Raw genomic sequence first — 57,671 nt, 5'->3', positions numbered from 1 at the left:
CTCCGGAAGAACAAGTACAGCAAGATGAAGATGAGAATACGGAAGAACAACCGCTAAACTAAATAAAAGGGCTGACTTATGTATGTGACTCACTCACCAGTACCTGGATCGATTTCTTTTGAACCGATTTAGGTATGAGTGCCATTCACATCGAAGTCGCCCTTTTTCTTATGGGAGCAATCGATTAATTTTGACGTGAATGAGTACGCCTTCCTCATCCATTCATGGATTTCGAACATACCCAAATAAGTCCAAGCATATAATGGAACGAGCCATAGAAGGGGAGGTTCCATAAGTGAAAAGAGTATCCAATGTAACGGTAAGGAAAAGGTTAGCAGTAGCGCTTGTAGTAGGAGTCCTGATTTTCTCCATTATTGATATAAGGCTGGGATATGTTCAGTTTTTTAAAGGGGACTGGCTTACAAGTTTAGCAAAGGACTCTTGGAGTCGAAATATCCCATTTCAACCGGAGAGAGGAAAAATAGTAGACCGAAATGGGGTAGAACTAGCTGGAAACCAAAGTGCCCCGACGATATTTGTCGTTCCAAGACAAATCACTGATCCTCAGGGAACAGCGGATAAACTGGCAGCTGTTCTTAATATTTCAGTAGAATCTGCATATAAATATGTTACACAGAGTGCCAATATGGTGTTGATTAAAGAAGCGAGAAAGATCTCATATGAAAAAGCAAAAGAGGTCAGGGACCTAAATTTAAAAGGGGTTTACTTAGGCGAAGATTCTAAACGTTATTATCCATACGGCAGTTATCTATCCCATGTGCTTGGCTTCGCGGGAATTGATAATCAGGGGCTGATGGGACTTGAATTGTCATATGATGAAGAGCTTAGTGGAGATAAAGGGTATGTCAAATTTTTCTCCGACGCAAAAGGAAAAAGAATGCCTGATATGGCAGATGACTTTGAAAAACCAGAAAACGGCCATGATTTAAAGCTTACGATTGATACGAAAGTCCAAACCATCGTGGAGCGTGAATTGGATATTGCTCAAGCGACTTACAACCCCGATGGAATTATTGCCATTGCTATGAACCCTAATAATGGCGAGATATTGGCGATGTCAAGCAGGCCGACTTTTGACCCGGCGAATTTCCGGAATGTACCCCAGGAAATATATAACCGGAATTTACCGATTTGGAGCACCTATGAACCTGGTTCAACGTTTAAGATCATTACTCTTGCCGCAGCGCTGGAGGAAAATAAGGTGGATCTTTATAAAGAAAAATTCCATGATCCCGGTCATGTTGAAGTTTCCGGATCCACCCTTCATTGTTGGAAACGTGGAGGACATGGAACCCAAACATTTTTGGAAGTGGTCCAAAATTCATGTAACCCGGGATTTGTCGAATTAGGTGAGAGATTAGGGAAAGAAAAGCTATTCAGCTATATTCATGACTTTGGTTTTGGACAAAAGACCGGCATTGATCTTCAAGGAGAGGGGAAAGGGATTCTCTTTAATCTTGACCGTGTGGGTCCTGTAGAACAAGCTACGACCGCCTTCGGTCAGGGGGTTGCCGTCACGCCGATTCAACAGGTAGCGGCTGTATCAGCAGCCGTCAATGGAGGAATCCTGTATCAACCGTATATAGCTAAGGAGTTGATTGATCCTTCAACTGGAGAAGTGGTGATGAGAAAGACACCTCAAATGAAGAAGAGGGTCATTTCAGAAGAAACATCAAAACAGATTCGTGAAGCATTGGAAAGTGTTGTAGCAAAAGGGAGCGGTAAGAAAGCTTTTGTAGATGGTTATCGGGTAGGTGGGAAAACGGGAACCGCTCAAAAAGCAAAGGATGGTAAATACTTAGAAAACAATCACATCGTTTCCTTTATGGGAGTAGCGCCTGCGGATGACCCTGAAATTGTCGTGTACGTGGCTGTCGATAATCCGAAAGGCACCATTCAATTCGGTGGAGTCGTAGCAGCCCCTATTGGAGGTAGTATCATAGGCGATAGTTTAGAAGCAATGGGAGTACCGAAACGTAAAGGTCAAATTGAGAAAGAGATGACGTGGACTGATATTCCATTGATTGAAACCCCTGACTTAGTTGGATTAACGAAAAAAGAGTTACAGGAGCAGTTAGTAAATCTTGATCTGGATGTAAGTGGAAGTGGAGATAAAGTGGTTAGTCAATCTCCTGATCCTGGAGTGAAGATCAAGCAAGGCTCAAAAGTGAGGGTGTATCTTTCGGAATGATTTAAGGGGAGAAAGTCAACATGATTGTGAATTTGTGATATACTTTTTATTTATGCTGGGGGCTTTATATCCTTAAGGGATAGCCCCGTTTTTCTTTAATTAGTGTGGCAGACTGCCATTTTTTCATAATCATAACGAACTAAGTTAAAAGGTTGATAGCTTTCATACGCATTTTTTTGTAAAATATAAAAAGGTTGCTTTCTACCTGTGAGGAGTTGAAAAGATGAGATTGCACACTTTGCTGGAAGTACTGCCGTTTTTCTCAGTAGAGGGTGAAGGGAATCCAGCTATTTCAAACATCGCTAACCACCATAAGAAAGTGAAATATGGTGATTTATTTATCTGTATTAACGGATTAGAGGTTGATAGCCATTCACTCGCCCCGGTGGCAGAGAAGAACGGTGCAGCTGCGATTCTCGCTGAGAGGAGCATAGAAGCAAACGTGCCGGTTATTATCGTTCCGGATACTAAGAAAGCAATGGCCATTCTTTCAGACTACTTTTATAAGCAGCCCTCCCATCAGCTTTTGTTGGTCGGGGTCACAGGCACAAATGGGAAAACCACGACCACCCATCTGATTGACCAGGTGCTTACACACTGTGGAATGAAGACCGGTTTAATCGGTACATTGCATATAAAAGTGGGGGATGAGTTACAAGTAAGTCATAATACGACTCCTGACAGCTTAACGCTCCAACAAACGTTTAAGCAGTTTTGTGATAAAGGGGTACGCTCTGCAATTATGGAAGTCTCTTCACATGCGTTAGATCAGGGCAGGGTGCACGGCTGTGACTATGATATTGCCGTGTTTACAAACCTGACTCAGGATCATCTGGATTATCACAAGTCCATGGAGGATTATCGAAATGCAAAAGGCTTATTGTTTTCACAATTAGGGAATACTTATTTTAAGAAATCCCCCAAATACGCCATCATTAATAAGGACGATGAAGCAGCTGATTATTTTATCAGAGCTACGGCCGCACATGTTTTTACATATGGTCTGTCTCCTTCTGCTGACTTCTATGCCAGAGATATTGTCCTAAAAGCAACAGAGTCCACTTTTACACTCGTTTCACCATTTGGAGAAAGTGAGATGGTATTAAAATTAGCGGGGCAATTTAATGTGTATAATGCTTTGGCTGCGATTGCAACAGCTAGTGCAGCAGGTATACCCATCGAAGACAGCGTAAGGAGCCTGGAGAGCGCACGTGGAGTCAGGGGACGGTTTGAAACGATTTCTGAAGGCCAGCCCTTCTCGGTTATCGTTGATTACGCACACACTCCAGATGGTTTGAAAAATGTATTAGAAACCATCCAAACGATAACAAAGGGAAAGGTTATTGTGGTGGTCGGGTGTGGAGGAGACCGTGATAAGGTAAAGCGGCCTATAATGGCAGAGATTGCCTGTGAATATGGGGACTTTGCTATCTTCACCTCTGATAATCCAAGAACGGAGGATCCTAATCGTATACTCAAGGATATGGAATCTGGAGTGGTCGGCAAACAGTATCATTTAATAGTTGATCGGAAAGAAGCAATTAAAGTGGCTTTAAGTCTTGCAAAAGCTGACGATATTGTCCTGATCGCTGGGAAAGGTCATGAATCCTATCAAATTATAGGAAACAACGTATACGATTTCGATGACCGCGAAGTGGTCAGACAAATCATAAAGGGGATGTAAGAATGCTCTTTTATGATGATGTAAAGAAATTATTTCCTGAAACATCAGGTATACATCTGCCAGGCTTTACGTTTCTAGTAGTTTCAAATTCAACTAGTATGGGAATGGAGAAGGGACTATACGTCCCTTTTAGTGATGAAATAAACCTATTCGAAGGTATTGAAAAAGGAGCAATTGCTTCACTTTGGCCTAAGAATAAAGAAGTACCTTCATTTGTTCCGAACCACTTTCCATTATTTATGGTTGAAGATGTATATAAAGCTTACATTGACTTACTAGAGAATTACAAACAAAATTACAATCAAGAAAAGTGGGAAATTATGACGAAGTTTATTTTTAACAGCAAATCTGAACCAAATCAAACAATAGACGTATCATCGAACGAATCCGATAATGGAAAGGGAGGGGAATAATTATGATGGAACAAGTGATCTTTTTTACAATCATTATGGCATTTCTCATAACCGTATTGCTTGCCCCCGTTTTTATCCCTTTCCTGAGAAGATTGAAGTTCGGGCAGAGTATCCGTGATGAAGGCCCTCAGTCTCACCAAAAAAAGACAGGCACACCTACAATGGGTGGAATTGTGTTCCTGGTATCCATTGTGATTACTACATTTGTAATGACTGGTAAATATTCAGAGCCTGGTCCTGAAACCTATCTAATGATTCTTGTGACGGTCGGTTTTGGGCTATTAGGCTTCCTTGATGACTTTATTAAAGTTGTAATGAAGAGGAACTTAGGACTCACATCCAAGCAAAAGCTATTAGGTCAGATCGTCATTTCTGTCATTTTTTATCTCATCTTTAAGCAAAATGACTTTCCGACTACAGTTTCGATTCCCTTAACGGATTTTTCATTTGAATTAGGTTGGTTTTATTGTTTATTCATTATCTTTTGGCTTGTAGGATTTTCAAATGCTGTCAATTTAACGGATGGATTAGATGGATTAGTATCAGGAACGAGCGCCATTGCTTTTGGTGCACTAGCCGTATTAGCCTGGAATCAATCCCAGTATGATGTCGCGATTTTCGGGGTGGCAGTAGTCGGGGCGGTACTCGGATTCTTAGTATTCAATGCACATCCTGCCAAAGTATTTATGGGAGATACAGGATCTTTAGCATTAGGTGGAGCGATTGCGACAATTGCCATTTTAACCAAATTGGAAATCATCTTAATTCTTATTGGTGGAGTATTTGTCATTGAGACACTATCTGTCATCTTACAGGTCGCATCATTTAAAACAACAGGAAAGCGAATATTCAAAATGAGCCCATTGCACCACCATTATGAGTTAGTCGGTTGGTCTGAGTGGCGTGTTGTTGTAACGTTTTGGACCGTCGGTTTGCTATTTGCCGTTTTAGGAATCTATATTGAGGTGTGGATATAATTGAAGAAAATTAAGAAATTCAAACATAAGAAAGTTCTTGTATTAGGTTTAGCAAAAAGTGGGGTAAGTGCTGCCTCTCTTCTACATAAATTAGAAGCATTTGTAACGGTAAACGATCAAAAGCCCTTAGCTGAAAACCCGGAAGCTCAGGGGCTTCTCCAGGAAGGTATTAAAGTGATTTGCGGAAGTCATCCCATCGAACTTCTTGATGAAGGTTTTCAGTATGTGATTAAGAACCCTGGAATACCCTATCACAACCCATTAATTAAGAAAGCAATTGAAAAGAACATACCCGTTCTGACAGAAGTTGAGCTTGCCTATTTAATTTCTGAGGCAGAATTGATTGGGATCACAGGAACAAATGGAAAAACCACGACGACGACACTTCTGTTTGAAATGCTTAAAGAGGCCGATCAAAACCCTCTTATTGCAGGAAATATCGGAACGGTCGCTTCTGAAGTAGCCCAGGAAGCGAAAGAAAATGAAAAAATGGTAGTTGAGCTTTCATCTTTCCAACTGATGGGGATTGAAGAGTTCGCTCCTCATATTGCCATTATTACGAATTTATATGATGCACATTTGGATTACCACGGTGGTTTGGATGAATATTGGAAGGCGAAATCCAATATTACGAAAAATCAAACAGAACATGACTATTTGATCATTAATGCGGATCAAGACCATGTTATAGATTCAGTTGCCTTTACAAAAGCGCAATTGATTCCATTTTCAACGAAGAAAGAAGTAGCGGAAGGGGCCTATATTAAAAACGGGGCAGTCTATTTCAAAGATGAGCTGGTCGTCGAAGTTGATTCAATTGTATTACCGGGTGCACATAACTTGGAAAATATCCTTTGTGCGGTTGCGGCGTGTAAAATCTATGAAGTGTCAAATGAAAGTATTAAGAAGGTCCTTGGCACCTTTACAGGGGTGAAGCATCGAACGCAATTTGTCCGGGAAGTGCAGGGTGTAAAGTTTTATAATGATTCGAAAGCAACGAATAGCCTGGCAACGAAAAGTGCTCTTCATGCGTTTGAGGGTCCTACTATACTGCTTGCTGGAGGCTTGGACCGTGGAAATGAATTCGATGACCTCATTCCATATTTGAAGAATGTCAAAACGTTGATCACCTTCGGGGAAACGTCTGAGAAGTTCGTGAAAACCGGTGAAAAGGCAGGGATACAATCCATTATTCCTGTCGATAATGTTGAAAAAGCAGTTCCTGTTGCTTTTGGACATGCCGAAGAGGGAGATGTTGTTTTACTATCCCCAGCATGTGCAAGTTGGGATCAATATCGAACTTTTGAAGAACGTGGTGACATTTTTATTGAAGCGGTGCATAAGCTTTAATAAGGGCTTGTCCATGAAGAGCATCCATACTTTAACAACCAGTATACCAATCCAAGATAAGTAGTTTTCTTTGCTCGAACGGCTCAAAATTTGTCTATTCGAGGTGTTTAAGATTGCCTTTAAAAAAATCGACTCCCGATTTTATCCTCATTATGGTTACACTCACTTTACTTGCGATTGGACTGATTATGGTATACAGCGCAAGCGCTGTATGGGCTGATTACAAATTCGATGACTCCTTTTTCTTTGCCAAAAGGCAAGTGCTCTTCGCGGGCGTAGGGTTATTCGCTATGTTTTTCATCATGAATGTAGAGTACTGGACTTGGAGAAATTGGTCGAAAATCATCATCATCATTTGCTTTGTCCTTCTTGTACTAGTGTTAATCCCGGGTATCGGGGTTTTAAGAAATGGTTCCAGGAGCTGGATAGGAGTTGGGGCGTTTTCCATTCAGCCTTCAGAGTTTATGAAACTTGCCATGATTGCCTTTCTCTCAAAGTATTTATCAGAAAACCAGAAGTATATTACTTCTTTTAGAAAGGGAGTCCTGCCAGCGCTTCTGCTGGTGTTCGCTGCTTTTGGAATGATTATGCTTCAACCGGACTTGGGTACGGGTACTGTAATGGTTGGCACTTCAGTTGTCATGATCTTTATTGCAGGAGCGAGGGTCAGGCATTTTGTTGGTCTTGGGATGATTGGATTAGTCGGATTCATTGGTCTTGTTATATCCGCACCTTATCGTATTAAACGGATAACATCCTTTTTAGACCCATGGCAGGATCCATTAAATAGCGGCTTCCAAATTATTCAGTCTTTATATGCAATCGGCCCGGGAGGCTTGTTTGGATTGGGATTGGGACAAAGCAGGCAGAAGTTCTTCTACTTGCCCGAACCTCAAAACGATTTTATTTTTGCTATTTTAGCAGAAGAGCTCGGTTTTATTGGGGGTACACTAGTCCTGCTTCTGTTTTCATTGATTTTATGGAGAGGGATCAGAATTGCTCTAGGGGCTCCTGACTTATTTGGAAGCTTTCTGGCGTTAGGGATCGTTTCAATGATTGCGATCCAAGTGATGATCAACGTTGGGGTTGTAACTGGCCTCATGCCTGTCACGGGCATCACACTCCCCTTTCTAAGCTACGGGGGATCCTCATTGACCCTCATGCTAATGGCTGTCGGAGTGCTGCTGAATATTAGCCGCTATACGAGACGGTAATGATTTAACAAAGAGATTGACTGTGAAAAACAGCTCGGAAGTAGTGAATGGTAAAGGCCTGATAGTCAGGAAAGCATCATTCATGTCCTCCCCTGTTATTTATGGTCAGTCTCTTTTTGAATTAAAGAAAAAATCGCTGAAATTCCTTGTTTTTATTGAAATAACAATAGGATATTCATTGGTGAGATGTTACAATTAATTACATATACGTAATGCATTATGATCAGACCTTTTCAAAATAAAGGAGAGTTTATTACTTTTGTTAGCCAAATCTTTTACAATTCAATGACATGCTTTCATTATGTAGAAATTGGTGTTTAAAATAGAGTACAAGAGTGTAATAAATAGGATGGCTTCTTTCTGAAAAGGCATGGACGTACATATACGAAGATTTGTATGGACAATTTAACTTGGGAAATGCTGGATTCTTTTGACCAGTGACCTGAGAACAAACTCAAGAACATCCATCCTTCAACTCTACCATAAAGGTTTCTTGTTCAACATTATGTCATATGGCAGAAAATAACGTTCTGTTCCTCTTTTAACATTTGCTGCCTTCATATAGAATGTAAGGTATCCCAATGTAAAGAGTACTTTCATTATAAGACGTGGTGAGAATTTTCTTATTCATGACTTTATGAATACAAAGTGAAATTGAGGAGAACGAAATGAAAAAAGAAAATGTTGTTTCCCTTGAAGATCGTATTCCTAAATTAAAACAACACCGAAAAAAGAAAGCGAATCGCAGACTGCTTTTTTTACTTTCTATGTTCTTACTCATGATTCTATCGGTGGTTTACTTTCAATCACCTTTAAGTCATGTGAAAGAAGTGGTGGTTCACGGGAATGAGCTTGTTTCAAATGAGGCGGTTCTTCAGAATAGTGGAATTGACAGCGGCATGAATTTGTGGAGTGTTAACAAAGATAAAACCGTGGAACAATTAAAGAAGCTTCCTGAAGTAAAGAATGCTACGGTAAAAATGTCCTTTCCGAATTCCTATGAAATACGCATCCAAGAATATGATAAAAAGGCATATCTTTCGAAAGATAATAAATTCTTTGTCATATTAGAGAATGGGAACGTTCTGAATAAAGGGACTGAATCAATACCCGTTGATGCTCCTTTACTCAGAGGTTTCGAGGAAGACAAGGTTCTAGTGAAAATGGTAGAAGAATTAGGGGAGCTTCCGAAAGAAGTACAGCACCTCATATCTGAGATTAACCTGGTTCCTAAGAAAACAGATCAGTATCACTTGACCCTATTCATGAATGATGGATTTGAAGTCAGTGCCACCATCCGGACCTTTTCAGAGAAAATGGTGCATTATCCCTCCATTGTCAGTCAATTGGATCCTTCAGTAAAAGGTGTCATTGATTTAGAGGTAGGTTCTTATTTCAGAGCATATGAAACGGAAGGTGAACAAAGCGATGAAGAGGATGAGGGTGAGAGGTAAGCATGTAATCCTCTCTCTTGTATGTCTCGTGTTAGGTTTCATCCTTGCTTTTTCATTTAGTCTAGCTAATACAGAACAAGCGGAACTTGGGAATCGAACGAATGGTCAGTGGAAACAGGAAGAAGCATTGAGAGATCAAATCCTTGAGTATCAGCAGAATAATAATAATCTGCAAGAAGAACTCTATGAGAAACAGGAAAAGGTCGTCAACATGGAGAAGGAATTCTCTAAAGAGAAACAAATATATTTTAACCTGGCAGAAGATGCGGAGAAGTATCGTATGTACCTAGGCAAAACAAAAGTGAAAGGGCCTGGGATAAACGTGACGTTATCAGACGCTGACTACGATTCCAATGAAGAAAACGCCAATAATTACATTGTTCATGAACACCATGTCTTTAAGGTGATCAATGAATTATACATTGCGGGGGCTTCTGTCGTAGCGATAAATGGACAAAGGCTAAAGCATGATTCATACATACTGTGTAACGGTCCCGTTATTCAAATTGATGGAATCGAATATCCCGCTCCGTTTGAAATTACCGCTATTGGAGATCCGGAAGTACTCTCATCAGCCATGAATATCACGGGCGGCGTTAAAGACCAGCTTGTCAATGATAATATCATTTTTAAACTGGAAAAAAAGAATACGGTAATTTTAGAACCAAGCATTAGTGAATCATAAGCAATGAATTGTCCCAAGGAATATTCGGACTGTTACCAAGTAAGGGTTAGCTTTGAAAGTAAGGTGCAATGAATGGACAACAAATTAAAAATTAGTTTTACCATTATTACGATTATTATTGGGTTTATGATTGCTATACAGTTCCAAACAGTCAAAGAACCTGTTGTCCGGGATACACGAGATATATGGGAACTACGAAATGCATTATTAAAAGAAAAAGAAGTCAATTCCAATCTCTATGCAGAAATGCGTGCAGTTGAAGCAAAGTTGGAACAATATAAGACAGAACAGCAGTCGAGTCCAGAACGTGCGTTAAAACAAACGTTAGAGGAATTGAAAACAGAAGCAGGTTTGACTGAGAAGACAGGACCTGGTGTCATTTTAACGATTGAACCTGCTATGGAAGAAATCCTTCTTGGTGAAAAAGTTAAGAATATATCACCGGAACTGTTGGAAAGACTGGTAAATGAGCTGAATCGATATGATGCAATGGATATTTCCATTGATGGGCATCGCTTAATCAATACCTCGGTCATTCGGGATATTAATGGAGAAACCAAGGTGGATGGATATTCAATAAAGAAAATACCATTTGAAGTGAGAGTATTAACCAAAGACTTAGACTCTGCAAAAGGGTTGTATAACCGAATGCAGGTATCACAGTCTGTTGAGGACTTCTTTATCGATAATCTTCGAGTCTCAATTTCAAAGCCTTTAGAAAAAGTGGTGGTTCCACCATATGAAGATACCATCCGGGTCCGTTTAATGGAACCGGTGAAGGAAAGAGGAGGGAACGGGTAATATGTGGCTTCCCCTTTTAGGGTTGCTGGTAGGGGTCGTATTGGGGCTTCTTACAGATATTAGAATTCCAGATGAGTACTCGAATTATTTATCGATCGCCGTCCTGGCAGCATTGGATACATTATTTGGCGGCATACGTGCCCACCTCCAAAATATTTATGATGATAAGGTCTTTGTTTCTGGATTCTTTTTTAATATTTTACTAGCAGCAAGTTTAGCTTTTCTAGGCGTACATCTTGGTGTAGACTTATATCTGGCGGCTGTATTTGCTTTTGGAGTAAGATTATTCCAGAACATTGCAGTGATTAGACGAATACTTATTAGCAATTGGTCAAATAATCAAGAAAAAAGAGAAAAAAATTAGAATTTTAAAAGGGAATCGTTTTTGTTACGACGAATATCATAAATAAGATATACTTAGAATAGTGTTTTTCTAGGGTTGTTGTTCCAAATAAACATTCTTTAAGGAGGTGCCATAGAGTGAACAGCAATGAAATTTACGTTAGCCTAGACATCGGTACATCCACAGTAAAAGTAATCATTGGTGAAATGACAAATGATTCCTTAAACATTATCGGTGTAGGAAATGTGAACTCAGAAGGAATCAGAAAAGGTTCCATCGTAGATATAGACGAAACTGTTCATACAATTAAGAAAGCAGTTGAACAAGCGGAAAGGATGGTTGGTTTATCTATAAGCCAGGTCATCGTAGGTATTACCGGCAACCATGTGTCGCTCCAATCGTGTCATGGTGTAGTGGCAGTATCAAGTGATAATCGGGAAATCGGCGATGAAGATGTCCTAAGAGTGATGGATGCAGCCCAGGTTGTTTCTATTCCTCCAGAAAGAGAAATCATCAATGTAATACCAAGACAATTCATCGTTGATGGATTGGATGAGATTACAGATCCCCGCGGTATGATTGGTGTTCGACTGGAAATGGAAGGCACCATCATTACGGGATCTAAGACGATTTTACATAATACCCTCCGTTGTGTAGAAAAGGCCGGCCTTGAAATTGTCGATATCGTTCTTCAACCACTTGCAGCTGGTTCAGTTGCTTTGTCAAAGGATGAGAAGAATCTGGGTGCTGCGTTAATCGATATTGGCGGCGGCTCTACAACGATAGCGGTTTTTGAGCAAGGTCATCTTAAAGCTACAACTGTACTGCCTGTAGGGGGAGAACATATTACTAAAGATTTATCGATTGGATTAAGAACCTCAACGGACGATGCAGAGAAAATCAAAACAAAATATGGACATGCTTATTATGACCATGCATCAGAAGATGAAGTGTTTAGCGTGCCAATAATTGGTAGTGATCAACACCAGCAATTTAATCAATTAGAAATTTCTGATATCATAGAAGCAAGGCTGGAAGAGATCTTAGACCTCATTAGCCATGAGCTGAAACGAATGGGAATTAGAGACCTGGCAGGTGGATATGTGTTAACTGGTGGTGTAGCAAATCTTCCAGGTGTGTTAGAATTAGCACAAATCGTTTTCCAAAATCGTGTACGGGTGGCAATTCCTGATTATATTGGAGTTAGGGAACCTCAGTACACGACTGCAGTTGGTTTGATTAAATACGCTCAAAAGAATGCTAGATTACAAGGAAGATCTGTTAGTGCAGAACCAGTGCCTGTAGAGGCTGCTGAGAAGCGTCAATCGAAACCAGCTAATAAAAAGCCAAAGCCTGCGAAGGTAAAAGAAGAAGAACATGAAGATGAAAAGGCCATGTCAAAAGTGAAAAAGTTCTTTGGATACTTCTTTGAATAAATAAAGGAATCCATAGATTCGACGAGTTAGGAGGATTTGTCATGTTGGAGTTTGATACAAATTTAGATTCTTTAGCGACAATAAAAGTTATCGGTGTCGGTGGTGGAGGTAACAACGCTGTAAACCGCATGATTGAGCATGGTGTACAGGGTGTTGAATTTATCGCTGTAAATACAGATGCACAAGCTTTGAATCTATCAAAAGCTGAAATCAAAATGCAAATCGGTGGTAAATTAACCAGAGGATTAGGAGCAGGTGCCAATCCGGAAGTGGGTAAAAAAGCTGCTGAAGAAAGTAAAGAACAGATCGAAGAGGCTCTAAGAGGAGCGGATATGGTCTTCGTTACGGCTGGAATGGGTGGAGGAACCGGAACTGGTGCAGCTCCGGTGATTGCTCAAATAGCCCGAGAAATCGGAGCATTAACGGTCGGTGTTGTGACACGACCTTTCACCTTTGAAGGTAGAAAGCGCTCAAATCAAGCAAGCGGTGGTATCGCTGCTATGAAAGAAGGGGTAGATACCCTTATTGTTATTCCAAACGATCGTCTTCTTGAGATCGTAGATAAGAGCACACCAATGCTTGAAGCTTTCCGAGAAGCAGATAACGTATTAAGACAAGGTGTTCAAGGTATCTCAGATTTAATCGCAACTCCTGGTCTTATTAACCTTGACTTTGCCGACGTTAAGACGATCATGTCTAACAAAGGTTCAGCACTCATGGGCATCGGTGCAGCTTCTGGTGAGAATCGTGCGACAGAAGCAGCTAAAAAAGCCGTTTCAAGTCCATTACTTGAGACATCCATTGATGGCGCTCAAGGTGTACTGATGAACATCACAGGTGGTACATCTCTAAGTCTATATGAAGTTCAAGAAGCTGCGGATATTGTAGCATCTGCTTCAGATCAAGAAGTTAACATGATTTTCGGTTCCGTAATTAATGAAGATTTAAAAGATGATATCGTAGTAACCGTTATTGCAACCGGGTTTAATGAAGAGGTCATTCAACCTCCAAAGCAAACTCGACCAACATTTGGGGGAATGAAACCAAATCAAAGTCCAAACCCAAGCCCAAGCCAATCTGTAAAACGCGAACAACCTAAACGTGAAGAGCCTCAACACCAAGAGCCGGTGAGAACCTCTTCCAATCAAAATCAGGGAGCGGAAGAAACACTGGACATCCCAACCTTCCTCCGCAACCGTAACCGCCGTCGATAATAGCTTGACCGTAAGAAAAGTAAAACAGCCCCAAAGGCATCGATGCCTTTGGGGCTGTTTTTTTTCTCTAATCCATTCAATCAAAATCCCCTCCACAAAGCATCTATTTATACCTCGAAACAAGAATATATTTAGTGACATATTTCGTTCTTATCTCTGAAAAGTTTTCCTCTGAAGCATACAAAAAATGACAACCTTTTAAAGGGTATGTACGATATACTTCTGATAAGTCATTCCTATCTTGAAATTCAAATAACTGTAACTGGGTAAAGTTTCAAAAGGAGGGTAGAGATTGACCTTATATCTGGATGTCATCTGGTTGTTAAATCTGTTGGTAGACTTTTTCTTATTATGGTTAACTGGAATCATCTTAAAAAGACAATATGCCCTTTGGAGAATTGGACTTGGCAGTTTGATAGGATCGATCATTATTCTCCTTGCCTTTTCACCTTTTGCAACTTTAATAGGAAACCCACTTATGAAATTATTATTTTCAATTATCATGGTGTACTCAGCTTTTGGGTATAGAAGATTGCGCTATTACTTATCAAACCTTCTTATGTTCTATTTTGTTACCTTTTTTACAGGTGGGATATTAATTGGGACTCATTATTTTATAAGTTTCGACCCTGGTGCAGAATCCTCCATACTGCTGTCAAGCATCCGTGGATTTGGTGATCCGATAAGCTGGGTATTTGTTATGCTCGCTCTGCCTTTTGCCTGGTATTTTTCCAAGGGGAGAGTAGATAGCATTGAGCATGTGAAGATACAGTATGATCAGCTTCTGAAAGTAACCATAAAAATTGAAGATTTTCATTGTACCGTAAACGGCCTTGTTGACAGTGGGAATCAACTTCAAGACCCCATATCCAAAAGCCCAGTCATGATTCTGTCAATCGCCGAGATAGAGGGAGAAATTCCAAGTGAAGTGAGGGCACTTTGTCACGATGTTGATGACATTTTTTCTGGTGAAAAATCTATTGATCCAAGCTGGTCTGACCGGATGAGAATTGTCCCCGCCCAATCGGTAGGAAGAAAAAGTCAACTTCTTGCCGCTATAAAGCCTGATTCTCTCATTCTAAAGGATCATGAATCAGAATGGGCGATCCCGAATGGACTGATTGCCTTCAGAGAGGATCCGCTTTCAGCAGATGGGAATTTTCAAGCGATCGTTCATCCGAAAATGGCTTCGCGAAAGCCTGTACGTAACGTTTCTTAAATCAATTATTACTACTATACTCACAATTTAAAGAAATAGAAGGGGGAGCAACAATGAAAAAATTCAAATTTAAATTTTTATACTATTGGTACAAACTGTTAATCAAACTTGGGCTGAAGACAGATGAAATTTACTACATAGGTGGTAGTGAAGCACTTCCCCCTCCATTGACGAAAGAGGAGGAAGAAGTATTACTCAATAAATTGCCTAAAGGTGATAAAGCTGCCCGCTCTCTGTTGATTGAACGAAACTTAAGGTTAGTCGTATATATCGCCAGGAAGTTTGAAAATACAGGAATTAATATTGAAGACCTGATCAGCATCGGTACGATTGGCTTGATTAAGGCAGTTAACACATTCAATCCAGAGAAAAAAATCAAATTAGCTACGTATGCTTCCAGGTGTATAGAAAATGAAATTCTTATGTATTTAAGAAGAAATAATAAAATCCGTTCTGAAGTTTCGTTTGATGAGCCACTCAATATTGATTGGGACGGAAATGAATTACTATTATCGGACGTGCTCGGAACAGATGAAGATATAATAACAAAAGATCTTGAAGCGACCGTAGACAAAAAACTGCTCTTTAACGCTCTTCACCAGCTTTCTGATCGTGAAAAACAAATCATGGAGCTCCGGTTTGGTCTAATGGGAGAAGAAGAAAAAACCCAAAAGGATGTAGCGGATATGCTTGGAATCTCCCAGTCCTATATCTCGCGTTTAGAAAAGAGGATTATTAAGCGTCTAAAGAAGGAATTCAATAAAATGGTATAACCTGTTAAAAACTGACCTTTTCTATAGAAAAGGTCAGTTTTTTTTTGTTTAAACCATTTTAATTTTTTTTATATGAATTTATCCAGATATCTTAAGGGATTTGAAGGGTATGACCCATTACTTGCCAGAATGAAATGCATATTTTTCCTCTTCAAGGAAATACTGAATTTTGTACAGCAGCTCCTACAAGGAGGGGAAAGAATGACACGTAATAAAGTCGAGATTTGTGGTGTAGATACTTCCAAATTACCAGTTCTCAAAAATGATGAAATGAGAGTACTATTCAAGCAAATGCAAGCGGGCGACATTACCGCAAGAGAAAAACTTGTAAATGGGAATTTGCGCCTCGTCTTAAGTGTAATTCAACGCTTTAATAACCGTGGTGAGTATGTTGATGATTTATTTCAAGTAGGGTGTATCGGATTAATGAAATCCATCGATAATTTTGATTTAGGTCAAAACGTTCGATTCTCTACATACGCGGTTCCGATGATCATTGGGGAAATCCGTCGATATTTAAGAGACAATAATCCAATAAGAGTGTCCCGTTCACTACGAGATATTGCGTACAAGGCTCTACAAGTAAGAGAGAAATTAATGGGGGAAACATCCAAGGAACCGACTGCAGAAGAAATTGCCAAAGTTCTTGATGTATCCCACGAGGAAATCGTATTTGCATTGGATGCCATACAAGATCCCGTCTCTTTGTTTGAACCCATTTATAATGATGGGGGAGACCCAATATTTGTGATGGATCAACTAAGCGACGAAAAGAATCGCGATTTCCATTGGATTGAAGAAATTGCTCTTCAAGAAGGAATGAGACGATTAAATGATCGTGAAAAATTGATTATCAGCAAACGCTTCTTTCAAGGTAAAACTCAAATGGAAGTGGCTGACGAGATCGGCATCTCACAAGCACAAGTATCAAGACTGGAAAAAGCAGCAATCAAACAAATGAACAAAAATATTCAATAAGAAACGAAAAGCGAAGGCGGGTTGGTAAGGCCCGACAAGCATTTCTGGGAAATCCCTGAAGGCGTTCTTTGCCTTTGGGGATTTTTCAGAAATGACCTCGAGGGACTACCCGCCGTAGCTGGACAAACGAAAAGCGGAAGGGCTTTGCCCAGAAGCGACAAGCATAAGAAGAGCCACCCGGAAAGGCGTCCTTTGCCTTTTTGGGTGGCTCTTCTTATGACCTCGAGCTTCTAAGCCCTGGAGCTAGACAATAAGAAGAGCGGAGGCGGCTCGTTCAGCCGTCGCTATATGTAAGAAAAGAAATGCAGATCTCCTTTGGGAAGGTCTGCCTTTTTATTTGTTGCATACACTAGTAATAACTACTTGAATTAGGTGAATGAATAGTCTTACACAAAGAGAAACAACAAGAAGAGAGGGTGAAAACAGATGGTGCGTATATCTGAGTTTCAGGTGAAAGATGTCGTGAGTATATCTGACGGACGGAAGTTAGGGAATATAGGGGATATAGAGATTAACCTGGATACTGGAAGAATTGAAGCCATTGTCATCGGAGGTGGTGGGAAGATATTGGGTTTCTTCGGAAAAGAGGAAGATATTGTGATTCCTTGGAGCAGCATTGTAAAAATAGGGGAAGATGTTATTCTGGTCAGATATAAAGAAAGTCATTATATTCAAGGTCAACTGCAGGAACCGAAACAAGCCCCCGATACATGACGAATCTTCAGAGACTATGGTACACTTAATAAAAACGAAGGAGATTTAACGTGTCGAAGGAGCCTTTTAAAAGAGAAACAGAATCTTATTACTCTATAGATAAATGGACGAAAGATAATCCAAGGCTAGTTGCAGGGGTCACGACAAGATGGGGGGGCGTCAGTACCGAACCATTTCACTCTTTCAATATGGGATTGCACGTGGGAGACGATGAATCTTCAGTGGTTCATAATCGCCAATTACTTGCTTCCAGTTTAATGATGCCTGTTGAATCGTGGGCAGCTGCTGAACAAACCCATAGAAACAACATTCATAAAGTAGGAGAAGTAGACAAGGGAAAAGGTGCAGAGATCTATCATACCAGCATTAAAGATACCGATGGTTTTATTACAGGGGATGAGAATATACTTTTAACGATGTGCTATGCGGATTGTGTTCCTCTCTATTTTCTGGACAAAGATTCGGGTACAATCGGATTGGCACATGCCGGATGGAAAGGTACTGTTTTACAAATTGGGCCCAAAATGGTCGATGCATATATGGAGCAAGGGGCCTCCAAGTCTTCTCTAGAGGTGGTGATCGGGCCATCTATATGTAAGAATTGCTATGTAGTTGATGACTATGTGATCGATAAAGTGAAAAAAACACTAGAAGATGAAAACAACTTACCCTATAATTTAAAAGAAGAGGGACAATATTACCTCGATTTAAAGAAGTTGAATGAGCAGCTTTTAGTGCAAACTGGTTTAAATGCTGAACAAATCCACACTTCTAGTTATTGTTCATCCTGTCACAATGAGTTTTTCTCCTACAGAAGAGATGGTGGGAAAACAGGAAGAATCATGAGCTTTATTGGCTGGAAGGAGAAAAAAGATGAAGGTAGCTGAAAAATTCAAAATCATCCAGAAAAATATTGAAAATGCATGTAAGATCAGTGGAAGAAACCCTGAAGACGTACATGTTGTAGCGGTCACTAAATACGTTTCAATTGAGAGAGCCGAAGAGGCGGTTGAAACCGGCCTCATTCACTTAGGTGAGAACCGTGACGAAGAAATGCTCTTCAAGCAGGAAGTTCTACAGGACAAGCCCCAGTGGCATTTTATCGGATCTCTGCAATCTAGAAAAGTAAAAAACATCATTGATAAAGTATCATACATACATTCTCTGGACCGTCTGTCATTAGCTAAAGAAATTCATAAAAGAGCGGACAAGCCTGTGTCTTGTTTTGTTCAAGTGAATGTTTCGGGAGAAGATTCTAAACATGGGTTATCTCCTCAAGAAGTAAAAGAATTTATTGGGAGTCTAAAAGATTTTACGAAAATTAAAATCGTAGGATTAATGACGATGGCTCCACATACGGACGATGAACCATTCTTACGGAATTGTTTTAGACAGTTGAAAACAATTCAGGAAGAAATCAACGCATTAAACCTTCCATACGCCCCTTGTACAGAATTATCAATGGGGATGAGTAATGATTACATGATTGCAATCGAAGAGGGAGCTACGTTTATTCGTATTGGAACTGCATTAGTTGGAAATGACTGAGAGGGGATGAATACAAATGGGTATCAAGTCAAAGTTTAAAACGTTCTTTTTGCTGGATGAAGATGAATATGATTATGAAGAAGAAAAGTATGAAGAAGAATACGAGGAGAAAAAGCCCATGAAGTCACAGTCGCTTCCAAATTCGAAACAAAATGTTGTAAGTCTTCAAAGTGTTCAAAAGTCTTCTAAGATGATTCTGGTTGAGCCGAGAGTATACGCCGAAGCTCAAGAGATTGCTGATCACTTAAAGAATAGACGCTCTGTCCTGGTAAACTTACAGCGGATTCAACATGATCAAGCGAAACGCATTGTCGATTTTTTAAGTGGAACTGTGTACGCAATTGGCGGCGACATTCAGCGTGTTGGAGATAATATTTTTCTTTGTACACCTGATAATGTGGAAGTGAGCGGGAATATCTCTGAGTTCTTAAAAGAGGAAGATCTATCAGATTCGAGGTGGTAATGTAAATTATGGTGTTGCTATATCAAATTTTGTCAAACCTTATTCAAATATATTCTTGGGCGCTAATCATTTATATCTTGATGTCCTGGTTTCCCAATGCCAGAGAGACGTCGATTGGACAATTCCTTGCAAGAATTTGCGAACCGTATTTAGAACCGTTCAGACGTTTTGTTCCATCGATCGGGATGATTGATATTTCACCAATCGTGGCCTTCATTGTGTTGAACTTGGCAGGTTCAGGGTTATACCAATTATTTAGATGGCTGATTTAATCAGCCAGTGTGCGATCAAGTATCCTTTAAAGAACTGAAACCGGATTGAACAGTTTCAGTTCTTTTATTTTGGGTAAATCACATAGGAGGTGAACATGTGTCTTCAATTTATCAACATTTCAGGCCGGATGAAAAAGAGTTTGTGGATGCTGTATTGGAGTGGAAACTGGCAGTGGAAAATCAATATTCGGCGAAACGAACAGACTTTCTGGACCCAAGGCAGCAGCATATTGTCGAGTCCGTCATTGGAAATAACGATGAAATCATTCTTTCCTTCTTTCCGGAAAATACGGAACGGAAAAGAGCTTTATTGTATCCCCCTTATTTTCAGCCTGAAGAAGAAGATTTTGGTATTAAGTTATTTGAAATACAGTACCCGTCCAAGTTTGTTACAATAGAGCATAGACAGGTATTAGGGACTCTTATGTCATTAGGGTTGAAACGGGAAAAATTCGGGGATATTTTATCTGAGGCCGATACCATTCAACTCATGCTCGCAGATGAGATTTCTGAATACGTCCGGATGGAACTCACACAAATAGGCAAAGCAAAGATTTCCATGAGGGATATTCCAATGAAGGATCGAATCGAGAGTAAGGAAGAATGGATGGAAAAAGTGACTACTGTGAGCTCCCTGCGGTTAGATGTCGTTCTCGCAGCAATTTATAATGATTCCCGCCAAAAAGCTCAAACATTGATTAAAAGCAATCATGTGAAAGTCAATTGGAAAACGGTCGAAAATGCCTCGTTTGAAGTAGAAGCTGGGGATGTAATTTCAGCAAGAGGGTATGGAAGAAGTAAGTTATTGTCCGTTGAAGGAAGAACAAAACGGGATAAATGGCGAATTTCTGTTGGAATACTGAAATAATTTAAGAAAATTAAAGGGATTCTCCCACATACTGTCGAAATTTTAGTTATAATAAATATGTAATTCACCAAGTACTGGAGGTGGCTCCCATGCCTTTAACGCCATTAGACATACATAATAAAGAATTTAGTCGTGGCTTTCGTGGTTATGATGAGGACGAGGTTAATGAATTTTTGGATCAAATTATTAAGGATTATGAAATTCTTATCCGAGAGAAGAAGGAAACGGAAGAACGTTTGAACTCCTTGAATGAACGTTTAGGTCATTTTACAAACATCGAGGAAACGTTAAACAAGTCAATCGTCATTGCTCAAGAAGCAGGGGAAGAAGTTAAGCGTAATGCAATGAAAGAATCGAAGTTGATCATTAAAGAAGCCGAAAAGAATGCTGATCGCATCGTTAACGAATCATTATCTAAAGCCCGTAAGATTGCCATTGAGATTGAAGAGCTCAAGAAGCAGTCAAAGGTGTTCCGAACTCGTTTCAAAATGTTAATCGAAGCCCAGCTGGATTTACTTGATACAAATGACTGGGATCAATTAATGGAATTCGATCTGGACGCAACAGATTTAAAAACTTTAAAAGAAGAAGAGACATTGTCTTGACGAAAAGCGCAATACTTTCATATAATTGAACAACAATCTAAATTGCCATAATGAAGGCTAAGACAGGGACAGTACGTTTCTTATAATATTTCCTTTCTAGCGAGTCGGGGATGGTGTAAGCCCGACAAGGAACAAAGGTACGGAAGATCACCCTCGAGCCCTACTCATGAAATTCACTTCTGGAGAGTAATGAATAGCGTCTTGTTCACGTTACGAATCAATACGAGTGAAGATCGATATAGATCTTTATGAGGGTGGTACCGCGGGAAAAGCTTTCTCGTCCCTTTCCAGGGATGAGGAAGCTTTTTTTTGTTTCCAAAAGGGATAGCCTGATTAAGAATTGCAGGATTTAGAAAAGATGGCAATTAAGAGAAACGTTTAGGAGGAAGATTTCATGGAGTATAAAGATACATTATTGATGCCCAAGACGGAATTTCCAATGAGAGGGAATTTACCGAAACGCGAACCAGATACACAGAAGAAATGGGAAGATATGAATATTTACCAAAAAGTGCAGGAAAGAACGAGTGATCGTCCTTTATTTGTTCTTCACGATGGACCTCCATATGCCAATGGAAATATCCATATGGGTCATGCATTAAATAAAATTCTTAAAGACTTTATCGTCCGCTATAAATCCATGAGCGGATTTCATGCACCATATGTTCCAGGCTGGGACACTCATGGTTTACCGATTGAGCAGGCGTTAACGAATAAAGGCGTGAAGCGTAAAGAAATGACTATCGCAGAGTTCCGTAAATTGTGTGAAGAATATGCTTATGAGCAAGTTGATAACCAACGCACTCAATTCAAACAATTAGGGGTGCGCGGGGATTGGGATAATCCATATATTACCTTAAAGCCTGAGTACGAAGCTCAACAGATTAAAGTATTCGGTGATATGGCGAAGAAAGGCTATATCTATAAAGGTAAAAAGCCAGTGTACTGGTCTCCTTCAAGTGAATCGGCCTTAGCAGAAGCAGAGATCGAGTATCAGGATAAGCGTTCTCCTTCCATCTATGTTGGTTTCGCCGTTACAGAAGGTAAGGGTGTTCTTGAAGAAGGGACTCAATTAGTCATCTGGACGACAACTCCTTGGACGATTCCTGCCAACCTGGGAATTGCCGTGCATAAAGATCTAAGCTATGTCGTTGTAAATGTGAAAGAAAGCAGCTATGTAGTAGCAGAGGACTTACTGGAAGAAGTTGCGAAGAATCTGGAATGGGAAGAATATTCAGTATCCAAAAAGGTTAAAGGTGCGGAGCTTGAGCATATCGTGGCAAAACACCCACTATACGAAAGGGATTCACTTGTTGTTCTTGGGGAACACGTTACGACTGATTCTGGTACTGGATGTGTTCATACCGCACCAGGACACGGGGAAGATGACTTCCTGGTAGGAAAGAAATATGGTTTGGATGTGTTATGTCCGGTAGACGATAAAGGAGTCATGACCTCGGAAGCACCTGGATTTGAAGGCTTGTTCTACGATAAAGCCAATAAACCGATTACCGAAAAGTTACAGGAAACGGGAGCATTGTTAAAGCTTAACTTTATCACTCACTCCTATCCCCATGATTGGCGTACGAAAAAGCCTGTTATCTTTAGAGCGACGGCACAATGGTTTGCGTCAATCGATAAATTCCGTAAAGAACTGCTGGAAGCCGTTAATGAAACGAAATGGGTTCCTGCTTGGGGGGAAACACGCCTTTACAATATGGTCAGAGACCGTGGAGACTGGTGTATTTCAAGACAACGTGCATGGGGAGTGCCAATCCCGGTATTATATGCGGAAAATGGCCAAGAGATCATTTCAGATGAAACCATTGAGCATGTTTCAAAGCTTTTCCGAGAACACGGTTCAAACATCTGGTTTGAAAAAGAAGCGAAGGATCTTCTACCTGAAGGGTTCACCCATGAAGGAAGTCCTAATGGGAAGTTCACGAAAGAACAGGATATCATGGATGTCTGGTTTGACTCAGGTTCATCACATCAAGCGGTACTTGAAGAAAGAGATGACCTGCAGCGTCCTGCAGACCTTTATTTAGAGGGCTCTGACCAATATCGCGGATGGTTTAACTCTTCATTGACTACAAGTGTAGCTGTGACAGGTAAAGCTCCATATAAAGGCGTGTTAAGTCACGGATTTGCTCTTGATGGTGACGGAAGAAAAATGAGTAAATCATTAGGGAACGTAGTCGTTCCTGAAAAAGTAATGAAGCAGCTTGGAGCTGATATCCTTCGCCTTTGGGTTGCATCGGTTGATTATCAAGCGGATGTTCGTGTATCAGATCCAATCTTAAAGCAAGTGGCTGAAGTGTATCGCAAAATCCGCAACACGTACCGTTTCTTATTAGGAAACCTTTCTGACTTTGATCCAAGTACCAATGCGGTATCCTTCAATCAATTAAGAGAAGTAGATCAATTCATGCTTGTTAAGTTGAATGATCTTGTGAAAAATGTGAGAAATTCATACGACAAATATGAGTTTGCAAGTATCTATCACGCGGTAAATAATTTCTGTACGTTGGATTTAAGTTCATTCTATTTAGACTTTGCGAAGGATGTTCTATATATCGAGTCAGAAAATCATGACGAGCGTCGAGCCATTCAAACTGTGTTATATGAATCCCTGGTTGCTCTTACGAAACTGATGTCTCCAATCCTTTCTCATACAGCTGATGAAGTGTGGGCGCATATCCCTGGAGTAGAGGGAGAAAGTGTTCAACTTACTGATATGCCTGAAGTGCAAGAGTTTAGAAATGCTGATGAGTTGAAGAAGAAATGGAATGCTTTCCTGGAGTTAAGAGATGGTGTATTAAAGGGTCTTGAAGAAGCTCGTAATCAGAAGATGATTGGTAAATCATTAACGGCTAAAGTGACTCTTTACGTGAATGATGAAACGAAAGCTTTACTCGGTTCCATTAAGGAAGACTTAAAACAATTATTCATCGTGTCCGCCTTTGAAATCGGTGGAGCAGTGAACGAAGCACCAGAACATGCATTAAGTCTTGGTGAAAACAATATTGTCGTCGAAAAAGCCGAGGGTGAAACATGTGACCGCTGTTGGGTTGTCACAACCACAGTAGGCGAGGATAAAGATCATCCTACGCTTTGCACACGCTGTGCATCAGTAGTGAAAGAAAGCTATTCTCACCTGGCATAATACCAAAAGGCTGACCCGCATTTTATGTGAGTCAGCCTTTTTTATTTGTCCTTTTCTAATTCCATAATTGCTATATCTTGCAACACAATTTTTAGGTGTGTTTCCCCCATACTATAAATGGAGGGATCAAAGATGACATATGACCGATACACATACATTATTCAAGAGCTGACAACATCCTTGAAAGAGCTAGAGGCAAGTCAATCTCAACATCCTTTAATTCAACAGTATATCGATGATGAAATTACAGAAGTGAAACAAGCCCTAAATCGTGTTAGAGATAATCAATACGGATATTGTGAAATGAGCGGAGAAGAAATCCCCTTTGATTTCATAAAGATGAACCCGACCTGCACAACGCTTCACGGTGCATTGGAATGGAGACGATTTGGAAAAATCTCATCTTATTCCTGAGAACTTAAGCGCGGGTTTCATCGTTCTCATTTAGTTTAAGTGTCTTTATTTTTCCTTTTATGCTAAAATGCAAAGGTAATCATTTTATGATGTTTGGAGGTTGCCTTTGTGTTTTATTATTTATTGGCTTTGGTTGTGATTGGACTCGATCAATTAACAAAATGGTTGGTTGTGAAACGAATGACAGAAGGAGAAAATATAAAGATCATAGACAACTTTTTATATCTTACTTCTCATCGAAATCAAGGTGCAGCATGGGGAATACTTCAAGGGCAAATGTGGTTTTTTTACATTATTACAGTAGTAGTGATTGTAGGTATCGTGTATTATATGCAAGTCCATGCAAAAGGGCATTCATTATTCAGTTTAAGTCTAGCCTTTATGCTTGGTGGAGCTATTGGAAACTTTATTGACCGTGTCTTTCGAAAAGAAGTGGTTGATTTCTTAAATACATACATCTTTTCCTATGATTTTCCGATCTTTAATATTGCCGATGCAGCATTAACCATTGGAGTAACATTGTTACTAATTTACATGTATTTAGACGAACGAAAAGCAAAGAAGGAGAACAAAAATGGAAGTAATTCAGCACAACATACAGCAGGAAGATCAGGGAGAACGAATTGATAAAGTCGTAAGTCAGTTGAACAAGGATTGGTCCCGTTCACAGGTTCAACAATGGATAAAAGAAGGTCATATTAAAGTGAATAGTGAGGCAGTTAAACCCAACTTTAAATGTCCTCTAGATGCAGTCATCACGGTTTCAATACCTGAACCGGAAGAGTTGGATGTAGAGCCGGAAGATCTTAACCTGGACATTGCCTATGAAGATGGAGATGTCATCGTTGTAAACAAACCGAAGGGGATGGTCGTCCACCCTGCACCTGGCCATTATTCAGGGACTATGGTGAATGGATTGATGTATCACTGTAAGGATTTATCCGGAATTAATGGAGTTCTAAGACCAGGAATCGTACACCGGATAGATAAGGACACTTCAGGCTTACTGATGGTGGCGAAAAATGATATGGCTCACGAGCATTTGGTTAATCAGCTTGTAGAAAAATCAGTAACAAGAAAATATACAGCTATCGTACATGGCCTTATTCCCCATGAATACGGTACCATTGATGCTCCGATTGGTAGAGATCCTAAAGATCGTCAAAGTATGGCTGTGGTGGATAATGGCAAACAAGCGGTGACACACTTCAGAGTGCTGGATCGCTATAAAGATTTCACATTAGTCGAATGTGAATTGGAGACGGGTCGAACGCATCAAATTCGTGTGCACATGAAATATATCGGTTTCCCGCTTGCGGGGGATCCAAAGTATGGACCACGAAAGACATTGAGTATAGAAGGACAGGCCCTTCACGCTGGAGTGTTAGGTTTTGTCCATCCCAGAACAGAAGAATATATGGAATTTCATGCGGAATTACCTCAAGAGTTCACTAAACTTGTGAAGAATCTTGAAAATAATCGTTGACAAATTTCGACTGGACCTTTATCATTTAGTTAATTGAATAAGTAACCTTTAATACGGTCCCGTGAGGCTGAGAAGGAGCATGTACGACCAAATCATTTTGGTGTGCAATCAGATTTTAACGATAAGTGTGCCCTCTCATCCCTACGGTGAGAGGGATTTTTTATTTTAAAGAAACGAGGTGGCGTAAATGACTAAAAAAGCAACGGTTCTGGATCAACCCGCCATTCGAAGGGCGCTGACAAGAATAGCCCATGAAATCATTGAGCGTAACAAAGGAATTGAAGATTGTATTCTGGTTGGAATCAAAACAAGAGGCATTTACATCGCTAACCGGTTAGCCGAGCGAATTCATGATATTGAAGGTGAGCAAGTTCCTGTAGGGGAAATAGACATCACCCTATACCGAGATGACTTATCAAAGAAAACAGAGGATCATGAACCAGAGGTCAAAGGTTCTGACCTGCCTGTTGATATTACGAACAAGAAAGTCATCCTGGTAGACGATGTATTATTTACAGGAAGAACGGTCCGGGCAGGTTTGGACGCATTAATGGATCTTGGACGACCAAGTCAAATTCAACTTGCAGTCCTGGTTGACCGGGGACATAGGGAATTACCGGTAAGGGCAGACTTTGTCGGAAAAAATATTCCTACATCAAGCTCCGAAAAAATCATGGTTGCCTTAACAGAGGTCGATCAGGAAGATGTAGTGGCAATTTACGAAAAAGAATAACGTAAGTCCTTTTAAGAGTGGTCCAGTGAGGCTGACAAAGGATGGGAATGAAGGTGGATAGGCCTTCTTGTACCCTCTTTGTGCCCTCTTTAGGACAAAGAGGGTTTTTTTATGGGGAAATTTGGGTATTAGAGGAGGAAACATAAATGAATCAAAATCATCAAGTTGTGTTAGATATAGAAGAAGTACCGAAGTTAGGAAAATGGATCACATTGAGTATACAGCATCTATTCGCCATGTTTGGGGCTACGGTATTAGTTCCATTCCTGGTAGGGCTAAGCCCTGGGGTTGCCCTTATCTCAAGTGGATTAGGAACACTTGCTTACCTCTTGATCACAAGGGGAAGAATCCCTGCTTATTTAGGATCATCCTTTGCATTCATCGCACCGATTCTTGCTGCAAAGAGCTTTGGAGGTCCTGAGGCGGCCATGATGGGAAGTTTTCTCGCCGGAATAGTTTACGGAATCGTAGCATTGCTCATCTCAAAGCTGGGGCTGAAATGGCTTGTGCGGATTCTTCCACCGATAGTTGTAGGACCTGTGATTATGGTTATAGGATTAGGACTGGCGGGAACGGCTGTTAATATGGCCATGTATGAAAACCCTGGAGCAGAAGAATTGGTTTACAGCAACACACACTTCATGGTAGCTCTTGCCACTCTGGGCATTACCGTAATTTGCTCGATATACTTTAAAGGATTTCTCGGAATGGTGCCGATTTTAGCCGGAATCGTTGGAGGGTATATCATAGCGGTATTTGCGGGATTAGTGAACTTTCAACAAGTATTGGATGCGCCGCTCTTACAAATGCCGGACTTCTTTATCCCATTCGTTGACTACACGCCAAGCTTCTCTTGGGAAATCGTGTCCATCATGGTACCTGTTGCCCTCGTAACCTTGGCAGAGCATACAGGAGACCAAATGGTTTTAAGTAAAGTTGTAGGACGGAACTTCATTGAAAAACCAGGTCTTCACCGCTCCATTCTTGGGGATGGGGTAGCAACTGTGATTGCATCCTTCCTCGGTGGACCACCTAATACAACGTATGGCGAAAACATTGGAGTATTAGCCATAACACGAGTATTCAGCGTTTTCGTCATCGGAGGAGCCGCGGTTCTTGCCATCATGTTCGGGTTCATCGGAAAGATAACAGCCTTGATTGGATCGATTCCATCAGCTGTCATGGGTGGAGTATCCATCCTTCTGTTCGGAATCATCGCCTCTAGCGGACTGCGCATGCTGATTGATAACAAAGTTGACTTAGGAAACAAGCGAAACCTGGTGATTTCCTCAGTTATCCTGGTGATCGGGGTAGGAGGGGCATTCGTGAAGGTCAACGAGCAGGTATCCTTATCAGGAATGGCTCTTGCAGCGATTGTCGGAGTTCTCCTTAACCTTGTCTTACCAGGCAGAACAGAAAGCGAAGGGGAAAACAACTTATTCGAAGAAGAAAATACAAAGCAGCATGATGTTGCATAGAAGCACCTTTTAACATGGTCCAGAGAGTCTAAGAAGGGTGAATTTGAACAAGACGGGTATGTGGAGTTTTCCGCTCTGTCCCTGTTGGTATGTTCAAAAACACCCTGTCAGAAGACTGACAGGGTGTTTTTTTGAAAGATGAGAAATAAGGGGTTGGCTCATGATGAAGAACTTATTGACAATGAATGATTTATCTAAAGAGGAGATCATTGAAATATTAGATGCAGCTGAATGCTTTAAAGAGGGAGAAACGTGGAAGGAAGGCTCCAATAAATATGTAGCCAATCTTTTCTTCGAGGCAAGTACCCGGACGAAATGCAGTTTTGAAATGGCGGAAAGGAAGCTTGGGCTCGAGGTCATTCCATTTGAAGCACAGACCTCAAGTGTTCAAAAGGGAGAAAGCTTGTATGACACGGTGAAAACATTAGAAAGCATCGGTGTCGAAACCGTAGTCATCCGGCACTCCCTTGAACGATATTTCGATGAACTGGCACCACTTAACATAAGTGTCATCAACGGAGGCGATGGATGTGGTAATCATCCTACTCAATGCCTTTTGGACCTGCTGACCATTCGTCAGGAATTTGGAGGGTTTGAAGGACTGAGGGTATCGATTATTGGAGACATTGCCCATAGCCGGGTGGCAAGATCCAATTCAGAAGCTTTAATAAAGCTGGGAGCCGAAGTGATGTTCTCTGGGCCAAAGGAATGGTTCCCATCACAGGATCGACATCAATATATGCCGATAGATGAATGTATAGCAGATTCCGATGTGGTCATGTTACTGAGAATTCAACATGAACGACATGATAGTACATCAAGCTTAACGAAAGAGGAATATCATGAAAGCTTTGGCTTGACAGAAAGTCGAAAAGCACGAATGAAACCAACCGGTATCATTCTTCATCCGGCACCGGTTAATCGTGGAGTTGAAATTGCAGATTCATTGGTGGAATGTGATCAATCAAGAATCTTTAAGCAGATGGAAAATGGAGTATACGTCAGAATGGCTGTTTTAAAGAGAGCATTTGAAATCAACTAACTAGGGGGAATTTGAAATGAATTGGTTAATCCGAAAAGCACGTATTTTAGCAAAGAATGGTGATCTTGAGATAGTGGATGTGAAGGTGGAGAATCAGAAAATCATCGAGATGGGAACAGACCTAAAGGGTACCGATCACCAGGAATTTCATGCAGATGGGTTATTGATTTCCCCAGGATTTGTTGATCTTCATGTCCATTTAAGAGAACCAGGCGGCGAGCACAAAGAAACGATCGAAACGGGCACAAAAGCTGCTGCAAAGGGTGGTTTCACGACAATCGCTGCAATGCCTAATACAAGACCCGTACCTGACTCAGTAGAAAATCTGCAAACCCTGAACCAGAAAATCTCTCAAACAGCCAGTGTTCGCGTGTTACCGTATGCCGCCATCACTGAGAGACAAATTGGGAAAACGCTTAATGACTTACCTGCCTTAAAAAATAATGGCGCATTTGCATTCACAGATGATGGAGTAGGGGTACAATCGGCAGGCATGATGTTTGAAGCCATGAAGAAGGCAGCCGGCATCAATGCATCCATTGTGGCCCATTGTGAAGAGAATACCTTAATTTATGGAGGAGCGGTCCATGATGGAACATTCTCCGAAGATCATAACCTACCAGGTATACCTTCCATCTGTGAAGCTGTACATATATCCCGGGATGTGCTGCTTGCAGAAGCAGCAGGCGTACATTATCACGTATGTCATATTTCAACAAAAGAGTCAGTAAGAGTGGTCCGCGATGCTAAAAAGGCCGGGATCAATGTGACAGCTGAAGTAACACCACACCATCTTCTCCTATGCGAAGAAGATATTCCAGGCCTTGATCCGAATTTCAAAATGAACCCGCCTCTTAGAAGCAAAGAAGATCAGCAAGCGTTAATAGAAGGATTGCTGGATGGCACCATCGACTTTATCGCGACGGATCATGCACCTCATACAGAAGCAGAGAAGTCAGAAGGGATGCAGCTCGCTCCTTTCGGAATTGTTGGATTGGAAACAGCCTTTCCGTTACTCTACACGCGCTTTGTTGAAAAGGGAACCTTCACATTAAAGCAGCTAATTGATTGGATGACGATTAAACCAAGCATAGCCTTTAATCTTCCGTTTGGACTACTAAAAGTAGGAGGAGAAGCTGACTTTACGCTTATAGATTTAAATGAACAAAAAGGGATTGACCCAGCTGAATTTTTATCAAAAGGAAAAAACACTCCATTTAAAGGATGGGAGTGTAAAGGCTGGCCGAAAGCTACTTTTTATCAGGGATCTCTTGTATGGAATGAAGGAGGAAACAAACAATGAAAAGACAACTCATTTTAGACGATGGAACAGTATTCGTAGGAGAAGGCTTTGGAGCGAACAAAGAAACGATTGGAGAAGTGGTTTTCAACACAAGTATGACAGGATATCAGGAAATTCTATCAGATCCATCATACTGTGGGCAGCTTGTCACTTTAACCTATCCCCTCGTTGGGAACTATGGAATCAATCGCGACGATTTTGAGTCCATCACCCCAGCTATCAAAGCGTTCATTGTGAGAGAAGCTGCAGATTTTCCTTCTAACTGGAGGAATGAATCAACTTTGGATGAATTATTAAAAGTAAAAGGAATTCCAGGAATTTCAGATATCGATACAAGAAAGTTAACAAGGATCATCAGACAGCATGGGGCAATGAAAGGTATCATTTGTTCAGCTGAGCTGGATCCAAACGAAATGCTGGCGAAATTGCATGATACTGCTCTAAGATCCGATCAAGTCATGCAGGTTTCGACGAAAACAGCATATGCCAGTCCAGGAAGAGGATATCGTGTCGTGTTAATGGACTTTGGGATGAAGCACGGAATCCTGAGAGAATTAAACAAGCGTGATTGTGACGTTATTGTGGTTCCTTACCATACATCAGCGGAAGAGATTCGTCGCTTGCAGCCTGACGGGATCATGCTCTCAAATGGACCGGGGGATCCGAAAGATGTACCGGAAGCGATAGAAACGATTAAAGAGCTCCTGGGAGAAATTCCACTCTTCGGAATTTGTTTAGGGCATCAATTATTTGCTCTCGCGTGTGGAGGAGACTCCTTCAAAATGAAATTTGGACACAGAGGAGGCAACCATCCAGTAAAAGACTTGAAAACTGGAAAAGTAGCACTGACTTCCCAGAACCACGGTTATGCTGTAGATGAAAAGTCGTTGGCAGGAACAAGACTTCAAGTTACTCACATGGCCATCAATGATGGAACAGTAGAAGGCTTAAAGCATTTAGACTTCCCGGCCTTCACGGTTCAATATCACCCGGAAGCATCTCCTGGACCCGAGGATTCAAATTACTTATTCGATGATTTCTTACAACTTATGAACGAAGAGAAAAGAAAGGAGCTTCAACATGCCTAAACGTACAGACATCAAAAGCATCTTAGTTATCGGGAGCGGACCCATCATTATAGGACAGGCAGCAGAATTCGATTACGCGGGGACTCAAGCGTGTATCGCCTTAAAAGAGGAAGGCTACCGTGTCATCCTCGTAAATTCAAACCCTGCTACGATTATGACCGACGCTGAAATGGCAGATAAAGTGTATATCGAACCACTGACACTGGAATTTGTCAGTAGAATCATCCGTAAAGAACGTCCGGATGCGGTTCTTCCTACATTAGGTGGTCAAACAGGGTTAAACCTGGCTGTTGAACTTGCTAAATCAGGAGTTTTAGAAGAATGTGGAGTTGAGATTCTCGGAACGAAGCTTTCGGCAATCGAGAAGGCAGAAGATCGTGACTTATTTAGAAATTTAATGAATGAACTCGGTGAGCCGGTTCCAGAGAGCGAAATCATCCGAACGGTGGATGAAGCGTTTCATTTCGTAGAGAGCGTCGGTTTTCCGGTAATCGTAAGACCTGCCTACACACTGGGTGGGACAGGCGGAGGGATCTGTCACAATGAAGAAGAATTAATCGAGATTGTAACCTCAGGCCTAAAGTACAGCCCGGTAACTCAATGTCTACTGGAAAAAAGTATCGCAGGCTTTAAAGAGATTGAATACGAGGTTATGAGAGATGCAGCCGATAACGCCATCGTGGTGTGTAATATGGAGAACATCGACCCGGTGGGAATCCACACGGGAGATTCGATCGTCGTAGCTCCAAGTCAAACCCTAAGTGACCGGGAGTATCAAATGCTTCGTAATACAAGCTTAAGGATCATCCGGGCATTAGGGATTGAGGGAGGTTGTAACGTCCAGCTTGCCCTTGATCCGGACAGCTTTCAGTATTACATCATCGAAGTGAATCCAAGGGTGAGCCGTTCCTCTGCACTTGCCTCAAAAGCAACGGGATACCCAATTGCGAAGCTTGCAGCAAAAATTGCGGTAGGGCTGACCCTGGATGAAATGATGAATCCGGTAACAGGTAAAACATATGCATCATTCGAACCAGCACTGGACTATGTGGTGACGAAAATCCCAAGATGGCCGTTTGATAAATTTGAAGCTGCCAAACGTAACCTGGGTACACAAATGAAAGCAACCGGTGAAGTCATGGCGATTGGCCGAACATTCGAAGAGTCACTCCTTAAAGCGATTCGTTCCCTCGAAAGCAATACGTATCATATGGAGTTAAGTGATGCTGAACAATTTACAGATGAGTGGATCGAGAAGAGAATCCGCAAAGCAGGAGATGAACGCCTCTTCTATATCGGGGAAGCACTTCGAAGAGGAGTGACAATTGAAGCCATTCATGATTGGAGCAAAATCGATCTTTTCTTCCTGTATAAAATGAATAGAATCGTAGAGTTCGAAAAGGAATTAACCTTACATCCCTTCAATCTTGAGCTGGCTCAAAAAGCAAAACGAATGGGCTTTTCGGATATCACCCTTGCGATTCTATGGAATAGCACAGAAGCAGAATTGTATAGCTGGAGAAAAGAAAATGAATTAACACCTGTCTATAAAATGGTAGATACATGCGCAGCTGAGTTTGAATCAGAAACTCCTTACTTCTATGGAACCTATGAGGATGAGAATGAATCCAAGGTCACTCCGCGGGAGAGTGTCATCGTACTTGGGTCGGGACCGATCAGGATCGGTCAAGGAGTTGAATTTGATTACGCGACCGTTCATTCTGTCTGGGCCATTAAAGAAGCGGGTTATGAAGCGATAATCGTGAATAACAACCCAGAAACGGTTTCGACTGACTTCAGTATCTCGGATAAATTATACTTTGAACCTCTTACGGTTGAAGATGTGATGCACATCATTGATCTTGAAAAGCCTAAGGGAGTTGTCGTGCAGTTTGGTGGGCAAACCGCGATCAATCTGGCAGATGAGCTGGTGAAAAGAGGAGTCAAGATTCTCGGTACATCCCTTGAAGATTTAGATCGTGCAGAAAACCGGGATAAATTCGAACACACTCTGAACGAACTTGGCATACCTCAACCTGAAGGAAAGACAGCGGTATCTGTAGAAGGAGCCCTTAAGATCGCAGAAAACATCGGATACCCGGTGCTGGTCAGACCGTCTTACGTCCTTGGTGGAAGAGCAATGGAAATTGTTTATCGTGAAGAAGAGCTTCTTCAATACATGAAGAACGCAGTAAAGGTCAACCCGCAACATCCGGTTTTAATCGACCGCTACCTGATTGGGAAAGAAATTGAAGTGGATGCCATTTCAGACGGAGTAGACGTAGTCATCCCTGGAATTATGGAGCATATCGAACGGGCTGGAGTTCACTCGGGAGATTCCATCGCGGTTTATCCTCCACAGCAGCTCACACAAGAACAGAAACAAACCATTGTGGATTATACAACGAGACTCGCCAAAGGCTTAAACATTGTTGGGTTACTGAATATCCAATATGTCATCTCAAAAGGAGAAGTATTTGTTCTAGAAGTGAACCCGCGCTCCAGCCGTACAGTACCATTCATCAGCAAGATTACGAATGTACCAATGGCGAATATTGCAACCAAGTCCATTCTTGGAATTCCCCTGAAGGATCAGGGATACGAATCAGGATTAATTCCTGAAAAACATGGTGTTTATGTAAAGGTTCCTGTATTCTCCTTTGCCAAATTAAGACGGGTGGACATCACGCTAGGGCCAGAAATGAAATCGACGGGAGAAGTAATGGGGAAAGATCTCACGTTAGAAAAAGCCCTCTACAAAGGAATGGTTGCAGCAGGAATGCAAATGAAAGAATATGGATCTGTACTCATGACCGTAGCAGATAAAGACAAAGGCGAAGCGGTTCTACTGGCGCAACGCTTTATCGATATCGGGTATCAAATCCTTGCAACAAAAGGTACGGCCGAGCATCTGACAAAAGCAAATATAGCCGTACGTGAAGTGGATAAGATCGGATCCACCGGACCAACCCTGCTGGATATCATCCAAAGTGGAGAAACACAGCTTGTCATTAATACCTTGACAAAAGGAAAACAACCTGCCAGGGACGGATTTAGAATCCGTAGAGAATCAGTAGAAAACGGCATCCCATGTCTTACCTCCCTGGACACAGCAGAAGCCATCCTGAGAGTGATTGAATCCATGACATTCTCAGCAGAGGCGCTTCCATCACAGCCGAAAACGAGAGAGGCGGTTTTTCAATGATCCTAAATGAAAAGATGGTTGTGCTTTCTCATGAAAGAATCGCTGAAAACATCTTTGAATTAGTTCTACAAGGGGAATTGGTGAGCAAGATCAAGGCTCCTGGACAATTTGTCCATATTAAAGTGGGAACGGGAATAGACCCTTTATTGAGGAGGCCGATTTCCATCGCCTCCCATAATCGCGAAGAACTCACCATGACATTGATCTACCGAGCTGAAGGGATAGGGACAACACTTCTTTCACAAGCGAAAAATGGTGAAATAATAGATGTTTTAGGGCCCCTTGGAAATGGGTTCTCAGTGGAAAGTGACAGTAAGACCGCGTTGTTAGTAGGTGGAGGAATAGGAGTTCCTCCCCTCTACGGTCTTTCTAAAATGCTGGTGGAAAATGGTTGGGTTGTGAAGCACATCCTCGGATTTCAAACTGAATCCGTGAGCTTTTATGAAGACAGGTTCAGAGAATTGGGTGATACCTTTGTCGCCACAGTGGACGGAACCCTCGGAACTACCGGGTTTGTAACAGATGTTATTCGAGAAAAAGCACCGGCCTTTGATGTGTTTTATTCCTGTGGTCCGACACCGATGTTGAAAGCACTTCAATCCCTATTGAGTGACAGACGCGGATTCATTTCTTTAGAAGAGCGCATGGGGTGCGGAATTGGTGCTTGCTTCGCATGTGTTTGTCACAAACAGGATGATCCACAAGGGTCAAGCTACGTTAAGGTTTGCAGTGACGGACCTGTATTTCCAGTAGGGGTGGTGCAACTATGAAATCATTACAAATCGAATTACCTGGATTATCATTAAAAAACCCGGTCATGCCGGCTTCAGGCTGCTTTGGCTTCGGTCGCGAATACAGTCAATTCTATGATTTAAGCGAGCTCGGGGCGATTATGATCAAAGCGACTACGGAAGAAGCGCGCTTTGGAAATCCGACCCCCCGGGTTGCAGAGACGAATGCCGGTATGCTGAACGCGATCGGGTTACAAAATCCCGGACTCACAGGTGTAATGAAAAACGAACTTCCATGGCTTTCCCAGTACGATGTACCGATCATTGCAAATGTGGCGGGTTCTCAGATGGAGGATTATGTGGAGGTGGCAAGAGTCATCTCAACAGCAGGAAATGTTAAGGCCCTTGAATTGAATATTTCCTGTCCCAATGTAAAAACAGGTGGGATAGCTTTTGGCACCATCCCCGAAGTGGCAAAAGAATTGACGGAGAGAGTAAAAGAAGTCTCACAGATTCCTCTTTATGTAAAGTTATCACCGAATGTCTCCAATATTGTCGAAATGGCTAAGGCTGTTGAAGCAGGGGGAGCAGACGGTCTTACGATGATCAATACACTCCTTGGGATGAGACTGGATAGGAAGACTGGAAAGCCGATTCTGGCAAATAAAACCGGGGGATTATCTGGACCAGCCATTAAACCGGTCGCGATCCGCATGATTTATGAAGTAAGTCAACAGGTGGATCTTCCGATTATCGGGATGGGTGGAATTCAATCGGCAGAAGATGTGATTGAATACTTTTACGCTGGCGCAAGTGCTATCGCAGTAGGCACAGCGAACTTCGTTGATCCTTTCGTGTGTCAGCGTATCATAAATGATTTACCACCAATACTTGATGAACTGGGAGTGGACCATATATCCCAATTGACCGGAAGGAGCTGGGGGAAGCATGAATCAAAAACCGTTTATAGCTCTTGATTTCCCATCGTGGGAGAAGACATCAATCTTCTTAGATCAATTTTCAGAGAGTTTAAATGTAAAAGTCGGTATGGAGCTATACCTTCAAAATGGACCGGTTATCATCGAAAAGATTTTAAATAAAAATCATCGTATTTTCCTGGACTTGAAGCTACATGACATTCCCAATACAGTCTACGGCGCCATGAAGGGACTTGCCGGGTTCGACCTAGACCTGATCAATGTGCATGCTGCAGGTGGCGGTATGATGATGGCTAAGGCGTTAGAGGGTTTACATGCCGGCACACCTGCTAATCATTCACGCACAAAATTGATTGCCGTCACTCAGTTAACATCAACAACGGAAGAACAAATGCAGGAAGAGCAACTAATACCTAAAACGATCAATGAGTCTGTTTTACATTATGCCACACTGGCAAAAAGGGCGGGTCTTGATGGAGTGGTATGTTCTCCTCACGAATCCTCTCTTATAAAAGAACATTGTGGTGAAGATTTTATTCGGGTCACTCCTGGGATCAGGTTACCAGATGATCAAAAAGGAGACCAAAAAAGAGTCACCACACCACGTATGGCAAAAGAAACGGGGTCTTCCTATATTGTCGTGGGAAGAAGTATTACAGGAGCAAGTAACCCGGTTGAAGCATATGAACGAATCGTACATGAATGGGAGGGCCTGGAATGAAACAAGAAATCGCCAAAAAACTATTAGACATCGAAGCCGTATTTTTAAACCCGTCGGAGCCATTTACATGGTCATCGGGAATAAAGTCCCCAATCTATTGTGATAATCGACTGACCTTATCTTACCCTACAGTGCGGGATGAAATTTCAACGGGTCTTGTTGAGATTATTAAAGCGCAGTTCCCGGATGTGGAAGTCATTGCAGGAACTGCAACAGCCGGAATTCCGCATGCTGCATGGGTAAGTGAAAAACTAAACCTGCCGATGTGTTATGTTCGCTCGAAAGTGAAAGCTCACGGAAAAGGAAAGCAGATTGAAGGGAAAGCTGCTCCTGGTCAAAAAGTGGTCGTGGTTGAAGACCTCATCTCGACAGGCGGCAGCTGTATCACAGCTGTAAAAGCCTTAAGAGAAGCAGGCTGCGACGTATTAGGGGTGGCTGCCATTTTCACCTACGAGTTAGAAAAAGGAAAAAGCATGCTGGAAGAACACGACATTAAGGCGTATGCTTTATCGGATTACTCAAGCTTATTGGATGTAGCGCTTCAAAACTCGATCATTCGTGAAGAAGAACTGGAACAGTTGAAGCTTTGGAGTGAAAATCCGGAGAAATGGGGCAGTTAAGGTGGAAAGCAACTCGTTGATGAGTTGCTTTTTTGTTTTTATGTGGGTTAATTGGATGGAAGGAAGTGTGGTTGGAAGGTGGACGGTGCGTTTATTTGCCATATTTTCGTAATGGTGCCTGCCGAAATCCGAATGTTAACCTACACCGCACAAAACAAAAAGCACTCCCACCCAATCCTATTACAGACTGAGTGAAGTGCCTCATTGATAAAATCAATCCTTCAACGATCGAACCAAATCCAAATCAGGTGTCACATATACCGTTTGCTGTCCTTCATAAATGACAAACCCCGGCTTGGCTCCTTTTGGTTTCTTTACCTGTTTGACTTCAGTGAAATCAACAGGCACCGAGCTTGATTCCCGTGCTTTACTAAAGTAGGCAGCAATTTTAGCTGCTTCCTTAATCGTCTCCTCGGAAGGATTCGGACTCTTGATTACAACGTGAGAGCCTGGAATATCTTTCGTATGAAGCCATACCTCTTCTTTCCCTGCGACTCTGTTGGTTAAATAATCATTTTGTTTATTGTTTTTTCCGACCAAGATTTGTGTGCCGTCGCTTGAAGTGTATGTTTCCAGAACAGGTTTCACGTTGGCCTTTTTCTTTTTCGTTTGTTTACGGACCCTCAGGTAGCCTTCTTCTTCCAGTTCTTCTCTGATTTCTTCAACGTCTTTTGTTGATGCCGATTCTAATTGTTGAAGTAATTGTTCTAAGTAGACAATCTCTTCGTCGGCTTTTTCAATTTGCTCATGAACGATTTTTATTGCATTCTTTGCTTTTTGATAGCGTGAAAAATAGTTTTGGGCATTTTCTGATGGAGACTTTTGCGGGTTGAGGGGGATCATGATACTTTCCCCGTTTTCATCATAATAATTCACTACGCTAACCTCAGTCATTCCTCGTTCAACCGCATATAAATTCGAAGTAAGGAGTTCACCGAGCAATTGATATCGATCTGCCTGCTGGGCATCCTCCAACGTTTTCTTTAATTTTTCAATTTTATTTACATTTTTATCCCGTTCGTTTCGGATGAATCGTTCCAAGTCGTTTCCTTGTTGCTTCACCCGGTCTCGTGCAGCCTTCTGATAGAAGAATCGGTCCAATAATTCACTTAACGAAGGAAAGGTTTGTTTCTCTCCTTGCAGATGTTCAAGATCCATCCAGTAAAACGTTTCTTTCTCCCCACTAATGAGGGTTGGTGTAGAGTCATTCGATTTTGCATACTGAATCAATTCTAAGAATGATTCGGAAATCGTAGACTGGTTACCGATTCCTGCACGGTGAACAACTTCTTTTGCATAAAGAGGAGAAATGCCTGCAAAAGCTTGGACAATCTGCTTATCCAGTTTGCCGGAGTTAAAGTCCAGTGCTCTCAGAACATCTTCACTGGTAGCATTAAGTGGATTTTTTTTATCTTGTTGTGGTGGTAAAACATACGTATGACCAGGCAAAACAGTACGGTGTGTATTCATGCTTGGTGATATATGCTTGATACTATCCAGAATCATATTTCGTTCTTTATCAACTAGAATGATGTTACTATGCCGGCCCATTACTTCGATGATTAACTGTTTGTAGGAAATATCGCCGATTTCATTTCTGCCTTTCACTTCAATTATTATCATCCGGTCCAGTTCAACCTGTTTGATCCCCTCTACAATATACCCTTCCAGATGCTTTCGTAGGAGCATACAGAACATGGGAGGGACAGAAGGATTTTCATAGTTTTCTTTTGTTATTTGTACCCTTGAATAACTGGGATGGGCGGATAATAGAACTTTGTGATTTTTTCCATTCGCCCGGATGATCATGATGATTTCATTTTTATAAGGTTGATGTATTTTGTTGATGCGTCCGTGCAATAAGTTCTCGTTCAATTCTTTGGTCATGCTTCTAGTAAATAATCCATCAAATGACATATATAACATCCTTTGCTTTAAACGATTTAGGTGTATTTTATATCTGCCAAGCTTGATCTTGGTCTCTGTGTATCAAATGTAACCGATTTTACCCCTCTCACAGGTGAAATGCAAAACATACGTAAATCATATCATTTTTTAGGACGAGTCTGAATAAGAATGCTATGAGAAGGACAACTTTTCGTATCGTAGGAGGAGAGTGACATGGTTGCATGAAATTTCATGAGATGAGACAAGAGGACATAGAGCAGTCATTAAATACCAATTATCTAGAGGGTCTTTCAACAGATGACGTAGCAAAGAGACGGAAACAGTTTGGGTACAATCAATTGGAGGAAGCTGAGAAGCAGTCAGCTTTGTTATTATTTTTCAGTCAATTTAAGGACTTTATGGTTCTTGTGTTATTGGCAGCCACACTCATTTCAGGATTACTGGGAGAATACATCGATGCGATTGCCATCATAGCCATTGTGTTAATAAACGGTTTTCTAGGTTTTTTTCAAGAGCGTAAAGCAGAAAGGTCCCTGCAGGCTTTAAAGGAACTTTCGGCACCTCAGGTTTCGGTGTTGAGAGATGGTAAGTGGGTGAAAGTTGTTTCTAAAGAGGTCATTATCGGTGATATCATCCGCTTTGGAAGCGGGGATCGGATCGGGGCAGATGTGCGGCTCATTGAAACGAACAATCTGGAAATTGAAGAATCTGCTTTAACAGGGGAATCTGTACCTGTCACAAAATCGACGAACCCCGTCAATGGTGAAAACATGAGTCTCGGAGACTTAGAGAATATGGCTTTTATGGGGACGATGGTAACTAGGGGTAATGGTATTGGTGTTGTGACATCTATCGGAATGAAGACAGCCATGGGACAAATCGCTGATATGATTCAAAAAGCTGAAACGATGATAACCCCACTTCAAAGAAAACTTGAAGAATTAGGAAAAATACTGATTTCCGTTGCCCTCGTGTTAACGGCATTGGTCGTAGGAATCGGTGTGATTCAGGGTCACGATATGTACACTATGTTCTTAGCTGGGGTTTCTTTGGCAGTTGCGGCCATTCCAGAAGGTCTACCTGCCATTGTAACCGTTGCCCTTTCCCTCGGCGTTCAGCGAATGATCAAGAAGAAAGCGATCGTCCGAAAGCTGCCGGCTGTTGAAACATTAGGCTGTGCATCGGTTATTTGCTCAGATAAAACAGGAACTCTGACTCAAAACAAAATGACGGTAACACATCTCTGGAGTGGAGGCAGAACGTGGACGGTAACGGGGACAGGATATGAACCGGATGGCCAATTTTACAGCGGAGATCAAAGGGTAACACCTCACAGTGAAAATGCTCTTCAACAATTATTAACCTTTGGTCTGCTGTGCAATCATGCGGAACTCGTAACACGTGAAGAAAACTTTGTAGTTGATGGGGATCCTACAGAAGGGGCTCTTCTTGTGGCGGGGTTGAAAGCTGGATTGAGCCGGGAATCTTTGCAGAAGAAATTTACGATTGTAAAAGAATTCCCCTTTGATTCTACAAGAAAAATGATGAGTATCATCGTTGTCGACCAAAACGGGAAACACTTCTCTGTAACGAAAGGTGCTCCCGACGTTTTAGTCGGCAAAAGCGAATCCATCTTGTGGGAAGGAAGACTTCAATATAAATCAGCTGAAATAGCCCAAAAAGTAGAAGAGGCAATCAGTGAAATGTCGTCCAATGCGCTTCGAAACATTGCGATTGCTTATAAACCCCTCAATGAAAGATCCATCGAAGGGATTAAGGAAAATGACATTGAAGAAGGGGTGACCTTCATTGGCTTACAAGGTATGATCGATCCTCCCAGACCTGAAGTGAAGCAGGCAGTGAAAGAGTGTCGGGCAGCCGGCATTAAGACGGTGATGATTACAGGTGATCATATTTTAACGGCTAAAGCGATTGCCAAACAGCTCGGAATCTTGAAAAATAAAGACCGCGTCATGGATGGAAAAGCATTAAACCAAATGGAAGTACATGAACTCGAAGAAATAGTGGATGAAGTATCGGTTTTTGCACGTGTATCTCCCGAGCATAAATTGAAAATCGTCAAAGCCCTGCAAAACAGGGGGCATGTCGTGGCGATGACCGGGGATGGAGTAAATGACGCTCCGGCAATAAAATCTTCGGATATTGGAGTAGCCATGGGAATTACCGGGACAGATGTAGCCAAGGAATCTTCCTCACTTGTCCTCTTGGATGATAACTTTGCAACAATTAAATCAGCGATTCAGGAAGGCAGAAACATCTATGAAAATATCAGAAAGTTTATTCGTTACCTGCTGGCATCGAATGTAGGGGAAATTCTCGTCATGCTATTTGCCATGATCCTGGCCCTTCCACTTCCATTGGTGCCGATTCAAATTCTTTGGGTGAACCTTGTGACAGATGGACTTCCTGCCATGGCACTTGGTCTCGATAAGCCAGAAGATGATGTCATGAAGAGAAAACCAAGGCATCCAAAAGAAGGCGTGTTTGCCAGAGGGTTAGGCTGGAAGGTAGTTTCAAGGGGCTTCTTAATAGGAGGTGTCACTCTACTTGCCTTCATGTTGTCGTATAAGACTCACCCCGATCACTTGGCGTATGCCCAAACCGTTGCCTTTGCTACATTGGTTATGGCACAGCTCATTCATGTGTTTGACTGTCGAAGTGAAGTTTCTGTATTTTCAAGAAATCCCTTCGGAAATATGTATCTAGTGTGGGCTGTGTTATCTTCACTCGTGTTGATGCTTCTCGTCATTTACATCCCATCCTTGCAGCCGATCTTCCACACAGTACCGATCGTGTTAAAGGACTGGTTCTTGATCATTGGTTTAAGCTCGGTTCCAACGTTTTTACTGGCAGGGTCATTTTTTGCAAGAAAAAAACAGTGAAATGTGGTATAATCCAAAAGGTAATAGAGAATAACCTCTATTACCTTTTTTATATAGTGCGAGTGCAAGCATGAAATCAGTTGATCTACATACGAATATCGTCAAAAGATTGGATGTGATCGTAATGGTTGTCAGTATGACAGGCTTTGGAAGAAGCAAAGTAGACTCTGAACAACATACTATAACGGTTGAAATGAAATCCGTTAATCACAGGTTTAGTGAATGTTTCATAAGGATGCCCCGACAATTAATGAAACTTGAGGATAAAATTAAAAAACAAGTATCCCAGTCCGTTAAGAGAGGGAAAGTGGATATTTTCATCACCATTACCGGCGATGGCTTAGTACATAAAAATCTACATATTGACTGGAAGCTCATTCAAGATTATTATCAGTTAGTAAATAAAGTGAAAGAAACCTTCTCCCTAAAAGATGAACTGCAATTATCCCACCTCTTAAACAGAGAAGAATTTGTGATGATCGAAGAAATGGAAGAGGAAAATGAAGAGCTTGAGCAGTTGGTGTTAAAAGCTGTAGAACAAGCGGCGAGTGACCTTAGGCAAATGCGTGAAAAAGAAGGAGAGCTCCTCAAGAAAGATTTTCTTACTCATCTCAATCATTTTGAGACCCAAATTGGTGAACTTACCGATCATGCTCCAGAAGTGGTCAATCAGTATAGAGAACGGTTAAGAAAAAGGATTCTTGAATACAATGAAACTTCCTTTGATGAAAGTCGTTTGCTTACTGAAGTTGCCATTTTTGCTGATAAATCGGATATTACCGAGGAACTGACAAGATTAGAAAGTCATATTCAGTACTTTCATTCCTCATTGACCGGTGAAGGACCTGTAGGCAGGAAGCTGGATTTCATGATCCAGGAAATGAACCGGGAAGTGAACACGATTGGTTCGAAAGCAAACGATTCCTTCATTGCCACGATTGTGGTGGAACTGAAATCAACACTCGAGAAGCTAAGGGAACAAGTGCAAAATGTAGAATAAGAAGTTTAGTTTCCTGTCATTCCGGCGAAACTAAACTATTGATTAGGAGGAGCGTTATGTCGATTAAGCTCATCAATATAGGATTTGGAAATATTGTTTCCGCTAACCGGATCATCTCAATTGTAAGTCCCGAATCAGCACCTATCAAACGCCTGATTCAAGATGCAAGAGACCGGGGAACACTCGTTGATGCTACCTACGGAAGAAGAACAAGGGCGGTTATTATTACGGATAGCGATCACGTTATTCTTTCAGCTGTTCAACCCGAAACCGTTGCTCATCGTTTAACTGATAAAGAGGATATAGTAGAAGAAGGGCAGGGTAAATAAATGAAAGAAAAAGGATTGCTGATCGTTCTTTCCGGACCTTCAGGTGTAGGAAAAGGAACCGTTCGTAAAGCGATTTTTTCCCAAGAAGATACAAAGTTTGAATATTCCATCTCCATGACCACTCGTAATCCCCGGGAAGGGGAAGTGGATGGTGTAGATTATTTCTTTAAATCAAGAGAAGAGTTTGAAGTACTTATAGAGCAAGGAAAACTGCTGGAGTATGCAGAGTTCGTTGGAAACTATTATGGCACTCCTGTTGATTACGTTCGAGAAACTCTTGATGCAGGAAGAGATGTTTTTCTCGAGATTGAAGTACAGGGTGCACAGCAGGTCAGGGATAAATTCCCTGAAGGTTTATTTATCTTCCTGGCACCCCCTAGTCTTTCTGAACTTCAGAATCGCCTCGTAACAAGAGGAACCGAAACGGATGATTTGATCCAGGGTAGAATGAATACTGCAAGAAAAGAAATTGAAATGATGAATCTGTATGATTACATTGTTGAAAATGATCAAATTGAACATGCGGTAGGTAAGATTAAATCCATTGTTCAAGCAGAACACTGCAAACGGGAAAGAGTGCAACAACGATACTTAAATATGCTGGAGGTTGAATAAATGTTAAACCCATCCATTGATTCATTAATGAAGAAGATTGATTCTAAATATTCGTTAGTCAGTATTGCTGCTAAGAGAGCAAGAAATCTGCAAGATACAGGGGATTACCGTTTGAACCAATATGAGTCTCATAAATTTGTAGGAAAAGCCCTTGAAGAAATTCAGGCCGGTCAATTATCTATGAAAGAAAGAGATGCCAAAGCAGTTTATGCTGATGAATAAGCATCATCATGCTTAATGAAAAACTCTAGGGGGGTTGACTCGAAAGATTTCATGATCTTTCGGGACAACCCTATTTTCTTTTTCTATCAATATCCTTCATAATAAAGGAAGGATAAAGTGTAATGGGGGAAAGTAGAATGATCAAGGGGAAAAAAATACTATTATGTGTATCTGGTGGAATTGCTGTATATAAAGCGGCTGCTTTAACAAGCAAGCTGGTTCAAAGAGGTGCCGACGTGAAGGTCATCATGACAGAATCAGCACGAAAATTTGTGGCTCCACTTACCTTTCAGGCATTATCCCGTCAAGATGTATACTGGGATACATTTGATGAAAAGGATTCGTCAAAGATTGCACATATCGACTTAGCTGACTGGGCAGATCTTGTACTGGTTGCACCAGCCACTGCCAACATCATTGGTAAGCTTGCGAACGGAATTGCAGATGACATGATTTCAACAACCATTCTGGCGACGACAGCGAAAGTATGGATTGCCCCAGCCATGAATGTACATATGTATGATCACCCGGCGGTGAAGAGGAATATTGATACCCTTTTTGAGTTTGGCTACCGATTTGTCGAACCAAGTGAAGGGTATTTAGCTTGTGGATACGTTGGAAAAGGAAGATTAGAAGAACCTGAGAAAGTAGTGGAATTGATTGATCGCTATTTCTCTAATCGTGATAACGAAAGGAAGATATTACAGGGGAAAAAAGTCGTCATAACTGCCGGACCGACAAGAGAAATGGTCGATCCCGTTCGTTTCTTCTCCAATCGCTCAACAGGGAAGATGGGCTACGCTCTTGCAGAGGCGGCGGTGTCTCTTGGGGCAGAGGTCGTCTTGATTTCCGGACCGTCTCAATTACCCATACCAAGTGGCATTGAATTTGTTTCCGTCACAAGTGCTGAAGACATGTACAATGCTGTTCATGAAGCGTTTCCCACAGCGGATATCGTTGTGAAGAGCGCTGCAGTCGCTGATTATCGTCCGAAAGAAATTTTCGAGGATAAGCTGAAGAAAAAAGATGGTAATCTAGTGATTGAATTTGAACGTACAAAGGATATATTAATGAGTCTTGGTGAGCGAAAGGAACATCAATATCTAATCGGATTTGCGGCCGAAACAACAAACGTTTACGAGTATGCGAAAGCAAAGCTCGAGAAAAAGCGGGCAAATATGATTGTTGCAAATAATGTGAAAGAAACAGGTTCAGGGTTTGGAACGGACACGAACAAAGTATCGATTGTAACAATCGATGGTTCCATTCGAGAGCTGCCATTATTATCAAAGATAGAGGTAGCGAAAGAAATATATAAAGAAGCGATTCAGCAGATAAAGAAGGGTTCCTCACATGGACGTAGCTAGTGTCATCGTAGATGTTCCTGCCATGCAGACGGATCGCACCTACGATTATAGTATTCCGGATGAATGGAGAGGCAGCATCGTTCCCGGCATGAGAGTCATCGTTCCTTTTGGACCAAGGAAAATCCAAGGATTTGTCATTGAATTAAAGGAAAAAGGCGAAGTCTCGAAACTGAAATCGATTGTAGAGCCGATGGACCTTGTACCGGTACTGAATAAAGAACTACTAACATTGGGGAACTGGCTTACAGAGAAGACCCTCTGCTTTAAAATCTCAGCATTTCAAGCGATGCTTCCGGCAGCCATGAAAGCGAAATATGAAAAGTTCTTTCAACTCGAGAAAAATAAGAGTCCGGGTGAACTTCATCTTTCACTCCAGCGCTTCTTTAAGAATGGAAGAGAAGTGTCCTGGAAAGCGATCGAAGAAAACGGAATGCTGCCTCTCGTTCATAAAGAGGTAAAACAGGGTACGGTTGAAGTGATTTACAGAGTGAAAGCGAAGGGGAATAAGAAAACGGTTCGAAAACTGTATCTTAATGTACCTGAAGATGATTTAGAAGAAGTTAAGAACAGTCTGCCTCCTCAAGCAAGTAAGCAGAAACAAATCATAGAATACATAAGTCATTCTGCTCCCGGTGGGGACGGGATACTTGCCGCAACCCTCCTTGAAGAGATGGAGACTACTTCATCTACCGTTAAATCGTTAGTCAATAAAGGGATTCTGATTGAGAAAAACGTCGAAATGTATCGTGATCCCTTTGAAAACAGGACGTTTGAGAAGACCTCGCCGCTTTCTTTAACGTCTCAACAGGACCTTGCGATTCGTCCTATACTGAACACCATAGATGAAGACAAACATCACACATTCCTTCTTTATGGAGTAACAGGGAGTGGTAAAACGGAAATTTATCTTCAATCCATTCAACGGGTCTTACAAGAAGGGAAGGAAGCGATTGTATTAGTTCCTGAAATCTCGCTTACTCCCCAAATGGTTCACAGATTTAAGGGCCGGTTCGGAAGTGATGTAGCTGTCCTGCACAGCGGTTTGTCAGTTGGTGAAAAGTATGATGAATGGAGAAAGATTCAGCGGAAGGAAGTAAAAGTGGTGGTCGGTGCCCGCTCAGCCGTATTTGCTCCTTTTGAAAATATCGGGATCATCATAATTGATGAAGAGCATGAAACAAGTTACAAGCAAGAAGAAAATCCACGTTATCATGCCAGGGACGTGGCCATTTATAGAGGGGAATACCATCAATGCCCTGTCATTTTAGGAAGCGCCACACCTTCTTTAGAATCCTTTGCACGAGCTTCAAAAGGTGTATATGGGCTCCTCACATTGGATAAACGGATGAATGATGGCCCCCTTCCTTCCGTAGATATTGTGGATATGAGAGAGGAACTGAGGAAGGGGAATCGTTCCATGTTCTCAACTGAACTATTCGAAAAGCTTCAGGACCGAATGGAAAAGGGAGAGCAAACCGTTCTATTCCTTAATAGAAGAGGGCATTCATCATTCATCATGTGCAGGGATTGCGGATTTGTCCTTCAATGTCCAAACTGCGACATCTCCTTAACCTACCATCGCTTTTCAAACGGCATGAAATGTCATTACTGCGGCTACGAAGAAGGAGTTCCAACTACTTGCCCTGAGTGTACGAGTGAGCATATTCGTTATTTTGGAACAGGAACTCAAAAGGTAGAGGAAGAATTGACGAAACTTATCCCCGATGCTCGAATCATTCGCATGGATGTGGACACGACCTCCCGGAAAGGGTCCCACGAAAAGCTATTAACAGCCTTTGGAGAGGGAAAAGCAGATGTTCTTCTTGGCACGCAAATGATTGCCAAGGGTCTGGATTTTCCGAATATTACCCTCGTCGGGGTCCTTAGTGCGGATACGATGCTCCATCTGCCTGACTTCAGAGCAGCAGAGAAGACGTTTCAATTACTTACTCAAGTAAGCGGACGTGCAGGCAGACACACGCTACCGGGAGAAGTAGTGATTCAAACGTATACACCGGAGCACTATTCAATCGAGTTAGCGTCTAATCATGATTACAACCGTTTTTATCAACAGGAAATGATGATGAGGAAAATGGGCTCCTATCCTCCCTTTTACTACATCACTCTGCTCACATTAAGTCATGAAGATTTAATGAAAGTTGTGGATATTGCAGAGAAGATGACGAAATATATCCGTTCAAAGCTTTCCGAAACTACGATCATTCTTGGACCCGTGGCCTCGCCAATCCCCAGGATAAAGAATAGATATCGGTATCAATGTTTGATAAAATACAAGCGGGAACCAAATCTTGGTACTACGTTAAAAACCGTATTAGATCAGTATCAGCAGCAATATGCGTCTCAAGGGTTAACAATCTCCATAGATGTGAACCCTTATATGATGATGTAACTATATTTTTACGGAAAAATGGAGGAGACTTATGGCAATACTTCCAATTGTAATGCACCCTGATCCAATCTTAGAGAAAGAATGTGAGAAGGTAACGGCATTTGATAAGAAATTAAAGAAATTATTGGCAAATATGTATGACACAATGCTTGAAGCGGATGGTGTTGGCCTTGCAGCTCCTCAAGTAGGAATCGACCTTCAGGTAGCAGTGGTGAATGTCGGTGATGATACTGGTACGATCGAGCTTATCAATCCGGTAATCATTGAGGCAGACGGAACTCAAACCGACCTTGAAGGGTGCCTGAGCTTCCCGGGGTTATATGGGGAAGTGACTCGTCCATATTCCATCAAGGTCAGAACGTTTGACCGAAAAGGAAGAATGATTGAATTTCAAGCCCAGGACTTTTTAGCCAGAGCGATTCAACACGAAATTGATCATCTTCACGGTGTTCTATTTACCTCAAAGGTAGAAAAATATGTGACAGAAGAAGAATTAGAAGGGTATGAAGCTTAATGACGAAAGTAATTTTTATGGGGACGCCTGACTTCTCCGTTCCTGTTCTTCAATCTCTATTAGACGAAAACTATGATGTAATTGCGGTCGTGACACAGCCCGATCGCCCAGTGGGGAGAAAAAGGGTCCTCACGCCTCCACCTGTAAAAGTAGCAGCTGAAAAGAACGGAATTCCAGTCTATCAACCAGAGAAAATAAAGGATGAAGATGAGTTAAACAAAGTGCTTGCATTAGAACCTGACCTTATCGTAACCGCCGCTTTTGGACAAATTCTTCCCAACGCGTTACTGGAAGCCCCTCAGTATGGATGCATCAATGTTCACGCCTCTTTACTTCCTGAACTTAGAGGGGGAGCACCCATTCATTATTCCATTCTCCAAGGGAAGGAGAAAACGGGCATCACCATCATGTATATGGTCGAAAAGCTTGATGCAGGGGACATTATTAGTCAAGTGGAAGTGGATATCGAAGAGCGGGACCATGTCGGGACCCTTCACGATAAATTAAGCGTTGCAGGTGCAGCGCTACTGATTGAAACGGTGCCCAAATTATTAGCAGGGGACATAGCCCCGGACAAGCAGGATGATTCAAAAGCGACGTTTGCACGAAACATCAAACGCGACCAAGAAAAAATAGACTGGGCGAAAGGTGGAGAAGAAATCTACAACCATATTAGAGGACTCCACCCATGGCCGGTTGCTTACACCACATTAGAAAATTCTGTGATCAAAGTTTGGTGGGGAGAAAAAGTCAGCGGAACTTCTGCTTCACCTGGAGAAATCATGAAGATTGAAGAGGATGGATTCGTGGTTTCTACAGGCAATTCAGTGGGAATTAAAATAACCGATTTACAGCCTTCAGGGAAAAAGAGAATGAGTGCAAAGGATTATTTGCGTGGAGCAGGTTCTCATCTAAAAGCAGGAATGATGTTAGGAGAAAATAATGAGTAAACAAAAGAAAACCGTTCGTGAAGCAGCTCTTGATGTCATTGAAGCGGTAGATAAAAATCAATCGTATAGTAATTTATTACTCAATCATGTGATTGAAAAAAATCAGCTGCCAAGTAAGGATATTGGATTATTAACGGAGCTGACGTATGGAACCATTCAACGAAAAATGACGTTGGATTTCTATTTAGCTCCATTTATTAAAGGGAAGCTGGATGAGTGGGTTCGGCAACTTTTGCGTTTATCCCTCTATCAGCTTGTGTACTTAGATCGAATTCCTGACCGTGCTGTTTTCTATGAAGCTGTAGAAATTGCTAAGAAGAGAGGGCATAAAGGCATTTCAGGATTGGTGAATGGGGTCTTGCGTTCTGTTCAAAGGAAAGGACTTCCTTCCCTCGATACTATTAAAGATCCAATCGAGCGGGTGGCCATCGAAACGAGTCATCCTTATTGGCTTGTGAAGAGATGGGAAGAGCAATTTGGCCTGGAGAAAACAAAAGAAATGTGTGAAACCAATTTAATCGCACCTAAACAAACGGCAAGGGTGAATACAACAAAAATCACCCGAGAAGAGCTTATCCAACTCTTGAAGGACAATGGAAATGAAGTGAAAGAAAGCCCGATTGTTCCTGAAGCGATCCAGTCACTTCGAGGGAATCTGGCAAAAACAGATGAATATCGTAACGGACAATTCACCATCCAGGATGAAAGTTCAATGCTTGTCTCCTATGCTTTAAAGCTTGAACACGGGATGAAAGTGTTAGATGCATGCGCAGCACCAGGGGGGAAAACGACTCACATAGCTGAAAAACTATCAGGAAACGGAGAAGTCCATGCATTGGACTTGCACAAGCATAAGGTCAAATTAATCGACGAAAATGCCACTCGTCTTGGATTAAACAACGTAAAGACTGCAACCCTGGATAGTCGAAAAGCAGGAGAGAAGTTTGAAAAAGAAAGCTTCGATCGCATTCTAGTGGATGCCCCATGTTCGGGATTAGGTGTATTAAGAAGAAAACCGGATATAAAATATGCTAAAAAAGAATCGGATCTTCTATCACTACAAAAGATTCAGCTGGACATCTTGTCAGCTATTGCCCCATTGTTAAAAAAAGATGGACTATTAGTCTATAGCACATGTACTGTGGACCAAAATGAGAATGAAGGTACTGTGTCGGCTTTTTTAAGTGATCATCCAGAATTTGAGCCTCAACCATTAGATGGTCTTCCGGATTCCATCACACCGTTTATTAAAGAAAATCAATTACAAGTGTTTCCTCAGGATTTTGGCGGGGATGGATTCTTTATTTCTTGCTTTAGAAAAAAGTGAGTCGAAATTGATCAAATGTCGAAAGTAAAGCAGGAAAATTCACCGGAAAAGTCGTAAAAGTACAACAGCCCTTAATGAATCTTTAATTATCTAATACTTTGTATTCATATATTTATTTCATCAAAAGTGATAAAAGCTGAGTATATTCGCTCTTTTCATTCTCAACTCCATACAGGTCTCATTCAGAATGAATCGGAAGCTGAACGTATTTAACGAAGATAATCAAAGTGAATTCATTTTTTTGAACTAAAGATGCACCCAACTATGAGTATAAGGAGCTACTTGAAACAGGTGCAGAAGAAGAGACGAGGTGACCTAAGTGAAAACTGTTTATTTTACGGACAAAGGGAAAGTGCGTCAACTAAATGAAGATTGTGCCGGCGTATTTGTGAATCATCATGGCGATCATTTAGCTGTTGTAGCAGATGGAATGGGTGGCCACAGAGCTGGAGACGTTGCCAGCGAGCTTACCATTTCCATCTTAAAGGACTTATGGGAGAAAACAGAGAAATTTCACACCGCTGATGAAGCCGAAAATTGGTTAAAATCAACTATTAACGAAGTAAACAAAGAAGTATATACTTATTCTCAATCTAATTCGGAATGTGAAGGAATGGGAACAACTCTCGTTGGAGCCATTTGCACCTCCTTGTTTGCAACCATTGTCAATATTGGGGACAGCAGAGGATATATTCTGAATGAAAATGGTTTTCATCAGTTAACAGAAGACCATACACTTGTGAATGAATTAGTCAGAAGCGGTGAAATTTCGAAAGAAGATGCAGAGCATCATCCAAGAAAAAACGTGATACTTAGAGCGATAGGTACGGAAGCTTCAATTACGATGGATATTAAAACGATAATGTTTGAAGAAGAAGACGTTATTTTATTGTGTTCAGACGGTCTTTCTAATAAAGTCTCCCAAAAAGAAATGAAAGAGATATTGGTTCAGGACCACTCCCTGGAGAATAAAGGACAGTCGCTTGTTCATTTAGCCAATGAATATGGCGGTGAAGATAATATTTCCGTAGTAATTGTTGAGTTTGCCGCTGAAACGGAAAGCGGGTGATAACATGATGGAAGGTAAGCGCATCAGTGGGCGTTACAGAATCATTAAACTAATCGGCGGCGGAGGAATGGCCAACGTTTATTTAGCTCACGATGTGATTTTGGATCGTGAAGTGGCAATTAAAATGCTCCGGATTGATTTTGCCAATGAAGAGGAATTCATTAAACGATTCCAACGGGAAGCTCAATCTGCTACAAGCTTGGCTCATCCGAACATTGTGAGTATATACGATGTTGGAGAAGAAGACGATCTATACTATATTGTCATGGAATATGTCCATGGTATGACATTAAAGCAATACATACAGCAGCATTCACCTGTTCATGTAGACAAAGCGATCGATATTATGAAGCAATTAACCTTAGCTATGTCACATGCTCATCAGAATCATATTGTACACCGTGATATTAAACCCCATAATATCCTTCTGGATGAAGAAGGAAATGTGAAGATAACGGATTTCGGGATCGCGATGGCTCTTAGTGCCACTTCGATCACCCAGACCAATTCAGTCCTGGGATCGGTCCACTACCTTTCTCCTGAACAGGCGAGGGGCGGTATGGCTACGAAGAAATCAGATATCTATTCACTGGGGATCGTCATGTTTGAATTGTTAACGGGCAGACTGCCTTTCTCTGGGGAATCAGCGGTTTCGATTGCTTTAAAGCATTTGCAATCTGAAACTCCTTCTCTAAGAAGATGGAATCCTGATATTCCTCAAAGTGTTGAGAATATCGTATTAAAGGCAACGGCTAAAGACCCATTCAGACGGTATGATAGCCTTGAGGATATGGATGAGGCCTTGACCTCAGCCCTGGATCCTGATCGGATGAATGAACCGAAATTTGCCGTTCCCCAGGATGATGAGGCCACAAAGGCCATCCCGGTCATTACAGATCAGAAAGCGTATTCGAATCTTGATGATACGATTATTCACCATCAAGCAGATACAGACAAACTGCAAACGAAACCTACCCCTCCTGTTCAAGAGGGCAAGAAGAAAGACAAGAAGAAAAATAAGGATCCTAAGAAGAAGGGTAAAAAGAAGTGGCCGATATTTATTATTAGTTTGTTCTTTCTGCTCATTCTTTTAGCGGTTGCTGCTGTTACTTTCGTTCCTGAGCTGCTGGGGCCAAAGGAAATCCAAGTCCCTGACGTGGAAGGGAAAAGTTCTACTGAAGCCGCCTCCATCATTGTTTCAGAGGGACTTGTTGTTGGAGAAACAAAAGAGCAATCGAGTGACGATGTTCCTGAAGGGGAAGTAATCAAGACAAGTCCTAAAGCAGGTCGGATGGCGAATGAAGGTTCTTCAATAGACCTTTATGTTAGTACAGGTAAAGAAAAGGTGGAAGTTGAGGATTATACTGGTCAGAATTATGAAGATGTCCTTTCTGAACTCGAAGAAAAGGGATTTACCGTACAGAAAGAAGAAAAGAATGATGAAGCCTCTGCAGGGACCATTCTTGAGCAGGATCCATCCGAAGGAGAAGAAGTCGTAGCAGAGGAAACGACCATAACGTTTACGGTCAGTCTAGGACCTGCTTCTTTTGATTTAAGGGATTTAACGGGATTCGATCAGAAATTACTTGATGAGTATGCCGATTTAAGAGGCATAACCATAGAGGTAATAAGAGAAGAATATTCTGATGAAGTTCCTGAAGGGAAAGTCATATCTCAGGAAACAAATCCTGGCACTCCGACTTTTGTAGGTGATACGATTTACGTTGTAATGTCTAAAGGTCCTGAACAACCGAAAGAAGTCCCGACGAAGGAAGAAACGTTAAAGGTAACCGTTCCTTATACAAAAAATGATGGCACCCCTCAACCAGTGGAAATTCTCATTGAGGATAAGGATAGTAAGTTTGAGGATAGTGAACCGGATCAGATCGATGGGATTACGAAGGATACGGAGTTCACACTTACCTTTACTTTGGAAGAAGGTACAGTAGGGGAATATAAAATATTGAGAGACGGCCAAGAGTATAAAACGGGTACTGTCGAGTATCCTAAAGAAGAATAAATGACAATTGCCAAAGGGCTGTACCCGGGTTTTTAATGAACCTGACGGGACAGTCCTCTTGTTTTCATTTATAATGATAGAGAAGCATGATACATAATATAGATGACTCATTTATTTTTATCAACGTTATGAATAGGAGGTTTCGAATGCCAGAAGGAAAAATCGTTAAAGCATTAAGTGGATTTTACTATGTGCTTTCAGAAGGAAGCGTTACACAATGTCGGGGCAGAGGTAATTTCCGTAAAAATAAAATAACACCCCTGGTGGGTGATTATGTTGAATTTCAAGCGGAGAACAAAACGGATGGATACATCCTGAAGGTCTTTGACCGTAAGAATGAATTAGTACGTCCCCCCATTGCAAATGTCGATCAAGCGATACTGGTCTTTTCTGCAAGCGAACCGGATTTTAGCCCGGCTTTACTTGACCGTTTTCTTGTGTTGGTAGAGAGTAAAGAAATAGAGCCCCTTATTTGTGTTACCAAGATGGACTTACTTACATCTGATCAAACAAACAAGATTGAACGATATGTGAAAGATTACCGCTCATTCGGTTATGAAGTCCTGATGACGTCTTCGAAAACCGAGCATGGTGTAGAGGAATTAACCCCTTATTTAAGAGATAAAATTTCTGTCTTTGCCGGTCAGTCCGGAGTAGGGAAATCGTCCTTGCTTAACGCCTTGAAACCTGAACTTGAATTAAAGACGGCTATGATCTCATCTCACTTAGGCCGGGGAAAACACACGACTCGTCACGTGGAACTGATTGATATTGAGGATGGATTAGTAGCGGATACCCCAGGTTTTAGTTCATTGGAGTTTTCAGACCTTGAAATAGAAGAGCTGCCACAATGCTTCCCTGAAATGGTTGAAGTATCAGACGACTGTAAATTTAGGGGATGCTTACATATCAATGAACCGAAATGTGCTGTGAAAGCTGCAGTAGAAGCAGGAGAGATCCCTACTTACCGATATGGTCACTATTTAACATTCCATAAAGAAATAAAAGAAAGAAAGCCGAGGTACTAAATATGAAAATCGCACCTTCCATTCTGTCTGCAAATTTTGCAGAGTTAGGGAACGAAATTAGAGATGTGGAAAAAGGGGGAGCCGACTATATCCATGTGGATGTGATGGATGGTCACTTCGTCCCGAATATTACGCTGGGGCCAATGATCGTGAAAGCGATTCGCCCGTTAACAACGTTACCACTGGACGTACATCTTATGATTGAAAATCCGAATCAATATATCGAAGCTTTTGCAGATGCGGGAGCTGACTATATTACAGTCCATGTAGAAGCAGATCCCCATTTGCATAGAACGATTCAGATGATCAAAAGCAAAGGTGTAAAAGCGGGAGTCGTCCTAAATCCTGGTACTCCTGCTGAGTCCATCATGCCAATTTTGCAAGATGTCGATATGGTTCTACTAATGACTGTGAACCCTGGATTTGGTGGACAATCGTTTATTCCATCTGTCGTTCCGAAGATCAAACAAATTCGTGAATGGGCAAATAAAGTAAACCCTGCACTCGAAATAGAAGTTGATGGAGGCATTAACCCTGAAACGGCAGCCATTTGTGCTGAGGCAGGAGCTGATGTGTTTGTAGCAGGGTCTGCCATCTACAACCGCAGCGATCGAGGGGCGGCAATCGAAGAATTAAAGAGATCTTTTGTATAAGAGACGATAGGGGCTGATCCTTTTGGGTCAGTCCATTTTTGTAGAATAGGAGTGGAGATAATGGTAATCAATATAGTCGCTGGTGGTCCAGGAAGATATATTCCTGAATTGAAGGTGTACCAAGGGGAAGAAGTGAAGTGGATAGGGGTGGATCGTGGAGTTTATACACTATTGGAACAGTCCATAGAACCATGGGTAGCGTTTGGGGATTTTGATTCAGTTACCGATAAAGAATGGGATCTGATTCAAGAAAAAGTCCAGGAAGTCAATCGCTACAAGCCTGAAAAGGATGAAACGGATCTTGAACTTGCCCTTAACTGGGCCATTGATCAAAATCCAGACAATATTAACATTTTTGGTGCGACTGGAGGACGCCTTGATCACTTCATGGGAAATCTTCAATTACTCATGACGCCAAGCCTATTGGAAAAGGACATTCAGGTGGAAATCATCGATGTCCAAAATCAACTATACCTTGCAAAAGCAGGAGTACATTCCGTGGAGAAAAGCAAGGATTTACACTATATTTCTTTTGTTCCCGTCACCGATTTTGTTGAGGATATCACCCTCTCAGGCTTTAAATATCCATTAAAAAAACGGAATATTTTCAGAGGTTCCACACTATGTATTAGTAATGAACTTATACAATCATCTGGTACTTTTTCCTTTTCAAATGGCATATTAATGGTGATAAGAAGCAGTGATTAAAGCTTCTAAAACCAGGTAGAAAAGAAGACGTACTTAACTGAGACTGCTTGAATAGACTAAACTGTTGTCAAGCGAAACATTACGTTCTTTAGATTGTGGGGAGGGACTAAAAATGCGCTTTTATACAATTAAATTACCAAAATTCTTGGGTGGACTTGTGAGAGCGATGTTAGGGACGTTTAAAAAAGAATAAATGGTTTGGTGGAGGTGGCATTAATGCCATCTTCTTTTTTATTATTTGTGATGAGGTATGGAGTGGAGAGGGACAGAGGAGTGGTTTTTTAGTTAAAAGAGTGCGATTTTATTGTTTTGGTTCATGAAAGTGATAATGAGAGGCTATAATCTTTTTCTAAATGAGAATTATGGAATGAACTGGGCTGCCTTAAGTCCTTTTCACAACGAACTTGTGCCACTTTTGGGGTATGTCGTGCCAGAATCGATATTTGTTGTTCAACTTTCGGGGGTTGTTGTTCCAAATTGTGAACAATCCGCTTTTCGAC

54 protein-coding genes and 1 other annotated feature (1 of these 55 running past the window's edge) are annotated in these 57,671 nt (G+C 41.5%); of the genes, 53 read left to right on the top strand and 1 reads right to left on the bottom strand.

Annotated features, from left to right (window positions below; all coding sequences use genetic code 11):
- From AC6CIB_RS22255 to pyrE, 37 genes are all read left to right on the top strand, one after another.
- On the top strand, positions 1 to 62 hold the end of the coding sequence (locus AC6CIB_RS22255; protein WP_498284404.1) for a penicillin-binding protein. 2,140 nt of this gene lie to the left of the window's left edge; only the last 62 of its 2,202 coding nucleotides appear in the window; the start codon falls outside the window, past its left edge; it ends in the stop codon at positions 60 to 62.
- A 233-nt stretch (positions 63 to 295) separates the two neighbouring features.
- Complete coding sequence (locus AC6CIB_RS22250) at positions 296 to 2,212, top strand: stage V sporulation protein D (protein WP_498284402.1); 1,917 nt, start codon at positions 296 to 298, stop codon at positions 2,210 to 2,212.
- Positions 2,213 to 2,435: 223 nt separating this feature from the next.
- Positions 2,436 to 3,896: a UDP-N-acetylmuramoyl-L-alanyl-D-glutamate--2,6-diaminopimelate ligase gene (locus AC6CIB_RS22245; protein ID WP_498284400.1), complete on the top strand. Its 1,461-nt coding sequence runs from the start codon at positions 2,436 to 2,438 to the stop codon at positions 3,894 to 3,896.
- A gap of 2 nt (positions 3,897 to 3,898) precedes the next feature.
- Positions 3,899 to 4,309 (top strand): hypothetical protein, encoded by a 411-nt coding sequence (locus AC6CIB_RS22240; RefSeq protein WP_498284398.1) that lies wholly within the window; start codon positions 3,899 to 3,901, stop codon positions 4,307 to 4,309.
- 2 nt (positions 4,310 to 4,311) lie between these two features.
- Positions 4,312 to 5,286, top strand: a complete 975-nt coding sequence (gene mraY, locus AC6CIB_RS22235) for a phospho-N-acetylmuramoyl-pentapeptide-transferase (protein WP_498284396.1) — start codon at positions 4,312 to 4,314, stop codon at positions 5,284 to 5,286.
- Positions 5,287 to 6,636 carry a UDP-N-acetylmuramoyl-L-alanine--D-glutamate ligase gene (gene murD, locus AC6CIB_RS22230; RefSeq protein WP_498284394.1) on the top strand — a complete coding sequence of 450 codons (1,350 nt, stop codon included), beginning with the start codon at positions 5,287 to 5,289 and terminating at the stop codon, positions 6,634 to 6,636.
- A gap of 113 nt (positions 6,637 to 6,749) precedes the next feature.
- Positions 6,750 to 7,850, top strand: coding sequence for a stage V sporulation protein E (gene spoVE, locus AC6CIB_RS22225; RefSeq protein ID WP_498284392.1), 1,101 nt, complete (start codon positions 6,750 to 6,752; stop codon positions 7,848 to 7,850).
- Between the two features lie 668 nt (positions 7,851 to 8,518).
- Positions 8,519 to 9,304, top strand: coding sequence for a cell division protein FtsQ/DivIB (locus AC6CIB_RS22220; RefSeq protein WP_498284390.1), 786 nt, complete (start codon positions 8,519 to 8,521; stop codon positions 9,302 to 9,304).
- The gene (locus AC6CIB_RS22215) at positions 9,288 to 9,989 is read left to right on the top strand and encodes a DUF881 domain-containing protein (protein WP_498284428.1); all 702 of its coding nucleotides are present in this window, start codon (positions 9,288 to 9,290) and stop codon (positions 9,987 to 9,989) included. The genes AC6CIB_RS22220 and AC6CIB_RS22215 overlap by 17 nt, the downstream gene beginning before the upstream one ends.
- A gap of 72 nt (positions 9,990 to 10,061) precedes the next feature.
- On the top strand, positions 10,062 to 10,790 hold the full coding sequence (locus AC6CIB_RS22210) for a DUF881 domain-containing protein (RefSeq protein WP_498284388.1): 729 nt from the start codon (positions 10,062 to 10,064) through the stop codon (positions 10,788 to 10,790).
- A 1-nt stretch (position 10,791) separates the two neighbouring features.
- A complete protein-coding gene (locus AC6CIB_RS22205) occupies positions 10,792 to 11,154 on the top strand; it encodes a small basic family protein (protein ID WP_113968298.1) in 363 nt (120 codons plus the stop codon).
- A gap of 116 nt (positions 11,155 to 11,270) precedes the next feature.
- Positions 11,271 to 12,569, top strand: a complete 1,299-nt coding sequence (gene ftsA / locus AC6CIB_RS22200) for a cell division protein FtsA (RefSeq protein WP_498284386.1) — start codon at positions 11,271 to 11,273, stop codon at positions 12,567 to 12,569.
- Between the two features lie 41 nt (positions 12,570 to 12,610).
- Entirely contained in the window at positions 12,611 to 13,783 is a 1,173-nt protein-coding gene (ftsZ, locus tag AC6CIB_RS22195) for a cell division protein FtsZ (RefSeq protein WP_498284384.1), read from the top strand.
- 292 nt (positions 13,784 to 14,075) lie between these two features.
- Positions 14,076 to 15,002 (top strand): sigma-E processing peptidase SpoIIGA, encoded by a 927-nt coding sequence (gene spoIIGA / locus AC6CIB_RS22190; protein WP_498284382.1) that lies wholly within the window; start codon positions 14,076 to 14,078, stop codon positions 15,000 to 15,002.
- 53 nt (positions 15,003 to 15,055) lie between these two features.
- A complete protein-coding gene (gene sigE / locus AC6CIB_RS22185; protein ID WP_113968294.1) occupies positions 15,056 to 15,775 on the top strand; it encodes an RNA polymerase sporulation sigma factor SigE in 720 nt (239 codons plus the stop codon).
- A 201-nt stretch (positions 15,776 to 15,976) separates the two neighbouring features.
- Complete coding sequence (gene sigG / locus AC6CIB_RS22180; protein ID WP_113968293.1) at positions 15,977 to 16,753, top strand: RNA polymerase sporulation sigma factor SigG; 777 nt, start codon at positions 15,977 to 15,979, stop codon at positions 16,751 to 16,753.
- A gap of 426 nt (positions 16,754 to 17,179) precedes the next feature.
- Positions 17,180 to 17,467, top strand: coding sequence for a YlmC/YmxH family sporulation protein (locus AC6CIB_RS22175; RefSeq protein ID WP_498284380.1), 288 nt, complete (start codon positions 17,180 to 17,182; stop codon positions 17,465 to 17,467).
- 50 nt (positions 17,468 to 17,517) lie between these two features.
- Positions 17,518 to 18,354, top strand: a complete 837-nt coding sequence (gene pgeF, locus AC6CIB_RS22170; RefSeq protein WP_498284378.1) for a peptidoglycan editing factor PgeF — start codon at positions 17,518 to 17,520, stop codon at positions 18,352 to 18,354.
- Positions 18,341 to 19,015 carry a YggS family pyridoxal phosphate-dependent enzyme gene (locus tag AC6CIB_RS22165; protein ID WP_498284376.1) on the top strand — a complete coding sequence of 225 codons (675 nt, stop codon included), beginning with the start codon at positions 18,341 to 18,343 and terminating at the stop codon, positions 19,013 to 19,015. The genes pgeF and AC6CIB_RS22165 overlap by 14 nt, the downstream gene beginning before the upstream one ends.
- 16 nt (positions 19,016 to 19,031) lie before the next feature.
- On the top strand, positions 19,032 to 19,478 hold the full coding sequence (locus tag AC6CIB_RS22160; RefSeq protein ID WP_498284374.1) for a cell division protein SepF: 447 nt from the start codon (positions 19,032 to 19,034) through the stop codon (positions 19,476 to 19,478).
- 8 nt (positions 19,479 to 19,486) lie between these two features.
- Entirely contained in the window at positions 19,487 to 19,750 is a 264-nt protein-coding gene (locus tag AC6CIB_RS22155; protein ID WP_498284372.1) for a YggT family protein, read from the top strand.
- A 97-nt stretch (positions 19,751 to 19,847) separates the two neighbouring features.
- Positions 19,848 to 20,618 carry a YlmH family RNA-binding protein gene (locus tag AC6CIB_RS22150; RefSeq protein ID WP_498284370.1) on the top strand — a complete coding sequence of 257 codons (771 nt, stop codon included), beginning with the start codon at positions 19,848 to 19,850 and terminating at the stop codon, positions 20,616 to 20,618.
- An 89-nt stretch (positions 20,619 to 20,707) separates the two neighbouring features.
- Positions 20,708 to 21,223 (top strand): DivIVA domain-containing protein, encoded by a 516-nt coding sequence (locus AC6CIB_RS22145; protein ID WP_098350955.1) that lies wholly within the window; start codon positions 20,708 to 20,710, stop codon positions 21,221 to 21,223.
- Between the two features lie 50 nt (positions 21,224 to 21,273).
- Positions 21,274 to 21,511 (top strand) — a binding site (T-box leader).
- A gap of 106 nt (positions 21,512 to 21,617) precedes the next feature.
- Positions 21,618 to 24,389, top strand: coding sequence for an isoleucine--tRNA ligase (gene ileS / locus AC6CIB_RS22140; protein ID WP_498284368.1), 2,772 nt, complete (start codon positions 21,618 to 21,620; stop codon positions 24,387 to 24,389).
- Positions 24,390 to 24,521: 132 nt separating this feature from the next.
- Entirely contained in the window at positions 24,522 to 24,803 is a 282-nt protein-coding gene (locus AC6CIB_RS22135; protein WP_498284366.1) for a hypothetical protein, read from the top strand.
- 108 nt (positions 24,804 to 24,911) lie between these two features.
- Entirely contained in the window at positions 24,912 to 25,430 is a 519-nt protein-coding gene (lspA, locus tag AC6CIB_RS22130; protein ID WP_498284364.1) for a signal peptidase II, read from the top strand.
- The gene (locus tag AC6CIB_RS22125; protein ID WP_498284362.1) at positions 25,378 to 26,289 is read left to right on the top strand and encodes an RluA family pseudouridine synthase; all 912 of its coding nucleotides are present in this window, start codon (positions 25,378 to 25,380) and stop codon (positions 26,287 to 26,289) included. Before lspA ends, AC6CIB_RS22125 begins: the two co-directional genes overlap by 53 nt.
- A 187-nt stretch (positions 26,290 to 26,476) precedes the next feature.
- A complete protein-coding gene (pyrR, locus tag AC6CIB_RS22120) occupies positions 26,477 to 27,022 on the top strand; it encodes a bifunctional pyr operon transcriptional regulator/uracil phosphoribosyltransferase PyrR (RefSeq protein ID WP_498284360.1) in 546 nt (181 codons plus the stop codon).
- Positions 27,023 to 27,168: 146 nt separating this feature from the next.
- Entirely contained in the window at positions 27,169 to 28,500 is a 1,332-nt protein-coding gene (locus AC6CIB_RS22115) for a uracil-xanthine permease family protein (protein ID WP_498284358.1), read from the top strand.
- 163 nt (positions 28,501 to 28,663) lie between these two features.
- The gene (locus tag AC6CIB_RS22110; RefSeq protein WP_498284426.1) at positions 28,664 to 29,542 is read left to right on the top strand and encodes an aspartate carbamoyltransferase catalytic subunit; all 879 of its coding nucleotides are present in this window, start codon (positions 28,664 to 28,666) and stop codon (positions 29,540 to 29,542) included.
- A gap of 16 nt (positions 29,543 to 29,558) precedes the next feature.
- Positions 29,559 to 30,845: a dihydroorotase gene (pyrC, locus tag AC6CIB_RS22105; protein ID WP_498284356.1), complete on the top strand. Its 1,287-nt coding sequence runs from the start codon at positions 29,559 to 29,561 to the stop codon at positions 30,843 to 30,845.
- Complete coding sequence (locus AC6CIB_RS22100; protein ID WP_498284354.1) at positions 30,842 to 31,933, top strand: carbamoyl phosphate synthase small subunit; 1,092 nt, start codon at positions 30,842 to 30,844, stop codon at positions 31,931 to 31,933. Before pyrC ends, AC6CIB_RS22100 begins: the two co-directional genes overlap by 4 nt.
- On the top strand, positions 31,926 to 35,138 hold the full coding sequence (gene carB, locus AC6CIB_RS22095; RefSeq protein ID WP_498284352.1) for a carbamoyl-phosphate synthase large subunit: 3,213 nt from the start codon (positions 31,926 to 31,928) through the stop codon (positions 35,136 to 35,138). The genes AC6CIB_RS22100 and carB overlap by 8 nt, the downstream gene beginning before the upstream one ends.
- The gene (locus AC6CIB_RS22090) at positions 35,135 to 35,908 is read left to right on the top strand and encodes a dihydroorotate dehydrogenase electron transfer subunit (protein ID WP_498284350.1); all 774 of its coding nucleotides are present in this window, start codon (positions 35,135 to 35,137) and stop codon (positions 35,906 to 35,908) included. The genes carB and AC6CIB_RS22090 overlap by 4 nt, the downstream gene beginning before the upstream one ends.
- The gene (locus AC6CIB_RS22085; protein ID WP_498284348.1) at positions 35,905 to 36,846 is read left to right on the top strand and encodes a dihydroorotate dehydrogenase; all 942 of its coding nucleotides are present in this window, start codon (positions 35,905 to 35,907) and stop codon (positions 36,844 to 36,846) included. Before AC6CIB_RS22090 ends, AC6CIB_RS22085 begins: the two co-directional genes overlap by 4 nt.
- Positions 36,818 to 37,528, top strand: a complete 711-nt coding sequence (gene pyrF / locus AC6CIB_RS22080) for an orotidine-5'-phosphate decarboxylase (protein ID WP_498284346.1) — start codon at positions 36,818 to 36,820, stop codon at positions 37,526 to 37,528. Before AC6CIB_RS22085 ends, pyrF begins: the two co-directional genes overlap by 29 nt.
- Positions 37,525 to 38,148 carry an orotate phosphoribosyltransferase gene (gene pyrE, locus AC6CIB_RS22075; RefSeq protein ID WP_498284344.1) on the top strand — a complete coding sequence of 208 codons (624 nt, stop codon included), beginning with the start codon at positions 37,525 to 37,527 and terminating at the stop codon, positions 38,146 to 38,148. The genes pyrF and pyrE overlap by 4 nt, the downstream gene beginning before the upstream one ends.
- Before the next feature lie 213 nt (positions 38,149 to 38,361).
- On the opposite strand, the gene AC6CIB_RS22070 is transcribed toward pyrE, so the two are convergent.
- A complete protein-coding gene (locus tag AC6CIB_RS22070; RefSeq protein ID WP_498284342.1) occupies positions 38,362 to 40,065 on the bottom strand; it encodes an Rqc2 family fibronectin-binding protein in 1,704 nt (567 codons plus the stop codon).
- A 212-nt stretch (positions 40,066 to 40,277) separates the two neighbouring features.
- Here AC6CIB_RS22070 and AC6CIB_RS22065 point away from each other — a divergent pair, with 212 nt between their 5' ends.
- From AC6CIB_RS22065 to spoVM, 16 genes are all read left to right on the top strand, one after another.
- Positions 40,278 to 42,959, top strand: a complete 2,682-nt coding sequence (locus AC6CIB_RS22065) for a cation-translocating P-type ATPase (protein WP_498284340.1) — start codon at positions 40,278 to 40,280, stop codon at positions 42,957 to 42,959.
- Between the two features lie 124 nt (positions 42,960 to 43,083).
- A complete protein-coding gene (locus tag AC6CIB_RS22060; protein ID WP_498284424.1) occupies positions 43,084 to 43,959 on the top strand; it encodes a YicC/YloC family endoribonuclease in 876 nt (291 codons plus the stop codon).
- A gap of 56 nt (positions 43,960 to 44,015) precedes the next feature.
- Positions 44,016 to 44,288: an extracellular matrix/biofilm regulator RemA gene (gene remA, locus AC6CIB_RS22055; protein WP_044337446.1), complete on the top strand. Its 273-nt coding sequence runs from the start codon at positions 44,016 to 44,018 to the stop codon at positions 44,286 to 44,288.
- Entirely contained in the window at positions 44,289 to 44,903 is a 615-nt protein-coding gene (gmk, locus tag AC6CIB_RS22050; RefSeq protein WP_148968692.1) for a guanylate kinase, read from the top strand.
- A complete protein-coding gene (gene rpoZ / locus AC6CIB_RS22045; protein ID WP_113968268.1) occupies positions 44,904 to 45,125 on the top strand; it encodes a DNA-directed RNA polymerase subunit omega in 222 nt (73 codons plus the stop codon).
- A 137-nt stretch (positions 45,126 to 45,262) separates the two neighbouring features.
- Positions 45,263 to 46,492: a bifunctional phosphopantothenoylcysteine decarboxylase/phosphopantothenate--cysteine ligase CoaBC gene (coaBC, locus tag AC6CIB_RS22040; RefSeq protein WP_498284338.1), complete on the top strand. Its 1,230-nt coding sequence runs from the start codon at positions 45,263 to 45,265 to the stop codon at positions 46,490 to 46,492.
- Positions 46,479 to 48,902, top strand: a complete 2,424-nt coding sequence (priA, locus tag AC6CIB_RS22035; RefSeq protein WP_498284336.1) for a primosomal protein N' — start codon at positions 46,479 to 46,481, stop codon at positions 48,900 to 48,902. Before coaBC ends, priA begins: the two co-directional genes overlap by 14 nt.
- 31 nt (positions 48,903 to 48,933) lie before the next feature.
- On the top strand, positions 48,934 to 49,416 hold the full coding sequence (gene def, locus AC6CIB_RS22030; protein WP_498284334.1) for a peptide deformylase: 483 nt from the start codon (positions 48,934 to 48,936) through the stop codon (positions 49,414 to 49,416).
- Positions 49,416 to 50,366 carry a methionyl-tRNA formyltransferase gene (gene fmt / locus AC6CIB_RS22025; RefSeq protein ID WP_498284332.1) on the top strand — a complete coding sequence of 317 codons (951 nt, stop codon included), beginning with the start codon at positions 49,416 to 49,418 and terminating at the stop codon, positions 50,364 to 50,366. Before def ends, fmt begins: the two co-directional genes overlap by 1 nt.
- Positions 50,359 to 51,693 carry a 16S rRNA (cytosine(967)-C(5))-methyltransferase RsmB gene (rsmB, locus tag AC6CIB_RS22020; RefSeq protein WP_498284330.1) on the top strand — a complete coding sequence of 445 codons (1,335 nt, stop codon included), beginning with the start codon at positions 50,359 to 50,361 and terminating at the stop codon, positions 51,691 to 51,693. Before fmt ends, rsmB begins: the two co-directional genes overlap by 8 nt.
- Positions 51,694 to 52,012: 319 nt before the next feature.
- Positions 52,013 to 52,762: a Stp1/IreP family PP2C-type Ser/Thr phosphatase gene (locus AC6CIB_RS22015; protein ID WP_498284328.1), complete on the top strand. Its 750-nt coding sequence runs from the start codon at positions 52,013 to 52,015 to the stop codon at positions 52,760 to 52,762.
- A gap of 4 nt (positions 52,763 to 52,766) precedes the next feature.
- A complete protein-coding gene (pknB, locus tag AC6CIB_RS22010; RefSeq protein WP_498284326.1) occupies positions 52,767 to 54,782 on the top strand; it encodes a Stk1 family PASTA domain-containing Ser/Thr kinase in 2,016 nt (671 codons plus the stop codon).
- A 146-nt stretch (positions 54,783 to 54,928) separates the two neighbouring features.
- Positions 54,929 to 55,810 (top strand): ribosome small subunit-dependent GTPase A, encoded by an 882-nt coding sequence (rsgA, locus tag AC6CIB_RS22005; protein WP_498284324.1) that lies wholly within the window; start codon positions 54,929 to 54,931, stop codon positions 55,808 to 55,810.
- Between the two features lie 2 nt (positions 55,811 to 55,812).
- Complete coding sequence (gene rpe / locus AC6CIB_RS22000; RefSeq protein ID WP_498284322.1) at positions 55,813 to 56,463, top strand: ribulose-phosphate 3-epimerase; 651 nt, start codon at positions 55,813 to 55,815, stop codon at positions 56,461 to 56,463.
- 60 nt (positions 56,464 to 56,523) lie between these two features.
- Entirely contained in the window at positions 56,524 to 57,171 is a 648-nt protein-coding gene (locus AC6CIB_RS21995; protein ID WP_498284320.1) for a thiamine diphosphokinase, read from the top strand.
- A gap of 112 nt (positions 57,172 to 57,283) precedes the next feature.
- Positions 57,284 to 57,364 carry a stage V sporulation protein SpoVM gene (gene spoVM, locus AC6CIB_RS21990; protein ID WP_032088878.1) on the top strand — a complete coding sequence of 27 codons (81 nt, stop codon included), beginning with the start codon at positions 57,284 to 57,286 and terminating at the stop codon, positions 57,362 to 57,364.
- Positions 57,365 to 57,671 lie beyond the last annotated feature (307 nt).

Source organism: Rossellomorea sp. GQ25 (assembly GCF_059758515.1).
The sequence above is the reverse complement of the archived record's forward strand: the minus strand, read 5'-3'. Positions and strand labels throughout refer to the sequence as shown.

Bases quoted from the DNA above. Each gene is read 5' to 3' on its own strand.
- rsmB (WP_498284330.1), top strand. From the start codon at position 50,359: ATGAGTAAACAAAAGAAAACCGTTCGTGAAGCAGCTCTTGATGTCATT.
- AC6CIB_RS22160 (WP_498284374.1), top strand. From the start codon at position 19,032: ATGGGTATCAAGTCAAAGTTTAAAACGTTCTTTTTGCTGGATGAAGAT.
- AC6CIB_RS22100 (WP_498284354.1), top strand. From the start codon at position 30,842: ATGAAAAGACAACTCATTTTAGACGATGGAACAGTATTCGTAGGAGAA.
- gmk (WP_148968692.1), top strand. From the start codon at position 44,289: ATGAAAGAAAAAGGATTGCTGATCGTTCTTTCCGGACCTTCAGGTGTA.
- sigG (WP_113968293.1), top strand. From the start codon at position 15,977: ATGACACGTAATAAAGTCGAGATTTGTGGTGTAGATACTTCCAAATTA.
- AC6CIB_RS22210 (WP_498284388.1), top strand. From the start codon at position 10,062: ATGGACAACAAATTAAAAATTAGTTTTACCATTATTACGATTATTATT.
- AC6CIB_RS22070 (WP_498284342.1), bottom strand. From the start codon at position 40,065: ATGTCATTTGATGGATTATTTACTAGAAGCATGACCAAAGAATTGAAC.
- pknB (WP_498284326.1), top strand. From the start codon at position 52,767: ATGATGGAAGGTAAGCGCATCAGTGGGCGTTACAGAATCATTAAACTA.
- coaBC (WP_498284338.1), top strand. From the start codon at position 45,263: ATGATCAAGGGGAAAAAAATACTATTATGTGTATCTGGTGGAATTGCT.
- carB (WP_498284352.1), top strand. From the start codon at position 31,926: ATGCCTAAACGTACAGACATCAAAAGCATCTTAGTTATCGGGAGCGGA.
- AC6CIB_RS22155 (WP_498284372.1), top strand. From the start codon at position 19,487: ATGGTGTTGCTATATCAAATTTTGTCAAACCTTATTCAAATATATTCT.
- AC6CIB_RS22145 (WP_098350955.1), top strand. From the start codon at position 20,708: ATGCCTTTAACGCCATTAGACATACATAATAAAGAATTTAGTCGTGGC.
- AC6CIB_RS22125 (WP_498284362.1), top strand. From the start codon at position 25,378: ATGGAAGTAATTCAGCACAACATACAGCAGGAAGATCAGGGAGAACGA.
- AC6CIB_RS22090 (WP_498284350.1), top strand. From the start codon at position 35,135: ATGATCCTAAATGAAAAGATGGTTGTGCTTTCTCATGAAAGAATCGCT.
- remA (WP_044337446.1), top strand. From the start codon at position 44,016: ATGTCGATTAAGCTCATCAATATAGGATTTGGAAATATTGTTTCCGCT.
- AC6CIB_RS22065 (WP_498284340.1), top strand. From the start codon at position 40,278: ATGAAATTTCATGAGATGAGACAAGAGGACATAGAGCAGTCATTAAAT.
- mraY (WP_498284396.1), top strand. From the start codon at position 4,312: ATGATGGAACAAGTGATCTTTTTTACAATCATTATGGCATTTCTCATA.
- ileS (WP_498284368.1), top strand. From the start codon at position 21,618: ATGGAGTATAAAGATACATTATTGATGCCCAAGACGGAATTTCCAATG.
- rpoZ (WP_113968268.1), top strand. From the start codon at position 44,904: ATGTTAAACCCATCCATTGATTCATTAATGAAGAAGATTGATTCTAAA.
- spoVM (WP_032088878.1), top strand. From the start codon at position 57,284: ATGCGCTTTTATACAATTAAATTACCAAAATTCTTGGGTGGACTTGTG.
- AC6CIB_RS21995 (WP_498284320.1), top strand. From the start codon at position 56,524: ATGGTAATCAATATAGTCGCTGGTGGTCCAGGAAGATATATTCCTGAA.
- priA (WP_498284336.1), top strand. From the start codon at position 46,479: ATGGACGTAGCTAGTGTCATCGTAGATGTTCCTGCCATGCAGACGGAT.
- AC6CIB_RS22085 (WP_498284348.1), top strand. From the start codon at position 35,905: ATGAAATCATTACAAATCGAATTACCTGGATTATCATTAAAAAACCCG.
- pyrF (WP_498284346.1), top strand. From the start codon at position 36,818: ATGAATCAAAAACCGTTTATAGCTCTTGATTTCCCATCGTGGGAGAAG.
- sigE (WP_113968294.1), top strand. From the start codon at position 15,056: ATGAAAAAATTCAAATTTAAATTTTTATACTATTGGTACAAACTGTTA.
- pyrR (WP_498284360.1), top strand. From the start codon at position 26,477: ATGACTAAAAAAGCAACGGTTCTGGATCAACCCGCCATTCGAAGGGCG.
- AC6CIB_RS22245 (WP_498284400.1), top strand. From the start codon at position 2,436: ATGAGATTGCACACTTTGCTGGAAGTACTGCCGTTTTTCTCAGTAGAG.
- AC6CIB_RS22215 (WP_498284428.1), top strand. From the start codon at position 9,288: ATGAGGGTGAGAGGTAAGCATGTAATCCTCTCTCTTGTATGTCTCGTG.
- pyrC (WP_498284356.1), top strand. From the start codon at position 29,559: ATGAATTGGTTAATCCGAAAAGCACGTATTTTAGCAAAGAATGGTGAT.
- def (WP_498284334.1), top strand. From the start codon at position 48,934: ATGGCAATACTTCCAATTGTAATGCACCCTGATCCAATCTTAGAGAAA.
- AC6CIB_RS22175 (WP_498284380.1), top strand. From the start codon at position 17,180: ATGGTGCGTATATCTGAGTTTCAGGTGAAAGATGTCGTGAGTATATCT.
- fmt (WP_498284332.1), top strand. From the start codon at position 49,416: ATGACGAAAGTAATTTTTATGGGGACGCCTGACTTCTCCGTTCCTGTT.
- AC6CIB_RS22220 (WP_498284390.1), top strand. From the start codon at position 8,519: ATGAAAAAAGAAAATGTTGTTTCCCTTGAAGATCGTATTCCTAAATTA.
- AC6CIB_RS22165 (WP_498284376.1), top strand. From the start codon at position 18,341: ATGAAGGTAGCTGAAAAATTCAAAATCATCCAGAAAAATATTGAAAAT.
- AC6CIB_RS22110 (WP_498284426.1), top strand. From the start codon at position 28,664: ATGAAGAACTTATTGACAATGAATGATTTATCTAAAGAGGAGATCATT.
- AC6CIB_RS22240 (WP_498284398.1), top strand. From the start codon at position 3,899: ATGCTCTTTTATGATGATGTAAAGAAATTATTTCCTGAAACATCAGGT.
- AC6CIB_RS22115 (WP_498284358.1), top strand. From the start codon at position 27,169: ATGAATCAAAATCATCAAGTTGTGTTAGATATAGAAGAAGTACCGAAG.
- pyrE (WP_498284344.1), top strand. From the start codon at position 37,525: ATGAAACAAGAAATCGCCAAAAAACTATTAGACATCGAAGCCGTATTT.
- AC6CIB_RS22060 (WP_498284424.1), top strand. From the start codon at position 43,084: ATGGTTGTCAGTATGACAGGCTTTGGAAGAAGCAAAGTAGACTCTGAA.
- AC6CIB_RS22205 (WP_113968298.1), top strand. From the start codon at position 10,792: ATGTGGCTTCCCCTTTTAGGGTTGCTGGTAGGGGTCGTATTGGGGCTT.
- AC6CIB_RS22135 (WP_498284366.1), top strand. From the start codon at position 24,522: ATGACATATGACCGATACACATACATTATTCAAGAGCTGACAACATCC.
- rpe (WP_498284322.1), top strand. From the start codon at position 55,813: ATGAAAATCGCACCTTCCATTCTGTCTGCAAATTTTGCAGAGTTAGGG.
- rsgA (WP_498284324.1), top strand. From the start codon at position 54,929: ATGCCAGAAGGAAAAATCGTTAAAGCATTAAGTGGATTTTACTATGTG.
- ftsZ (WP_498284384.1), top strand. From the start codon at position 12,611: ATGTTGGAGTTTGATACAAATTTAGATTCTTTAGCGACAATAAAAGTT.